This is a genomic window from Micromonospora sp. NBC_00617, from assembly GCF_045161355.1.
Classification (GTDB): Bacteria; Actinomycetota; Actinomycetes; order Mycobacteriales; family Micromonosporaceae; genus Micromonospora.
The window spans coordinates 7,089,517-7,143,594 of sequence record NZ_CP107751.1 but is presented as its reverse complement, the minus strand read 5'-3'; the positions used below and the strand labels follow the sequence as shown (position 1 = coordinate 7,143,594).

At 71.6% G+C, this 54,078-nt stretch carries 61 protein-coding genes, 1 tRNA gene and 1 pseudogene (2 of these 63 cut by a window edge); 32 read left to right on the top strand and 31 right to left on the bottom strand.

Annotated features, from left to right (window positions below; genetic code table 11):
• The 3 genes from OG505_RS33265 to OG505_RS33255 all read right to left on the bottom strand — a co-directional run.
• Window positions 1-923 carry the 5' portion of a cobyric acid synthase gene (locus tag OG505_RS33265; protein ID WP_405430016.1) on the bottom strand. 619 nt of this gene lie to the left of the window's left edge, so 923 of the gene's 1,542 nt are visible here — the first part of the coding sequence; its start codon is at window positions 921-923; its stop codon lies beyond the left edge, outside the window.
• Window positions 920-1,993 carry a cobalamin biosynthesis protein gene (locus tag OG505_RS33260; RefSeq protein WP_405430014.1) on the bottom strand — a complete coding sequence of 358 codons (1,074 nt, stop codon included), beginning with the start codon at window positions 1,991-1,993 and terminating at the stop codon, window positions 920-922. The genes OG505_RS33265 and OG505_RS33260 overlap by 4 nt, the downstream gene beginning before the upstream one ends.
• A gap of 164 nt (window positions 1,994-2,157) precedes the next feature.
• Entirely contained in the window at window positions 2,158-2,934 is a 777-nt protein-coding gene (locus OG505_RS33255) for a single-stranded DNA-binding protein (protein WP_405430012.1), read from the bottom strand.
• A gap of 306 nt (window positions 2,935-3,240) precedes the next feature.
• On the opposite strand from OG505_RS33255, the gene OG505_RS33250 reads away from it, so the two are divergent.
• Complete coding sequence (locus OG505_RS33250) at window positions 3,241-3,657, top strand: HPF/RaiA family ribosome-associated protein (protein ID WP_405430011.1); 417 nt, start codon at window positions 3,241-3,243, stop codon at window positions 3,655-3,657.
• A gap of 165 nt (window positions 3,658-3,822) precedes the next feature.
• The gene (locus tag OG505_RS33245) at window positions 3,823-4,872 is read left to right on the top strand and encodes an alpha/beta hydrolase (RefSeq protein WP_405430009.1); all 1,050 of its coding nucleotides are present in this window, start codon (window positions 3,823-3,825) and stop codon (window positions 4,870-4,872) included.
• A gap of 28 nt (window positions 4,873-4,900) precedes the next feature.
• Here OG505_RS33245 and OG505_RS33240 read toward each other — a convergent pair whose 3' ends face one another.
• A complete protein-coding gene (locus OG505_RS33240) occupies window positions 4,901-5,596 on the bottom strand; it encodes a hypothetical protein (RefSeq protein WP_405430007.1) in 696 nt (231 codons plus the stop codon).
• 158 nt (window positions 5,597-5,754) lie between these two features.
• On the opposite strand from OG505_RS33240, the gene OG505_RS33235 reads away from it, so the two are divergent.
• Window positions 5,755-5,827: transfer RNA gene (locus OG505_RS33235), tRNA-Arg, on the top strand.
• Window positions 5,828-5,901: 74 nt separating this feature from the next.
• Here OG505_RS33235 and OG505_RS33230 read toward each other — a convergent pair.
• Window positions 5,902-6,255, bottom strand: a complete 354-nt coding sequence (locus OG505_RS33230; RefSeq protein WP_405430005.1) for a hypothetical protein — start codon at window positions 6,253-6,255, stop codon at window positions 5,902-5,904.
• Window positions 6,252-6,419 carry a hypothetical protein gene (locus OG505_RS33225; protein WP_405430004.1) on the bottom strand — a complete coding sequence of 56 codons (168 nt, stop codon included), beginning with the start codon at window positions 6,417-6,419 and terminating at the stop codon, window positions 6,252-6,254. The genes OG505_RS33230 and OG505_RS33225 overlap by 4 nt, the downstream gene beginning before the upstream one ends.
• Before the next feature lie 399 nt (window positions 6,420-6,818).
• Between OG505_RS33225 and OG505_RS33220 the strand changes: the two genes are divergently transcribed.
• The 4 genes from OG505_RS33220 (at window position 6,819) to OG505_RS33205 (ending at window position 9,667) form a co-directional block, all read left to right on the top strand.
• A complete protein-coding gene (locus OG505_RS33220; RefSeq protein WP_405430002.1) occupies window positions 6,819-7,043 on the top strand; it encodes a GntR family transcriptional regulator in 225 nt (74 codons plus the stop codon).
• Between the two features lie 10 nt (window positions 7,044-7,053).
• Window positions 7,054-7,770: a TIGR02391 family protein gene (locus tag OG505_RS33215; protein WP_405430001.1), complete on the top strand. Its 717-nt coding sequence runs from the start codon at window positions 7,054-7,056 to the stop codon at window positions 7,768-7,770.
• A 230-nt stretch (window positions 7,771-8,000) separates the two neighbouring features.
• Window positions 8,001-8,483, top strand: a complete 483-nt coding sequence (locus OG505_RS33210; protein ID WP_405430000.1) for a DUF4365 domain-containing protein — start codon at window positions 8,001-8,003, stop codon at window positions 8,481-8,483.
• Window positions 8,480-9,667 (top strand): hypothetical protein, encoded by a 1,188-nt coding sequence (locus OG505_RS33205; RefSeq protein WP_405429999.1) that lies wholly within the window; start codon window positions 8,480-8,482, stop codon window positions 9,665-9,667. The genes OG505_RS33210 and OG505_RS33205 overlap by 4 nt, the downstream gene beginning before the upstream one ends.
• Before the next feature lie 43 nt (window positions 9,668-9,710).
• Here OG505_RS33205 and OG505_RS33200 read toward each other — a convergent pair whose 3' ends face one another.
• Complete coding sequence (locus OG505_RS33200; RefSeq protein ID WP_405429997.1) at window positions 9,711-9,953, bottom strand: hypothetical protein; 243 nt, start codon at window positions 9,951-9,953, stop codon at window positions 9,711-9,713.
• Window positions 9,954-10,103: 150 nt separating this feature from the next.
• On the opposite strand from OG505_RS33200, the gene OG505_RS33195 reads away from it, so the two are divergent.
• Window positions 10,104-10,493 carry a hypothetical protein gene (locus OG505_RS33195; RefSeq protein WP_405434892.1) on the top strand — a complete coding sequence of 130 codons (390 nt, stop codon included), beginning with the start codon at window positions 10,104-10,106 and terminating at the stop codon, window positions 10,491-10,493.
• A 44-nt stretch (window positions 10,494-10,537) separates the two neighbouring features.
• Here the strand turns inward: OG505_RS33195 and OG505_RS33190 are convergent.
• Window positions 10,538-10,660 (bottom strand): annotated as a pseudogene (locus OG505_RS33190) (DUF1330 domain-containing protein); the annotation flags it as partial.
• A 73-nt stretch (window positions 10,661-10,733) separates the two neighbouring features.
• Here OG505_RS33190 and OG505_RS33185 point away from each other — a divergent pair.
• Entirely contained in the window at window positions 10,734-11,627 is an 894-nt protein-coding gene (locus OG505_RS33185; protein WP_405429995.1) for a septum formation family protein, read from the top strand.
• A gap of 13 nt (window positions 11,628-11,640) precedes the next feature.
• Here the strand turns inward: OG505_RS33185 and OG505_RS33180 are convergent, their stop codons facing one another.
• Window positions 11,641-12,669, bottom strand: a complete 1,029-nt coding sequence (locus OG505_RS33180) for a hypothetical protein (protein ID WP_405429994.1) — start codon at window positions 12,667-12,669, stop codon at window positions 11,641-11,643.
• 317 nt (window positions 12,670-12,986) lie between these two features.
• On the opposite strand from OG505_RS33180, the gene OG505_RS33175 reads away from it, so the two are divergent.
• The 4 genes from OG505_RS33175 (at window position 12,987) to OG505_RS33160 (ending at window position 16,843) form a co-directional block, all read left to right on the top strand.
• Window positions 12,987-14,165, top strand: a complete 1,179-nt coding sequence (locus OG505_RS33175) for a sensor histidine kinase (protein ID WP_405429992.1) — start codon at window positions 12,987-12,989, stop codon at window positions 14,163-14,165.
• Window positions 14,155-15,372, top strand: a complete 1,218-nt coding sequence (locus OG505_RS33170; RefSeq protein WP_405429990.1) for a hypothetical protein — start codon at window positions 14,155-14,157, stop codon at window positions 15,370-15,372. The genes OG505_RS33175 and OG505_RS33170 overlap by 11 nt, the downstream gene beginning before the upstream one ends.
• A complete protein-coding gene (locus tag OG505_RS33165) occupies window positions 15,345-16,058 on the top strand; it encodes a response regulator (protein WP_405429988.1) in 714 nt (237 codons plus the stop codon). The genes OG505_RS33170 and OG505_RS33165 overlap by 28 nt, the downstream gene beginning before the upstream one ends.
• A 71-nt stretch (window positions 16,059-16,129) precedes the next feature.
• Entirely contained in the window at window positions 16,130-16,843 is a 714-nt protein-coding gene (locus OG505_RS33160) for a hypothetical protein (protein ID WP_405429986.1), read from the top strand.
• 32 nt (window positions 16,844-16,875) lie between these two features.
• Here OG505_RS33160 and OG505_RS33155 read toward each other — a convergent pair whose 3' ends face one another.
• The 4 genes from OG505_RS33155 to OG505_RS33140 form a co-directional block, all read right to left on the bottom strand.
• The gene (locus OG505_RS33155; RefSeq protein WP_405429985.1) at window positions 16,876-17,628 is read right to left on the bottom strand and encodes a lysophospholipid acyltransferase family protein; all 753 of its coding nucleotides are present in this window, start codon (window positions 17,626-17,628) and stop codon (window positions 16,876-16,878) included.
• A 90-nt stretch (window positions 17,629-17,718) separates the two neighbouring features.
• Window positions 17,719-19,779, bottom strand: coding sequence for a glycogen debranching N-terminal domain-containing protein (locus tag OG505_RS33150; protein WP_405429984.1), 2,061 nt, complete (start codon window positions 19,777-19,779; stop codon window positions 17,719-17,721).
• Complete coding sequence (locus OG505_RS33145) at window positions 19,779-20,150, bottom strand: SCP2 sterol-binding domain-containing protein (protein WP_405429982.1); 372 nt, start codon at window positions 20,148-20,150, stop codon at window positions 19,779-19,781. Before OG505_RS33145 ends, OG505_RS33150 begins: the two co-directional genes overlap by 1 nt.
• 301 nt (window positions 20,151-20,451) lie before the next feature.
• Window positions 20,452-20,868 carry a CBS domain-containing protein gene (locus OG505_RS33140; protein WP_405429981.1) on the bottom strand — a complete coding sequence of 139 codons (417 nt, stop codon included), beginning with the start codon at window positions 20,866-20,868 and terminating at the stop codon, window positions 20,452-20,454.
• Between the two features lie 248 nt (window positions 20,869-21,116).
• On the opposite strand from OG505_RS33140, the gene OG505_RS33135 reads away from it, so the two are divergent.
• The gene (locus OG505_RS33135) at window positions 21,117-21,698 is read left to right on the top strand and encodes a nucleotidyltransferase family protein (RefSeq protein WP_405429980.1); all 582 of its coding nucleotides are present in this window, start codon (window positions 21,117-21,119) and stop codon (window positions 21,696-21,698) included.
• A gap of 77 nt (window positions 21,699-21,775) precedes the next feature.
• Here OG505_RS33135 and OG505_RS33130 read toward each other — a convergent pair whose 3' ends face one another.
• The 5 genes from OG505_RS33130 to OG505_RS33110 all read right to left on the bottom strand — a co-directional run bounded on the left by OG505_RS33130 (window position 21,776) and on the right by OG505_RS33110 (window position 26,796).
• Window positions 21,776-22,216 carry a PPOX class F420-dependent oxidoreductase gene (locus OG505_RS33130; protein WP_405429978.1) on the bottom strand — a complete coding sequence of 147 codons (441 nt, stop codon included), beginning with the start codon at window positions 22,214-22,216 and terminating at the stop codon, window positions 21,776-21,778.
• A 138-nt stretch (window positions 22,217-22,354) separates the two neighbouring features.
• Window positions 22,355-23,380 carry an aspartate-semialdehyde dehydrogenase gene (locus OG505_RS33125; RefSeq protein ID WP_405429977.1) on the bottom strand — a complete coding sequence of 342 codons (1,026 nt, stop codon included), beginning with the start codon at window positions 23,378-23,380 and terminating at the stop codon, window positions 22,355-22,357.
• Between the two features lie 173 nt (window positions 23,381-23,553).
• Window positions 23,554-24,891, bottom strand: a complete 1,338-nt coding sequence (locus tag OG505_RS33120) for a M16 family metallopeptidase (protein WP_405429975.1) — start codon at window positions 24,889-24,891, stop codon at window positions 23,554-23,556.
• Window positions 24,888-26,180 carry a M16 family metallopeptidase gene (locus OG505_RS33115; protein ID WP_405429974.1) on the bottom strand — a complete coding sequence of 431 codons (1,293 nt, stop codon included), beginning with the start codon at window positions 26,178-26,180 and terminating at the stop codon, window positions 24,888-24,890. Before OG505_RS33115 ends, OG505_RS33120 begins: the two co-directional genes overlap by 4 nt.
• Before the next feature lie 397 nt (window positions 26,181-26,577).
• A complete protein-coding gene (locus tag OG505_RS33110; protein WP_405429973.1) occupies window positions 26,578-26,796 on the bottom strand; it encodes a hypothetical protein in 219 nt (72 codons plus the stop codon).
• 274 nt (window positions 26,797-27,070) lie between these two features.
• Here OG505_RS33110 and OG505_RS33105 point away from each other — a divergent pair, with 274 nt between their 5' ends.
• From OG505_RS33105 to OG505_RS33095, 3 genes are all read left to right on the top strand, one after another.
• Window positions 27,071-28,165, top strand: coding sequence for a 3-deoxy-7-phosphoheptulonate synthase (locus OG505_RS33105; RefSeq protein WP_405429972.1), 1,095 nt, complete (start codon window positions 27,071-27,073; stop codon window positions 28,163-28,165).
• A 290-nt stretch (window positions 28,166-28,455) separates the two neighbouring features.
• Window positions 28,456-28,680 (top strand): hypothetical protein, encoded by a 225-nt coding sequence (locus OG505_RS33100; protein WP_405429971.1) that lies wholly within the window; start codon window positions 28,456-28,458, stop codon window positions 28,678-28,680.
• A gap of 40 nt (window positions 28,681-28,720) precedes the next feature.
• Entirely contained in the window at window positions 28,721-28,915 is a 195-nt protein-coding gene (locus OG505_RS33095) for a hypothetical protein (RefSeq protein WP_363679722.1), read from the top strand.
• Window positions 28,916-28,978: 63 nt separating this feature from the next.
• On the opposite strand, the gene OG505_RS33090 is transcribed toward OG505_RS33095, so the two are convergent.
• From OG505_RS33090 to OG505_RS33080, 3 genes are read right to left on the bottom strand one after another with little or no spacing between them, the layout of a single operon-like run.
• Window positions 28,979-29,521, bottom strand: coding sequence for a DUF1360 domain-containing protein (locus OG505_RS33090; RefSeq protein ID WP_405429969.1), 543 nt, complete (start codon window positions 29,519-29,521; stop codon window positions 28,979-28,981).
• A gap of 49 nt (window positions 29,522-29,570) precedes the next feature.
• Window positions 29,571-29,897, bottom strand: coding sequence for a hypothetical protein (locus tag OG505_RS33085; RefSeq protein WP_405429967.1), 327 nt, complete (start codon window positions 29,895-29,897; stop codon window positions 29,571-29,573).
• Window positions 29,897-30,235 (bottom strand): DUF6158 family protein, encoded by a 339-nt coding sequence (locus OG505_RS33080; RefSeq protein WP_234582098.1) that lies wholly within the window; start codon window positions 30,233-30,235, stop codon window positions 29,897-29,899. Before OG505_RS33080 ends, OG505_RS33085 begins: the two co-directional genes overlap by 1 nt.
• A 130-nt stretch (window positions 30,236-30,365) precedes the next feature.
• On the opposite strand from OG505_RS33080, the gene OG505_RS33075 reads away from it, so the two are divergent.
• Window positions 30,366-30,797: a hypothetical protein gene (locus OG505_RS33075; RefSeq protein WP_405429966.1), complete on the top strand. Its 432-nt coding sequence runs from the start codon at window positions 30,366-30,368 to the stop codon at window positions 30,795-30,797.
• A gap of 26 nt (window positions 30,798-30,823) precedes the next feature.
• On the top strand, window positions 30,824-31,150 hold the full coding sequence (locus OG505_RS33070; protein WP_405429964.1) for a DUF3817 domain-containing protein: 327 nt from the start codon (window positions 30,824-30,826) through the stop codon (window positions 31,148-31,150).
• Between the two features lie 61 nt (window positions 31,151-31,211).
• On the opposite strand, the gene OG505_RS33065 is transcribed toward OG505_RS33070, so the two are convergent.
• Window positions 31,212-31,694: a DUF6232 family protein gene (locus OG505_RS33065; protein ID WP_405429962.1), complete on the bottom strand. Its 483-nt coding sequence runs from the start codon at window positions 31,692-31,694 to the stop codon at window positions 31,212-31,214.
• A gap of 540 nt (window positions 31,695-32,234) precedes the next feature.
• Between OG505_RS33065 and OG505_RS33060 the strand changes: the two genes are divergently transcribed.
• A complete protein-coding gene (locus OG505_RS33060; protein WP_405429960.1) occupies window positions 32,235-33,212 on the top strand; it encodes an NlpC/P60 family protein in 978 nt (325 codons plus the stop codon).
• Between the two features lie 71 nt (window positions 33,213-33,283).
• On the opposite strand, the gene OG505_RS33055 is transcribed toward OG505_RS33060, so the two are convergent.
• The 4 genes from OG505_RS33055 to OG505_RS33040 all read right to left on the bottom strand — a co-directional run bounded on the left by OG505_RS33055 (window position 33,284) and on the right by OG505_RS33040 (window position 37,633).
• The gene (locus tag OG505_RS33055; protein WP_405429959.1) at window positions 33,284-34,273 is read right to left on the bottom strand and encodes an RNA polymerase sigma factor RpoD/SigA; all 990 of its coding nucleotides are present in this window, start codon (window positions 34,271-34,273) and stop codon (window positions 33,284-33,286) included.
• 400 nt (window positions 34,274-34,673) lie between these two features.
• Window positions 34,674-35,630, bottom strand: coding sequence for an N-acetylmuramic acid 6-phosphate etherase (gene murQ, locus OG505_RS33050; RefSeq protein WP_405429958.1), 957 nt, complete (start codon window positions 35,628-35,630; stop codon window positions 34,674-34,676).
• Window positions 35,627-36,541, bottom strand: a complete 915-nt coding sequence (locus tag OG505_RS33045; RefSeq protein WP_405429956.1) for a MurR/RpiR family transcriptional regulator — start codon at window positions 36,539-36,541, stop codon at window positions 35,627-35,629. Before OG505_RS33045 ends, murQ begins: the two co-directional genes overlap by 4 nt.
• 75 nt (window positions 36,542-36,616) lie before the next feature.
• Entirely contained in the window at window positions 36,617-37,633 is a 1,017-nt protein-coding gene (locus OG505_RS33040; RefSeq protein ID WP_405429955.1) for an NAD-dependent epimerase/dehydratase family protein, read from the bottom strand.
• A 104-nt stretch (window positions 37,634-37,737) separates the two neighbouring features.
• Here OG505_RS33040 and OG505_RS33035 point away from each other — a divergent pair, with 104 nt between their 5' ends.
• Complete coding sequence (locus OG505_RS33035) at window positions 37,738-38,430, top strand: SDR family NAD(P)-dependent oxidoreductase (protein WP_405429953.1); 693 nt, start codon at window positions 37,738-37,740, stop codon at window positions 38,428-38,430.
• Here OG505_RS33035 and OG505_RS33030 read toward each other — a convergent pair.
• A complete protein-coding gene (locus OG505_RS33030; protein WP_405434867.1) occupies window positions 38,415-39,176 on the bottom strand; it encodes a dTMP kinase in 762 nt (253 codons plus the stop codon). The two genes, OG505_RS33035 and OG505_RS33030, sit on opposite strands and share 16 nt — an antisense overlap.
• Before the next feature lie 5 nt (window positions 39,177-39,181).
• Between OG505_RS33030 and OG505_RS33025 the strand changes: the two genes are divergently transcribed.
• The 5 genes from OG505_RS33025 to OG505_RS33005 all read left to right on the top strand — a co-directional run bounded on the left by OG505_RS33025 (window position 39,182) and on the right by OG505_RS33005 (window position 41,782).
• Window positions 39,182-39,943, top strand: coding sequence for a nucleotidyltransferase family protein (locus OG505_RS33025; RefSeq protein WP_405429951.1), 762 nt, complete (start codon window positions 39,182-39,184; stop codon window positions 39,941-39,943).
• Entirely contained in the window at window positions 39,940-40,215 is a 276-nt protein-coding gene (locus OG505_RS33020) for a hypothetical protein (protein WP_354860927.1), read from the top strand. The genes OG505_RS33025 and OG505_RS33020 overlap by 4 nt, the downstream gene beginning before the upstream one ends.
• Before the next feature lie 10 nt (window positions 40,216-40,225).
• On the top strand, window positions 40,226-41,002 hold the full coding sequence (locus OG505_RS33015) for a metallophosphoesterase (protein ID WP_405429949.1): 777 nt from the start codon (window positions 40,226-40,228) through the stop codon (window positions 41,000-41,002).
• Window positions 40,993-41,136, top strand: coding sequence for a GPGG-motif small membrane protein (locus OG505_RS33010; RefSeq protein ID WP_007464364.1), 144 nt, complete (start codon window positions 40,993-40,995; stop codon window positions 41,134-41,136). The genes OG505_RS33015 and OG505_RS33010 overlap by 10 nt, the downstream gene beginning before the upstream one ends.
• Before the next feature lie 151 nt (window positions 41,137-41,287).
• Window positions 41,288-41,782, top strand: coding sequence for a TspO/MBR family protein (locus OG505_RS33005; protein ID WP_405429946.1), 495 nt, complete (start codon window positions 41,288-41,290; stop codon window positions 41,780-41,782).
• A gap of 51 nt (window positions 41,783-41,833) precedes the next feature.
• On the opposite strand, the gene OG505_RS33000 is transcribed toward OG505_RS33005, so the two are convergent.
• Entirely contained in the window at window positions 41,834-42,607 is a 774-nt protein-coding gene (locus tag OG505_RS33000; RefSeq protein ID WP_405429944.1) for a peptidoglycan DD-metalloendopeptidase family protein, read from the bottom strand.
• A 252-nt stretch (window positions 42,608-42,859) separates the two neighbouring features.
• On the opposite strand from OG505_RS33000, the gene OG505_RS32995 reads away from it, so the two are divergent.
• The 5 genes from OG505_RS32995 to OG505_RS32975 all read left to right on the top strand — a co-directional run bounded on the left by OG505_RS32995 (window position 42,860) and on the right by OG505_RS32975 (window position 49,142).
• Complete coding sequence (locus OG505_RS32995) at window positions 42,860-44,206, top strand: ABC transporter substrate-binding protein (protein ID WP_405429943.1); 1,347 nt, start codon at window positions 42,860-42,862, stop codon at window positions 44,204-44,206.
• A 70-nt stretch (window positions 44,207-44,276) separates the two neighbouring features.
• Window positions 44,277-45,323: a carbohydrate ABC transporter permease gene (locus OG505_RS32990; protein WP_405429941.1), complete on the top strand. Its 1,047-nt coding sequence runs from the start codon at window positions 44,277-44,279 to the stop codon at window positions 45,321-45,323.
• A gap of 1 nt (window position 45,324) precedes the next feature.
• Window positions 45,325-46,290, top strand: a complete 966-nt coding sequence (locus tag OG505_RS32985; protein ID WP_405429939.1) for a carbohydrate ABC transporter permease — start codon at window positions 45,325-45,327, stop codon at window positions 46,288-46,290.
• Window positions 46,291-46,356: 66 nt separating this feature from the next.
• Complete coding sequence (locus OG505_RS32980) at window positions 46,357-47,403, top strand: LacI family DNA-binding transcriptional regulator (RefSeq protein WP_405429937.1); 1,047 nt, start codon at window positions 46,357-46,359, stop codon at window positions 47,401-47,403.
• Window positions 47,404-47,468: 65 nt separating this feature from the next.
• Complete coding sequence (locus OG505_RS32975) at window positions 47,469-49,142, top strand: glycoside hydrolase family 13 protein (RefSeq protein WP_405434865.1); 1,674 nt, start codon at window positions 47,469-47,471, stop codon at window positions 49,140-49,142.
• A 178-nt stretch (window positions 49,143-49,320) separates the two neighbouring features.
• Here OG505_RS32975 and OG505_RS32970 read toward each other — a convergent pair whose 3' ends face one another.
• The 3 genes from OG505_RS32970 to xylA all read right to left on the bottom strand — a co-directional run bounded on the left by OG505_RS32970 (window position 49,321) and on the right by xylA (window position 53,472).
• Window positions 49,321-50,754, bottom strand: coding sequence for an MFS transporter (locus OG505_RS32970; RefSeq protein ID WP_405429935.1), 1,434 nt, complete (start codon window positions 50,752-50,754; stop codon window positions 49,321-49,323).
• 93 nt (window positions 50,755-50,847) lie between these two features.
• Complete coding sequence (gene xylB / locus OG505_RS32965; RefSeq protein WP_405429934.1) at window positions 50,848-52,275, bottom strand: xylulokinase; 1,428 nt, start codon at window positions 52,273-52,275, stop codon at window positions 50,848-50,850.
• A 9-nt stretch (window positions 52,276-52,284) separates the two neighbouring features.
• A complete protein-coding gene (gene xylA / locus OG505_RS32960; RefSeq protein ID WP_405429933.1) occupies window positions 52,285-53,472 on the bottom strand; it encodes a xylose isomerase in 1,188 nt (395 codons plus the stop codon).
• A 78-nt stretch (window positions 53,473-53,550) separates the two neighbouring features.
• Here xylA and OG505_RS32955 point away from each other — a divergent pair, with 78 nt between their 5' ends.
• Window positions 53,551-54,078, top strand: the start of a protein-coding gene (locus tag OG505_RS32955; RefSeq protein WP_405429932.1) for an ROK family protein. Its footprint extends 711 nt past the window's final position; 528 of the gene's 1,239 nt are visible here — the first part of the coding sequence; the start codon lies at window positions 53,551-53,553; its stop codon lies beyond the right edge, outside the window.

Sequence of the window (54,078 nt, the reverse complement as noted above, 5' to 3'; positions counted from 1 at the left end):
TTCGAGCCGGGCAGGACGATCAGGTCGGCGGCGGCCAGTTCGGCCGGTTCGACGGTCAGGCGTACGCGGACGCCCGGTTCGGTGGCGAGCGCTTCCACGTCGGTGGCGTTGCTGATCCGGGGTAGCCGGACGACTGCCACGTCCAGCCAGTCGGTGCCGTGCGGAGCGGCGGGGCGGCCGAGCACCCGGCCGTAGGCGAGCGAGTCCTCCGCGTCCAGCCAGAGGTCGAGCGACCAGGGCAGCACCCCGTACGTGGGTCGGCCGGTCACCTGACGCAGCATGTCCAGCCCGGGCTGGAGCAGGCCGAGGTCGCCACGGAACTTGTTGATCACGAAGCCGGCGATGAGCGCCTGGTCCGCCGGGTCGAGCAGGGCCACCGTGCCGAACATCGAGGCGAAGACGCCGCCCCGGTCGATGTCGCCCACCACGATGGCGGGCAGGTTGGCGTGCCGCGCGAGGCCCATGTTCACGTAGTCCCCGGCCCGCAGGTTGATCTCCGCCGGGCTGCCGGCGCCCTCACAGATCACCACGTCGTACGCGCCCCGCAGCTCGGCCAGCGCCGCGTACGCGGTCTCGGCGAGCCGGGGCCGCAACTGTCGGAAGGTGCCGGCGGTGATCGTGTCGACCGCCGTACCGAGGAGAACCACCTGGCTGGCCAGGTCACTCCCGGGCTTGAGCAGCACCGGGTTGAAGCGCAGGTCCGGGGCGAGCCCGCAGGCGGCGGCCTGCATGGCCTGAGCGCGCCCGATCTCGCCGCCGCGCCCGTCCGGCCCGACCACGACGGCCGAGTTGTTCGACATGTTCTGCGCCTTGAACGGCGCCACCTTCACGCCCTGCCGGTGCAGCCATCGGCAGATGCCGGCGGTGAGGACGCTCTTGCCAGCGTCCGAGGTGGTGCCGGCCACCAGCAGCCCGCCGCTCACCGCCCGCTCACCCGCCGCGCCGCACCGCGGAACAGCAGGCCGCTCCCGGGCCCGGCGGACAGCAGGCCGCTCCCGGGCCTGGCCCCGACGGCCCGCAGGCTCCGACGAGCGACGACACCGGCCAGACGGCCGACGGTCACCGGGTACGCGGCCGCCAGCCCGAGTGCGGCCAGGCCGACAGCGCCGGAGAGGCGGGCTGCCCGCTTGAGGTGTCGCGCCTCGGGACGGGGGCCGTCGCCCAGGAACGGGCGGACCTCGGAGCGCCCGAAGTACATGTTGCGGCCACCGAGGCGGACGCCGAGCGCGCCGGCCATCGCCGCTTCGCACTGGCCGGCGTTGGGGCTCGGGTGATCGTGGCGGTCCCGTCGCCACACCCGCCAGGCTCGCTCCCGGTCACCGTTCGCGACCGGCGCGACGGCGATGGTGAGGAGCCCGGTCAGCCGGGACGGCACCAGGTTGAGCAGGTCGTCCAGCCGGGCGGCCGGGGTGCCGAACCGCGCGTAACGCTCAGATCGGTGCCCGACCATGGCGTCGAGAGTGTTGGCGGCGCGGTAGCCCAGCAGCCCGGGCAGGCCGGCGACCGCGCCCCAGAGCAGCGGGGCGACCACCGCGTCGGAGGTGTTCTCCGCGACCGACTCGACGGTGGCCCGGGCCAACTCCGACTCGTCCAGCGTCGAGGGGTCCCGGCCGCAGAGGTTGCCGAGGCGCTGTCGGGCGGCGGGCAGGTCACCGTCACGAAGCGTTCGGCCCATGACGGCGGCCTCGTGTCGGAGAGTACGGCCGCCCAGCACGGTCCAGGTGCCGGCGGCGACGAGCATCGCGCGGCTCACCGGCCGGTGCCGGGTGGCCGCCGCGGCGACCGCCCCGAGCACCACGGGCCCGCCGACGGCCAGCGTCGTGAACACCGCGCCGGCCGTCCGGTCCGGCCGGTGCAGGCGACTCTCCAGAGCGCCCGCCACCTGGCCGAACCCGGCGACCGGATGCCACCGGCGAGGGTCGCCGAGCAGCCTGTCCAGCGCGTAACCGGCCACCAGGCCCACCGCGTTCGCCACCGGCGCTGTCCGTCGCACGCGTACCACCCCCCGGCCGGCCAGCCTAGACGAGCACCCCGTGCGCCAGCCGCGGCCGCCGTGCTCCATCGAACCCACCCCCGTCACGCGGGGTGACGACGTCCTTCACGTCGCCACCCCGCCCCCGTCGTGCCGCCAGCGCGCACCCGGCCGGATGCGGACCGTCACGCCGGCTGGGGAACCCGTCCCCGGCCCCGCCGGCCCCGACCGGACGGCGGAACCTCCGGCCGGCCCTCCTCGGACACCGGCCCCAACTCGTCGTCGGGGTCGTCCTCCGGGTCGGAGCCGTCCGCGCTCACCGCGAGGGCCAGTTCGTCGTCGAGGGCCGCGCGCCCGTCGCCGCCGCCCGAGAAGCCGTCGTCGAAGGAGTCACCGTCGGCGAGGGAGACGTCGTCGAGCGCGCCGTGGCCCAGCGGACTGGTGCGCGGCGAGCCGTACTCGGGCAACTCGAAGTCGTCGTCGAGCGGGCGGTCGTCGCGCAGCACCGGCGCCTGCTCGTCGGGCACCGGTTCGGTGGGCTCGCCGTGCACGCGGCTCTCGGCGGCCGCGTCCTCGACGGTGCTGGTGGTCATGGTCGGCCGGTTGCGCAGGAAGCGGGCCCGCCCCCGGGACAGGTCGTGGCCGACGGCGACCGCCTCCAACTCGTAGAGGGTGCGGTGGTTGCCCGCGTCGTCGGTCCAGTCGCGGGTGTAGAGCCGGCCGCAGACCACCACCGGGTCGCCGACCATCACCGAGGCGGCCACGCCCTCGGCGAGCTTGCGCCAGCAGTTGACGCGGACGCGCAGTGAGTTGCCGTCGACCCACCGACCGCTGTCGCGGTCGAGCCGGCGGGCGGTGGAGGCGACCTTGAAGTTGGCCACCAGGGTGTTGCTCTGGGTCGTACGCCGCCACTCGGGCGCCGTCAGAATGTTGCCGACAATCGTGACGTACGTGTCGAACATCGTCCCTCCAGGGGGATCCGGGGTCTGCCAGCGAGTCGACTCGGCACCGAGCCTTGTGCGTTCTCGTCGGCTGCCGCCAGCGCCACCACCCCGACCTGTGGATGACGAGGCCACCTGTGGACAACGCCCTGATCACACCCCTGATGTGGTACGGCCGACCCATCTGTCCGGGTGCCGACGGTTCCGGGACCGCCCGAACTGGGTATGGATTTGATCAACGCACCACCGACAAGCTCCACGTCGACGAGAGGTCAGCGCCATGATGATCACTACTTTCGGCTCTGCAACCGTTTCCGAGGTGCGGCGATGAGCGCCGTGGCGAACCCGGCGACCGTGGGCGAGTGCCTGCGGGTGGGTGCGGGGTTCTCCCAGGGCGACCGCAACTGGATCGCCGAGCAGTTCGCCACCCTCGACGCCCGGCTGGCCGGTTTCCACGCCGACGCCACCGAGCTGGAGGTGTCGGTAAAGGACCGGGAGGCGCGGGGCCAGAAGGTCACCCTGGAGTGCTGGATCGCCGGCCGGCAAAAGATCGTCACCACCTCCTCGGAGGAGGACCTGCACGCCGCCCTCAACGACGTCCGCGACGACCTGCGTCGGCGGCTCAACGATGCCAAGACCCGCCAGGAGCCCCGGCACAACAAGCACCTGCGCGACATCCCCCAGCCACAGGGCGAGGCCAACGAGTCCGAAGACCCGGCTCGCGTCGACGCGGAAACGGCATAACTCACGCCCCACCTCCGCGATCTTGCACTTTCGGATGCCGAATCGCGGCTATTGGCCCCTTCTGTCGGGGCAGAAAGTGCAAGATCGCGGGGAAGCGAGCAGGGGGGCGAGCGGGGGGCGAGCGGGGGCTACCGTCGGGTAGGTGGGCGGCGTAGCGTCGCGGTCGTGGAACCGGACGTGTTGGGGCCGCCGTACGAGCGGCAGACGATCGACCTGGGCACCGACGACGAAGGCCCCGTGGTCGCGACGCTGGTCCGGCGGCGGGCCGAGCGGCCTTCCGGGCGGGCGGTGCTCTACGTGCACGGGTTCGTCGACTACTTCTTCCAGACCCACCTGGCCGACTTCTTCGCCGAGCGCGGTTGGGACTTTTACGCCCTCGACCTGCGCAAATACGGTCGTAGCCTGCTCGCGCACCAGACGCCGAACTTCTGCCGCGACATCAGCGACTACTTCCCCGAGCTGGACGCCGCCGCCGAGATCATTCGCACCGACGACGGGCACGACACCCTGCTGGTGATGGGCCACTCCACCGGCGGCTTGATCATCTCGCTCTGGGCGGACGCCCGCCGCGACACCGGCACCGTCGACGGCCTGGTCCTCAACAGCCCCTTCTTCGACATCAACGCCCCGTGGGCGGTCCGTCGACCCCTCGCGGCCGCCGTCTCCCGGCTGGGCCGCAGGGCGCCGCACCGCATCCTGCCGTTCGGTCTGGGCACGGTGTACGGCGAGAGCCTGCACGCCGACCACCGCGGCGAGTGGACCTACGACCTGGCGTGGAAGCCGCTGGCCGGGTTCCCGGTGCGGGCCGGCTGGCTGAACGCGATCCGCGCCGGCCAACGCCGGCTGCGCGCCGGCCTGGACATCCCGGTCCCGGTGCTGCTGGCCTGCTCGACCCGCTCCTTCCGCGGCACCACATGGCACGACAACGCCACCCTCGCCGACGCCGTGCTGGACGTCGAGCACATGGTCCGGTACGCGCCCCGCCTCGGCCGGCACGTCACCCTGGCCCGCTTCGACGGCGGGTTGCACGACCTCACGCTCTCCGGCCCCGCCGTACGCGCCAAGGTCTTCGACGAGGTCGGCCGGTGGGCCGAGGCGTTCCTGGCCGCCGGGCCGACCGCCCCGGCCGCCGACGATCCCGCCGATGCGCCCACGCTGCCGCAGAGCCGACGCCCGTCGACCGGTCACGCCGAGGCGACGGCGGTCGGCGACTGACAGGCGTTCCCAGCAGAGCGAGCCGGGTTCAGGCGTCGCCGGGCGTGGCCGGGAGGACGGCCCGGATCCGGTCGAAGGTCGCCACCGGGTGACCGTCGACGCCGGGCAGCACCAGGCCCAGGCAGTACAGCGAGACGTCGCCGGTGGCGTCGGCCTGCACGACGAAGACGGGCGCACCGACGTACCCCAATGGCAGTTCCGTGGTGATCCGCACGTCGTCCCCGTCGCGGACCACGCGCTCGATCCCCACCTCCAGAGGACGCGACGCGTCCTCGCGTACCCCATGGGCCAGCACGAAAGCGGAACTGGCGTCGGCGCCGAGGCGGGCGACGGCCTCGGGCCCGGCGGCGATCCCCGCCGGCACCGGCTGCACGCGCCACCGCCAGCCGCCGTCGCCGGCGTACCGGTGCAGGCCAGCGGTCGGCAGCACCGCGACCCCGTCGCTCGGAAAGCGCACCCAACCGGGCACGATCTCGCCCTCCGTGATGACGCCCGGCGCGACGCCGGCCGGCTCGGTGACGCTCACCCGCAAGTCCAGCTCACCGCCCGCAGGACCGACCAGGTCGGCCGCCGTCAGCAGCGCCTCCCCCACCGGGTCGTCGCCGCCCTGGAAGAAGAAGGCGGTGCCGTAGGCGTCGGCCGTCCGGTAGGGCAGGATGGCGCGGCCAACGACCTGGCACAGCTCGTAGGCGACGCCGCTCTCGGCGTCGGGGTCCAGCAACACCAGCCGAGGGTACGGGCCGACGCGTGGCCGTTCGACGGGAACCCGGATGCCGGGCGGGTGCGGTCCGTGAGACCCTGCTCGGCAACGTGGACGCGGGCACCCTTTTCGTCGTCGAGCAGCCGGACGGCGGTACCCTCTGGGCGCGACACCCACGCCGCGCGCCCGTAGCTCAGCGGATAGAGCAGGGGACTTCTAATCCCAAGGCCGCAGGTTCGAATCCTGCCGGGCGCACCTATATCTGCCAGGAGAAACAACCCTAGCCTCTGATCTTCGACCTGTCCCGGACCCACCTTGGCCCCACCGCGTCACCCGTGGCCAGCCGTACGCCGAGCCTGCGTCGCCCGGCGCTGCGGGGTGGCCGGCACCCCGGCGGGCCGGCGATCTTGGCGCACGTTCGGGATGGCAGCCGACCGCGTCGGCGTGCGGGGCGTGGGGGCGGGGCGCTGCATCTGTAGCCCGGCCGGCTGCACGAAGATCGACCGCCGGGCCACCGCATCGCCCTTGGCGTCCAGCTCGTACACGTCGAGCCAGCACCACCCGTCATAGGTGATCCAATCGAGCACTCGGATGACCCGGCACATGATCGGCTTGACGAACTGGACGCTGGCCGCGCGGGTCACGTGCACCAGGTCGCCGGCCTTCGGTAGCTGCGGGCTCATCGGGGATCACCGGCCAGCCGCCAAGCCAGCAGCCGGGCACGCGCTGCGGCGAAGCGCGGGCACCAGCCGTCCGGGTGGCATCGGTGGCAGGGCTTCGCGTGGTGGTCAGCGATCACGAACCAGGCCACCTCGACCAGGAACGGCACCTGCCGGACCTCTATCACGACTCACCACCGGGCCAGTGCCCACGGTTGATCGGGACGCGGTGGCGGGCTCGGCAGGGCAGTTCCCCGCCGCAGCGGCACACCCTGCGCCAGCGCTTCCAACTCCAGACCGGTCGGTGCCGGCGGGCCAGCGTCAGCGCGGTAGCTATCAGGTAGTCGTCATAGCGGATCCGGTTCATCAGAACTCCCGGCGGTCAGGCCACGGTGGACCGTCAGGGCGACGGGATCCGCGCCGCCCTGACGGGGCTGACCTTCGTTTGCCGAACCAAGGGCAGCCACAGAGCAAACTACGTCACTATCTGACGTAGGTAAAGCCACGGCGCGTGATTGTCTTGCATCACTTGCTGACGATGGTTGGTTCATGGTCAGATGGCAGGGCCGAACCAAGGGAACGAAGCCATGCCCTCTGCACCTGCTGAATATCGACGCATTGCCGACGAACTGACCACAAAGATTAAGAGCGGTGAGCTCACGCCGGGGACAAAGCTGCCCAGCACGAGCGAGCTTGCCGACCAGTTCGGAGTCAGCGTGGCCACCGCGTACCGTGCCGTCTCACTCCTGCACGACCGGGATCTGGTCGTGGGGCAGCCGGGGCGCGGGGTCTATGTCGCAGGGGAGAAGTAGGCTCGCATCCATGCGCCCTGCTGTCGCCATCGAGGAACTCAAGAGGCTGAAAGAGGAAGCTGCCCAGGCCACCTTCTTCGCCCGTCGCGACGGATTCGAGTCATGGAAGGCTCAGACCAGGGCGGTCTTCGTCCGCTCTCTAGGGGCCGACAACCATCTGATCGAGCGCTTCGACAAGATCCGGTATGGATTGAGCGTCTACAGCTCAAGCACTCCCCGATCCTCCTTCGACCAAGCTCGGCAAGGAGGCGTCCGAAGGGGTTGTGAGCTGATTGACGCGGCCATCTGGGAGCTCGGCCTCGTGGGCGGCGACGAGCCGGTGGACGAGCATGCGTACGACCCTGACTTGTGGGCGCACGTGAAGACCCAGGTCGAAGATGGCGAGTGGGAGAAGGTTGCTAGCCAGACGGCCATCTTCGTGGAGAACCGGATCCGCGGCTGGACGGGGAGCCCCACCGACGTCAAGGGCAACAACCTGGTCGGCAAGCAGCTCTACTCGGAGGTGTTCGGGGACGCCAGCGACTACCGGCTCGGCCGGCAGGCCAGCGAGCGAGAAGGGTGGCGGGCGCTCGGCGTGGGCTTCGCCCAGGCGCTGAGCAACGTCGACCGACACCGGATTCAGACGCGGGACGATGCCAAGCGCTATGCCCTCGGGGTGCTCGGTCTGGGAAGCCTGCTGCTGACGCAGCTCCGGTACGAGCACGGAGACATCCTCAAGAGCGAGTAGCCGGGCCACGGTCAGGGCCAATCGCCACCAGGCAGACGACCCCGATACCTCCGGTTTGCGGTCAGCCAGTGTGGACACCACTGCTGTCGGGTTTTAGTCTCGACCTCTCGGTGGGTAGATCTACATGCGACGGAGCGTCACAATGATCGCTCCGGACTGTAGGGGGAGCCATGTCTGTCGCTGTCGATGACCCAACTCCACTGCGTGGGGACCTGGATCAGAAGCAGTGCATGGAGACCCTTCAGGAGGCATACCTACACGCCGTGGCTGCGGCGGCCCGTTGCTCCCTCTCGAAACCCAATAGGGATCGAGGGATTGACTGGAAGATCAGCCATCAATCGACCGAGCATCTTCACGACTTCGAGGTGGATCTCCGGGTCCAACTGAAGAGTACATACCAGGTCGCGCCGGCAAGCGATCTGGATTCGATTCCGATCTCGTTGCCAAACAGTCAGCTAGCTCGTTTGGCGCACTCGCCCGTCATCACTTCAACGATCTTGATCGCCATGCTGGTGCCTCGCGACATCGGGCAGTGGATCGAGGTAGGTTCCAACCACATGATGCTTCGCCATTGTTGCTATTGGCGGAACCTCGAAGGACACCCGATTACCGGCAGGGACGAGACGGTAGTTAGGGTTTCCACGTCTCAGGTCTTTGACGAGTTCGCTCTCTGCGACATCATGCGACGCATCGGAGCCGGTGGTCGAGCATGACCATCCCGATGGACGCCGTAGCGCTGGACGGCTCGTGGATCAGCCCGAGTCAGACTGTGGCCTATCTACAGCGCCAGGGTTGGACGATCCGCGGCGGGCGCGAAGGGTTGTACCTGCGACTAGCCCCACCGACTGTCGGTCAGAGTGTTGTGGTTCCATTGGACGTGGGGCATGCCGACTTTCGGAATCTGCTGACCGATGCAGTTGCGACCGTCGGGGACATCTCCGGTCTAGATTATGAGCGGATGCTCACCAGGCTTGACGTTGGCATAGGCGACCTGGTCCGATTCCGCAAAGAGATGCCTACGCCACACGGAACGATTCCTTGGTCGTCCGGTCAATCGCTGATCGCCTCGTCTACTCGCCTGCTTGAAGCGGCTGCCAAGGCTCAACGGGAGAAGACCCAGTATTTCGGGAACAAACATTGGACGTCCGCCACGGCGTACATGAACAGTGTCCGCATGGGGCAGACGGAGATAGGCAGCTATGTCGTCACGGCGCTAACCCCCGTAGGCGATATTGCCGGGGTAGACGTACCTTTGCCAGGCTTCGGCGAAGCACTAACAGGCCGCGAGGTTACGCGTACTTTGGTGTCGAGTCTGGAAGCCACCCGGGAAGCAACGGACCAATTCAACAGAACATCATCCAGTGCCGCATTTGATGAAGCAGTCCAGTACGGGGTCTCATATGAGCTGACGCAGGCGCTAGCTCGGCTTGTCGCCAACTCAGACGGGGCCGAGGTCGGCGTGGAGTGGCGGGACTGGCGGGAAGATGCACCCGGTCCGACGTACGTCCAGTTCGAGCCATCGGACGTCATTGCTCTTGAGAGCGCCAGTACCAGGTTCGCCCGGACCGAGCCTTCAGTCGGCGTCACAGCACTCGGGACGGTGACCCTGCTCGACCGGCCCAGACCGGGCACTGCGGGCGTGATCCGCTTGAACGTCATCGAGGGCTCGCAGGCCAAGAAGCTTCGGGTCCGGCTACCTGAAGAGTTGTATGACCAAGCAATCCAGGCTTTCCGGGAGGGGCTTGCGATGCGCCTGTCTGGCCGGCAGGAGAAGGAGGGGCGGCTGTACTGGCTGTACGACCCGCGAGAGATCGACCTCGTTGAGGTCCCCTCGGCGGTGGAGCCTGACCCTGTCGAGCAGGACAGCGACGACGACCTCGATCAGCCCTTGTTCTAGGCAGACGCTAGCGGTTCAGATCCAACTCCTCCGCCAGCGGATATCAGCCGCCGCTCGACCCGTAAACCGGCGGTTCGGGTTCACCGATCGCCCTTGCGGCTTCGCGTTCGACCCTGGCCTGCCGCTCGTAGGGCGTGGGGCGGCAGGGATCGTGCTCGCTGCTGTAGAGCGGGTCACCCCGCCGCGCGGCGGCTGTCGCCAACTGCTGGTCACGCTGCGGCCCGGTCAGCGCCTCGTATCGCTCGGGGTCGCTGGCCCTGATGGCTTCCAGTTCGGCGGGTGTCACAGCTCCTCCGTCCACGGACGCGGGACGAGGTACAGCTCGGTGCCGCCGATCTTGATCTCATGATGCTCAGGTCAGTGACGGGACGGCCGGTCACCCGGCCTAAGGCGCTCGGGTGACGACCAGCGGCCGCCAATCGACCATGATGGAGGGATGACCACGGTAAACGGTCGATCCGAGCGCGTCGAGCCCGCGATCATCCATGCCGGCACCCGGGCGGTACGACTCTGGGTCACGATCCTCCTCGCGATCGTCAGCGGCCTACTCCTGGCGGTGTACGCATTCAACCTGCTCTACTGGGCTCCTGCGCTCACCGGCCCAGGTCCCAACCCGTGCGATCCCGCCGTCGACGGATTGGGAGCCTGCTGGCGTCCAGAGCAGCGGACCTTCTGGATCGTGACCGCTGCGGTGAGTCTGTCGGCGGCCATTTGCCTCATGATGTCGCTGATCAGGCTCGGCCTGACCCGCCGCTGGTGGCCCTGGCCGGTGGCGACAGCGCTACTCCTCCTCGCCGGTGGGCTGGCGCTGAACCAGATCTCCTGACGCCGACGGACGGGTAGGTCGCTGGTCCAGCCGGGATCCGGTCGGTCGACGCCTTCGATGATGCGGAAGTCGCGCTCGACGCCGTCGGAGAGGGCGACCAGCGCCTCCTGGTAGGCCTCGCTCTCGTGTGCCGCGACGGCCTGTTCGAAGCTGTCGAACTCGATCACCGGGCGCAGCGAGAACGTCTACGCCGGTGCCATATGCTGCGCGCGTCCACACGGGGGCCACGGGGAGAATCACATGCGACGGTACGGCGGGGCAGCGCTCACGGCTGCGTTCCTCACGGTGACGCTGGCGGGCTGCGGCACGCCGGCCGGCACGGATGGTGACCTGTCCGACGACTGGCGACCGATGGCGGCGGCGCAGCAGTTCACCCCGAAGGCCGGCGAGTGCCACGTCATCCCCGAGGCGAGCTCGTACCTGAGCAGCTACTCCCCCGTCGACTGCGGGAAGACCCACCTGGTCGAGACGTTCCACGTCGGCACCTTCACCGGCGCCCTGGCCGCGCGCGGCACCCCACCCACCGTGGAGTCGGCGGCCATGCGTGGCGTCTTCGCCGACTGCGACACCCGGGCCAAGGAGTTCGTCGGCGGGGACTGGCGCAGCGCGCGGCTCTCCGTCCAGGTCGCGCCGACCTCACCGGACGGGTGGGCGGGTGGCAGCCGCTCCTACCGGTGCGACATCTTCGAGCTGGACGAGGTGGACGGCGCCAACGGCGACTCCGACCGGGCCATCCACCGGTCCGGGACGCTGCGCAACGCGGTCGGCAGCCGCTCTCCGCTGACGTACGGCTGCATGAACGAGGACGAGTGGGGCCGGCTGCGGCCGGCCGCCTGCACGGCCGGGCACCAGTACGAGTTCGTCGGCATCTGGACCGCCCCGGACCGCTCCTACGCCGACGCCGTCCGCGACGAGGACGCGGTGCACCCCGCCTGCCGTACGCTGGTCGCCCGCTACGCCAAGGTGCCCGTCGACGCCAACCTGCGCTACCGCACCGGCACGGCGTACCGCTTCCCCTCACAGGAGCTGTGGGCGCGCGGCGACCGGGGTGTGCGCTGCTACTTCTGGTCCGGCGGCACCAACGTCAAGCGCTCGATCGCCGGCGGTGGTACGAAGGCGCTGCCGATCGGCTGAGGCCGGCACACGCTCAGCTCGGCCCCAGCAGCCCTGCCAACGCGGCGTCACCCTGCCCGAGTTGCGTCCCACCGGGTGCGGCCACGACCAGGAAGCGCCGGCAGGCGTCGAGCTCGACGTACCACTCGGGCCCACCGCCGTCCAGGGACCGGAGCACCGCGAACCGGGACGCCGGGGTGGCACAGTCGGCCGCCGGTCGAGTCGTGGCCAGCGCCCGGAGCGCCTTCGCCTGCCGCTCGGGTGGCAGCGGCCCGCCGTACCCGAAGTCACCGGCCGGCTTGCCGCCGCCCCGCTCGGACGGCGGGACCTCGTAGACGCAGAGGCGCAGCGGCCCGGCCTTCGGGCTCGCGCCGGGCACGACACGTCCGGGACGTCCGAGGTGGGTCTCCACCCACACCATGTCGGACCACCGCTGCTCGCAACCGGCGGTCTCGGCCGCCGACGATTCGACCTGCCCGACCGTACGGATGTCGACAGTGGTCAGGCGCAGCCCGTCCAACGCGGCGCGCACCTGGGGGCGCGGCTTGCCGCAGGAGTCCGTCGGCAGGTACGGCCGCAGCCAGCGGCCCCGGTCGTCGAGCAGCGCCAGCCACGGCGGGATGAGCAGGTCCAGGGTGCAGGCGATCTCCCCTCGGCCCCGGCCCTGATCGGGCAGGCGCAACGCGGCCACCAGCGCTCCGATCTCGTCGGCGCGACGCTCGGTAGCCACCTGCTCCCGGCCGCCACCGGCACGTGGCCGGACCTCGCGACCGCAGAGCACGGCGGCGACCGGAACGAACGCGGGGTCGACCCGCCCGATCTTCGACTCGATCCCGGCCGGCGTCGGTGCCGCCGGCCCGTCCGACCCCGGCGGTACGGGCAGCATGACGCCGGCCTGCGGCGCGACCTCGGCGCAGGAGGTCCACTTCTCGACGATCTCGGCCGGGCCGGGATCGTTGGGCGTGTTGACCGGGCCTGCGCAGCCGCTCAGTACCAGGCCGCACAGCCCCATGCCGAGCAGCGCCGCCGCCAGTGTCGTTCCGCCCGAGCGCATCCGGCTCACCACCTCTCCGCCGCCAGATGAGACGGGCGGGGACGCTGCGAGGTTCCGGCCGACCGAACCAACAGCCGCGGCGGACGGCTCGCGCTGGGTGGTGGTGCGCCCCGCGAGCGCTCGGGAGACGCTGTACGGCTCGGTGGCGGTCTTCGTCGACCTGTCCGGCAATCGGTGGGACCTGATTCAGCCGCGCAGCGCAGAGTGACGACAAGGCGACACCCCGCGCACAGTGCGCGAACCATCACCGTGCGCCATGCTATTCTCCGACGTCGATCTCCGCCGCGCGGACCCGGACCGGGTCGTTGTCGGAAGGACACCTCCCGATGCCGGCGACTGCCGCCCCGACCGTGCCACCGCCCGCCCTGGACAGCCCGGCCGGCGGGGCGTTAAGCCTCATCTTCACCACGCTGCCGGCGCTGCTGCGGCTGACGTGTGGGCTGGTCGGCGCCGCGGTGGCGCTGTCGGTGCGTACCCCGCCGGTCGATGAGGCCCTGCTGCTGCCCGGCGTGGCCGCGCTCACCGGATGGTCGCTCTGGTACGCCGGCCGCGCGCTGCGCCACGGGATCACCCCGGCACTGGTCGTCGGTGACGTCGGGATCACCGCGCTGGCCTGCCTGCTCATCCCTCGCCTGGTGGCGCCCGAGGTGCTGCCCGGCGAGGGCAGTTGGATCGCGGTGCTCGCCAGCACCACGGTGATCAACGCGCAGGCCAGCGCACCGGCCCGCTGGTCGGTCCCGGCCGGGCTGCTGGTCACCGCGACGTACGTGGTCGGCGCGCAGGCGGCCGGCGACCCCGCCGAGTCCCGGGCGCACGCCGCCACCCTGCTGGTGCAGACGGCCTGCACGGCGATGATGACGGCGGTGATGCGCCGCCGGATCGGGCGGGCCGACCGGGCGTTCGCCGAGCACCAGCGGTTGACTCGGGAGGCGCTGGTCGCCAGGGCCGCCCGGGAGGCGGAGCGCCAGCAGAATCGGGACCTGCACGACACCGTGCTCGGCACGCTGACCATGGTGGGACTCGGCGCGGTGGCCGGCCCGTCGGCCGCGTTCCGCGAGCGGTGCGCCGCCGACCTGCGTACTCTCGTCGCGTTGACCGACCTGGGTCCGGCGCCCGGCGACGGCCCGGTCCCCCTTGACGCTCGGTTGCGGACGGTGCCCGACCGGCTGCCCGAACTCCCGGTGGGCCTGGAGCTGGCCTCCTGCGCGGTGCCCGCCGGGGTGGCCGACGCGATCACCGAGAGCGCCTACGCAGCACTGTCCAATGTGGTCCGGCACGCGCCGGGCGCGCAGGCCACCCTGCGGCTGACCCGCGACGCGGTCGCCGTCGTGGTCGAGGTGGTCGACGACGGCCCCGGGTTCGACCCGGGCACCGTCCCGGCGCACCGGTACGGCCTGCGTGAGTCGATCCACGGTCGGATGGCGGCGGTCGGCGGGCGGGCCGAGGTGCGCTCCGCGCCCGGTGCGGGCACCCGGATCCGACTGGAGTGGCCCGGTGTCGGCTGACCTCGGCACGTCGGCGGAGCGCATCCGCACCCGCACGGCACACGTTCCGGGGCCGTCGCCCGGCCCGGCCGACGGGCCCACGCCGGCCGAGCCCGCGGTGCTCGCCGCGCCGGCCGCGGTGGCGCACGCCTCCGATCGGGGCGCCCGGATCGTCGCCGTCGCCATCGCGCTGGCCTGGCATGTCGCGATCGGACTGCCGGCGTTGCTGGCGGTGCGGACGCAGTTCACCGCGCCGACGGTGGTGCTCGGCGGTTGGAGCGTGGTCGCCGTGACCGGCGCGGTGGCGGGCGTCCGGCTGCTGCGGGGCACGCCGCTGCCGCCCTGGCCGCTCGCCGGGCTGCTGCTCGCCGTCGACGCGGCCGTCTTCGCGGCGGTCGGCGAACGGCAGCTGTTCGCCGCCGCGAACTGGGTGTGGGGCACGCTCGGCTGGTTCTTCGTGCTGGCGCTGTGGGGTCGGCGGGTCAGCGGTCTGGTCGCGCTGCTGATTACGCACGCGCTGATCGCGCTCGCCGCCGTCCTCGCGCACGGCCCCGGCGCGGCCGACCTGGCCCGCTACACCATGTACGTCTACGGCACCTTCTCGCTGCCGGTGGCGGTCTTCGTCGGCAGCGCGGTGATCGTCGGCCTGGCCCGGGACCGGGCCGCCGCGGCTGCCGCGGAGCACACGCTCGCCGCCGAGCGGGCGGCCGCCGAGCGGAGCCGGCAGGAACGCCGGGACCGGCTCGCCCTGGTCGGCGCGGCGGCCGGACGGGTGCTCGGCGAGCTGGCCGCCGGCGAGGTCGCCCCGGACGACCCGCAGGCGCAGCGCCGCTGCGTGCTGGCCGCGGCCCGGCTGCGCCGCCTGATCGCCGAGTCCGACGACGTGCCCGACCCGTTGCTGCACGAGCTGCGGGCCGCCGCCGACCTGGCCGAACGCAACGGGCTGCCGATCGACCTGATCGCCATCGGCACCCCGCCGCCGCTGCCGGTCCAGATCCGCCGCCGGCTGGCCGACCCGCTCACCGGCCTGCTCGCCGAGGCCCGGGGGTGGGCGCGACTGACCGTGATGTCCGGCCCCGACGAGGTCGTGGTCAGCCTGGTCACGCCGGACCGGGAGGGGCCGGACACGACCGGCCCTCCACCCGGGAAGCACGACGACGGGCCGGTGCAGCACCTCTACGAACGGGACGGGGACATCAGATGGGCGCAGACCCGGTGGTTGGGGTGACCGATGACCGGCTGGTCGGGGTGGCGATCGTCGACGACCACCCGGTGGTCGTCGAGGGGGTGCGCGCCTGGCTCGCCAGCGAGCCGCGACTGACCGTGCTGGCCACCGGAGACGACCCGGACGAGGTGCTGCGCGCGGCGCCGGACGCCGACGTCGTCCTGCTCGACCTGCGGCTGCACGGCCGGATGGCGCTGGACAAGCTGGCCGAGTTGAGTGCCACCGGGCGACGGGTGGTGGTCTACTCGGAGCACACCGATCCGGAGACGATGCTCGCCGCACTGGACGCCGGAGCGGTGGCCTTCCTGGCCAAACACGAGGGCCGGGAGCACTGCGTGGCGACCGTGCTGGCAGCGGCGAGCGACCGCCCGTACGTGCCGCCGGCGCTGGCCGGCGCGATGGTCGGCGACCCGAGACCGGACCGGCCGATGCTGTCCGACAAGGAGCGTGAGGCGCTGCTGCTGTGGTTCCAGTCGATGTCCAAGGCGTCGGTGGCCCGTCGCATGCGGATCAGCGAGCACACGGTGAAGCAGTACGTTGACCGTGCGCGGATCAAGTACACCCGGGCGGGGCGGCCGGCAGCCACAAAGGCGGCGCTGCTCGCCCGTGCGATCGAGGACGGGCTCGTCCGCCCGGAGGAGATCGGCATCTACCGGTCACAGGCGACGCACGACCGGCCGACCCCCTAACGGGCGTCATGACAGTGGCCGGCGCATCGGCGAGGCTCAACCCACAGCCAGCTGACCGGGAGGTCGTGACGATGCACGCTGACGCGTCCCCCTTCTTCATCGGCCCACACCGGTTCGACGCGCCGGACGACGACGTGGGCCCGACCCTCGACCGGCGTTACGACATGCGCCCGCTGCCCGGCGAGAAGGTGCTCGGCAGACACCGGCTGCTCGTCGCCGGCTACCTGCTCGGGCCGACCGAGACACGACGCGGCTGGCAGCTTCCCGGGCCGGTCTCGGTGACCGTCACCGACCAGCGCATCTGCTGGGTGGGCACCGGGTCGCAGCTGTCCCTGGTCGCCGACGACCCGCCGCGGTCCCGGCCGGCGGGGCGGCTGACCGGTCTGATGACCGGCCAGATCCGCTGGCAGTGGCCGTCCCGGCTGGAGCTTTCCCCCGCCGACCCGGCGCAGCTGATGATCGTCTGTGACGCGTTGCGCACCATCCAGCAGCCGGCGCTGGCCCTCGGCGGGTCACCGGGTGAGGTCATCTCGCTGGCCCGGCAGGTGCGCCGGGCGGTGGCGATGTTCCGGCTCACCCGCCCGCAACTCGTGGACCTCTCCGCGCAGGAGCGCGACGTTCTGCTGCTGCGGGCCGGCCCCGCGCTGCCCGTCGGGGAAACCCGGATCACCCTGCCCGGCTCGCTGCCGGTGGAGTTCCGCTCCCGCGACGACTACTACCGCTCGGGACCGGAGCCGACCTCCTGCGACGGTTTCGCAGGCGGCGCAGCGTCCGGACGTTGGTGAAACCGGCCCCGCGCGACCGGCCTTGATCATTCTCAGACGCTCGGGGCGCGCTCCTCGCCGGCGGCGTCCAGCACGGCGGCCTCCTCCGGCGTCGGCGCGGTGCCACCGAGGTGCGCCGGGAGCCACCAGGTGTCCTCCGGGCCGGCCGGCGCGTCCGGGTAGTCGCGCTGGGCCCGCTCGACGAGCGCGCTCAGCCGGGTGGTCAGCTCGGCGGCCAGCACGTTCGGGTCCGGGAAGTCCGCCGGCTGGATCGGCTCGCCGATGAGGATGGTGATGGGGGTGTGCCGGCGGGTGAGGGTGCGGGGGCGGCCCTTCGTCCAGAGCCGCTGGGTGCCCCAGAGCGCGACCGGCAGCACCGGCACCTTCGCCGAACGAGCCATCCGCACGGTGCCGCTCTTGAGTTCCTTGACCGTGAACGACCGGCTGATCGTGGCTTCCGGGAAGACGCCCACCACCTCGCCGCGCTTGAGCGCGGCGACGGCCGCGCGGAACGAGGCGGCGCCGGCCTCCCGGTCCACCGGGATGTGGCGCATGCCGCGCATCAGCGGGCCGGAGATCCGGTGCGTGAAGACCGACTGCTTGGCCATGAACCGCACCAGCCGACCCGACGCGTTCGCACCCAACCCGGCGAAGATGAAGTCGAGGTAGCTGACGTGGTTGCTGGCCAACACCGCCCCGCCGGTGCGGGGTACGTGGTGGGCGCCCTCGATGGTGATCTTCAGGTCGAGGACCCGGAACATCGTCTTGGCGGCGGCGATAACGGGCGGGTACACGAGCTCCGGCATCCGCAAAATCTACCCTGCCCGGCTCGGGATCGCCCCCGGGTGACCCGGCGGCGACGCGGTGACGCGCCGCCGCCGGTGCGCCGACCAGACTCAGTCGGCGAGGCGGTGCCGATCGAACCGACCCCGGGCGAAGGCATCCACCCGACCCCAGCGGCCCGGGATGTCCAGCACCTCGATCCGGCCCATCCCGACCGGCAACCGCGGTTCCACCGCCAGGTGCCCCTCGTGCGGTTCGAGGCCGAGCATGGTGCGCAGCAATAGCAGCGGGGTGCCCGTCGACCAAGCCTGCGGGCTGCACGCCGTCGGATACTCCACCGGGAACTTCGTCAGCTCCCGCGGGTAGCCGCCGAACGCCTCCGGTAGCCGCCCGTCGAAGTAGACGGCCGCGTCCAGGATGCCGTTGGCGAGAGTGGCGGCCTCCTCGGCGAAGCCGTACCGGCGCAGACCCCAGGCGATGAAGGAGTTGTCGAACGGCCAGATCGTGCCGTTGTGGTACCCGATCGGGTTGTACCGCGTCTCCCCCTCAGCGAGGGTCCGCACCCCCCAGCCGGAGAACAGTCGCGGCCCGATCAGGTGCGCCGCCAGCTTCTCCGCGCGCTCGGGGAGGACGATCCCGCTCCAGAGCAGGTGGCCGATGTTCGAGCTGAGAACGTCGCACTGGCGGCCGTCCGGATCGAGGGCCAGCGCGTAGTACCCGCCGTCGGCCACCCACCAGTCCCGGTTGAACCGCTCCTTCAGCTCCGCCGCCTCCCGCTCCAACTGGTCGGCGAACTCCGGATCACCCCAGAACCGGCGGGCCAACCGCGCCGCGCGGACCTTCGCGTCGTACGCGTATCCCTGCACCTCGCAGGTCGCCCGTGGAAAGGGCGGCAGGGTGCCGTCGGAGTAGGAGATCGAGTCCCAGGAGTCCTTCCAGCACTGGTTCTCCAGGCCGGTCTCAGTGTTGCGGCGCTCGTACCAGATGTAGCCGTTGCCGACCAGGTCGGCGTAGCTGTCGATCCACTTCAGCGCGGCACGGGACTCCTGCTCCAACTCCTTGACCAGCGCCACGTCCCCGGTCCACCGCTCGTACTCGTCGAGCAGCACGAGGAACAGCGGCGTGGCGTCCACCGACCCGTAGTACGGCGAGTGCGGCTGCTCCTCGAAGGCCGCGGTCTCGCCGTAGCGCATCTCGTGCAGGATCCGGCCCGGATCCTCGTCCCGGAAGTCGTCGAACCGGCTGCCCTGCAGCGACGCCAGGATGCGCAGGGTGGTCTTCGACAACTGCGGGGTGAACGGCAGCGTCTGCAGGCAGGTGAGGATGCTGTCCCGGCCGAACATGGTCATGAACCAGGGCAGGCCGGCAGCGGGCAGCGTGGCGCCACCGAGCGAGAGCGGCGAGAAGCGCAGCGCCGCCAGGTCGATCAGGCTGCGCCGGTACGTGCTGGCTAGCCGGCCGTGCTCGCTGTTGACCTTCGGCGCTTCCGCGATCCACTGCTCCAGGTCATGTTGCAGGGCCAGCCGCTCGCCGCCGTGCACCCGCAGCCCCATCCGCAGGTCCCGGTCGCCGGGCCCGACCGCGCGCGTCTGCACGTCGATCGACGCCTCCCACTGCTCGTTCGGCTCCAGGTGTACGGTGTACGCGAAGCCCCGGCTGTCGTAGCGCGGCGACATCGACGAGGAAATGGTGGTCTCGCGCCGGAAATTGCCCCGGCGGTAGCCCAGGCGCAGTTTGTCGGCCTCGACCTCGGTGTAGATCTCACCCTTCTTGTTCAGGACCTCGTCCTTGACCTGGAACAGGTCGGCGAAGTCGGACGCGGCGTCCATCCGTACTTCCAGGTCGACCGCCTTCTCGTCGTGGTTGAGGATGGTGAGCTGCTCGCAGAAGCTGCCGCCGACCGCACGCTCCCGGATGATCGACAACTTCGCGTCCACGTAGTGCGTGGCCATTCCCGGCACCAGGAAGAACCGCGACTCGAAGTACTGCAGGTCGTCGTACGACAGCGAGTTGAGGCGTTCGCCGTTCACGCTCAGCACCCACGTGGACAGGAACCGGGTGTCGATGGAGAAGAGCCCGGTCGGCTCACTCGGCGTCGCCTCGATGTCACCGGTGTCCTCACAGACGACGAACGTGTTGCCGTCCAGGATCCGGACCGTGTTGCTCTGGCCCATCAGTACCCCTCCCCCGCGAAGCGGCGACGCGGCCCACGGGCGTCCGGGTCCCCGGGAAAGATCCGCTCCACCTGCACCACCAGCCTTGCGTCCCCCGACACCGTCATATCGCCGCGCAACAGGGCGGCCAGGCCGTGCTCACGGCCGGCCGCGATGTCGTCGAACAGCGCCGGGCTGGCACCGATCACCGTGTCGGCCTCCCGGTCCTCCTGACTGACGTCGAGTCGCCCGTGGTCGATCGCGAGCAGCCAGTGCCGGGTCTGCGCGCCCTCGTTCAGGTCGATCCGCAGCGTCCCGGAGGTCTTCGCCAGCAGAGGCTCGTACCCCCGCCGGTCCAGATCCTCAAAGAACCTCGTGGTCGCGTCCACCATCGGGTCCACTCCTCCCAGTTGGCCGGGCCCGGGATCCCACCCGGCGCGCTCGTGTCGCGCGCACGGCCGGCGTTGCACGTCCCCGCACGGGTCCCCGAGCCGCGCACGCCCAACCTCGCCCACATCGGGTGACCCGCCCCCGTCCCCCACCCGCGCACCCCCTGCCTCGGTGATCAAGAGGTTTGTGTCACCGCGTCCGGCGTGTCGCGACGCGAACCTCTTGATCACCGAGGGGAGCGTGGGACACGGCAGCGCCGGCCCTCCCCCTGGAGGGGAGAGCCGGCGCGTTGGCGGCGGGTCGTCAGTTGTTCGGGTCGTCGGCGCTGATGTCGGCCAGCACCGACTGCGGTTCGCGCTCGACCGCGAGGTCGCCCATCGAGACGAGACCGATCAGGCGCCCGTCGTCCAGCACCGGCAGCCGGCGTACGGCGTAGGTGCGCATCAGGTCCGCGGCGGACACCGCGTCGTCGTACTGACTCACGGTGATCACATCGCGGCTGGTGACCTCGTTCAGCCGGGTCGAGCCCGGGTCCATGTTCTCCGCGACACCACGGATCGTGATGTCCCGGTCCGTGACGATACCGACGACACTGTCGCCATCGGTCACCACCACGTCACCAATCGCGCTGTCGCGCATCTCCTGCGCGGCAGCGATGAGCGTTTCGTTGCCGTCCATCGTCACCAACCGGGTCGTCATGAACTCTCCGACCGTTGTCATGGTGCTCCCCTCTCGGTGTCGGCACGGTCCGTCTACCCGCCGTACGGGAGGGGGTAACGCCGACGGCCGGGCCGCTGTCCGGGGCAGGCGGCTATTCGGTACGGGCCGCCGTCGCGACCGCGGCCCGCGTCCGTACCGCGGGAAGACCCCCCGCGACACCGCCTGATCGACAAGGTCGTGACGCCGGGCGAGATAGTGGTACAGACCCCACCAACTCGCCGAGAGCGGCACCGCCTAGCGTGGGCGGTGTGCTGACGGGCGAGGGGAAGCTGAGGGACCTCGTCGGCGGCAACGCCTGGCTGACCCGGGCGCTGACCGTGGTCCGCGACTCCGGCCTGCCCGACGCCTGGATCGGCGCGGGCGCCCTCCGCGACCTGGTCTGGGGCGAGCGGTACGGCGACGGGTTCGACCCGGTGACGGTCCGGGACGTGGACGTGGTCTTCTTCGACCCGACGAGACTGTCCCGCGACGACGACCACCGGGCCACCGCCCGACTCGCCGCGGCCTGGGCGGCGCCGCCGTGGGAGGCACGCAACCAGGCGGCGGTGCACACCTGGTACGCGTCGAAGTTCGGCGGCGATCCGATCGCCCCGTACCGCAGCGCCGCCGAGGCGGTGGCCACCTGGCCGGAGTACGCGACCGCCGTGGCCGTGCGGCTGCGCCCGACCGGTGGGCTGGAGGTCTGCGCCCCGTACGGCCTGGCGGATCTGCTGGGCGGAGTGTGGCGGCACAACCCGGCCCGGGTCGGCGTCACGCTGTCCCGGCAGCGACTGGCTCGCCACCGGCCCGCGCAACGCTGGCCCGGCGTGACCGTGATCGAGCCCGGCTGAGCTGCAAGTGGTCGCCCGGGGGGCGGTCGTCAGTCCCAGTCCGCGGCCTCTCAGGCACGGGCGTGGTTCGCGACCTCTCAGGCGCGGGGCGGCATTCCGTAGATCCGCTCCACGTGCAGGCGCAGCACCAGCCGCCGTTCGGCGACCATGGCGTTGCGGTAGTCGGCCCAGTCCGGGTGCTCGCCCCGGAGCGCCCGGTAGAGCCCCACCAGTTCCTCGACCGTGGCGTCGTCGACGTCGGCCGCCGGAGCGGTCAGCTCGGCCCGCCCCTCGACCACCGCGTACGCCCAACCGTCCTCGCTGCTGACGTGGAAGCTGGCCCGCGGGTCCCGACGAAGGTTGGCGGTCTTGGCCCGGCCTTCGGTGACGGACACCCGGATCAGGCCGGCCGTGCGGTCGAACGAGTAGACCACTGTGGACAGCTGGGGTCGTCCGTCGCGTTTGAGGGTGGCCAGCACGCCCATCGAGCGGCCGGCGATCAGGTCGGTCAACGCCTGCTGGGTGGGATCGTCCGGCACGGCTTCCTCCAGGTGGCACGGTTGGCTACGTCCATCCAAACATGACCGGCGTGCTCCCGCCCCCGATGAACCGCCGCCCGCCCCGGACTGCGCGGGCCCCCACCGAGACCGGCCGGGAGCCCGCAGTTGTCGCAGCGGTCAGCGTCGCTCGGCGGCCACCAGCTCGGCGAGCTGTACGGCGTTGAGGGCGGCGCCCTTGCGCAGGTTGTCGTTGGAGCAGAACAGCGCCAGCCCGTACTCGACGGTCTCGTCGGCGCGGATGCGGCCCACGTAGGTCGGGTCCTGCCCGGCGGCCTGCAGCGGCGTCGGCACGGCGGTCAGCGCGACCCCGGGGGCGTCGGCGAGCAGCTCGTGGGCCCGCTGCGGGGTGAGCGGGCGGGCGAAGCGGGCGTTGATCTGGAGCGAGTGGCCGGTGAAGACCGGCACCCGGACGCAGGTGCCGGAGACCTTGAGGTCGGGGATCTCCAGGATCTTGCGGCTCTCGTTGCGGAGCTTCTGCTCCTCGTCGGTCTCGAACGAGCCGTCGTCGACGATCGAGCCGGCCAGCGGCAGCACGTTGAAGGCGATCGGCTCGGCGAACGAGCGCGGCGCGGGGAACTCCACGGCCGACCCGTCGAAGGCGAGGCCGGCGGCGTGCTCGGCGACCTTGCGGACCTGCTCGTCCAACTCGGCGACGCCGGCCAGCCCGGCGCCGGAGACCGCCTGGTACGTCGAGACGACCAGGCCGAGCAGACCAGCCTCGGCGTGCAGCGGGCGCAGCACCGGCATCGCGGCCATCGTGGTGCAGTTGGGGTTGGCGATGATGCCCTTCGGGCGCTCCGCGGCGGCGTGCGGGTTGACCTCGGCGACCACCAGCGGCACCAGCGGGTCCATCCGGAACGCCGACGAGTTGTCGATCACCACGGCGCCGGCCTCGGCCACCCGCGGAGCCAACTCCCGGGCGGTGCCCTTACCGGCCGAGAAGAGCACGATGTCCAGCCCGGAGTAGTCCGCGCTCGCGGCATCCTCGACGGTCACCTCGCCGTCGCGCCACGGCAGCGTCCGCCCGGCGGACCGCGCCGAGGCGAACAACCGCACCTGCTCCGCCGGGAACTCCCGCTCCGCCAGCACCTGCCGCATCACGCCACCGACCTGGCCGGTGGCCCCCACAATGCCGATCCTCATGCCCGGAGGCTACCCACCCCACCCCCGAAACCGGGACCCCTTTCCCACCCCCCGGGTCCCACCTCACACCGACCCCCTCCCCCGTTGACCATGAAGTTATTGCCGCGACACGCCGTCACGAGTGACAACAACTTCATGATCAACGGGGACGGGGGGCGGGGGGCGGGTGGGGGTTAGGGGAGCAGGTTTCCTAGGGCGGCGGATTCCAGGTCGTTGCGGATTACTGCGGCGTCGCCTTCGATGACCAGGGTCAGCGCTTGCGGGTGCAGGTGGGTGGCCGCTGCCGCGGAGACCTGGTCCACGTCGGCGGTGAGCAGTTCCTCGCGCAGCCGGGCGTGGTAGTCGTCCGGCAGGTCGTACACCACCAGCGTGGTCAGCGCGGACGCGATCGCCCGAGGGCTCTGCAACTCGACCGACAGCTGCCCGGCCCGCCAGGAACGGGCCACCGCCAGCTCGTCCTCGGTCACGCCCCCCTCCTGCGTACGGGTGATCTCGCCCACCGCCTCGACCAGGGCCGGCGCGGTGACGGCGGTCTGCACGCCCGAGCTGACCGCGAACCGCCCGAACCGGCGGGACGAGGCGAACTCGCCCCGGATGCCGTACGTGTAGCCGCGCACCTCGCGGATCAGGTGGTTGAGCCGGGAGGTGAACGCCCCACCGAGCACCGTGCCCGCGAGCGTCATCGGCACGTGGTCGGGGTGCGCCCGGTGCGGCGACGGGTGGCCCAGCCGCAGCGTGGACTGCACCGAGCCGGGCCGGTCCACCAGGATGATCCGGCGGCCGGTGTGCAGCGGGACCTCGATCGGGCCGCCCCGCTCGGCCGGACCGCCGCCGGTGCCGGCGAACGCCGCGCCGGCCAACGCGTCCAGGTCGATCCGGTCCAGGTCACCGGCGACGATCAGGGTGCCGGGCCGCAGGAACCACTCGGAGTGGAAGACGGTGATGTCCTCCACGTCCAGGGCGGCCACCGAGTCCGGATCGCCGTACATCGGTCGTCCCCAGCGGGTGTCGGCGCCGAACAGGTCGGCGCGCAGCGCGGCGTCGGCGCGTGGGCCGGGGTTGGCCCAGTCCATCCGCAGCGCGGTGGCCTCGTCGTCGCGGACGCGCCGGACGTCGGCCGGGTCCAGCCGGGGCGTCCGGGCGGCCTCGGCGAGGAGCTGCACCGCGGCGGTCAGCCGGTCCACCGGGACCTGGACGCTGACCTGGAACGAATCCCAGTCCAGCCCGGTCACCAGCTCGGTGCCCAGCGCCTCGATGGCCAGCGCGTACGCCGTGGCGTCCCGCTGCGCGGTGCCCTCCTCCAGGGCCTTGGCGAGCACGCCGCCCAGCCCTTCCTTGCCGGTCAGCTCCCGGCCGGCGCCGGCGTCGAGCAGCAGCAACGCGACGGCGAGGTTCTGCCCGGGCAGGTGCGCGGCGACCACCTGGCCGCCACCCGCCGCGCGGCGGACCACCGGCGGGAACCGGTACGGGCGAGCGGCACCCGGGCCGGGACGGTCGGCGATCAGCGTCATGCGGTCTCCTCGGGCAGGTAGGTCAGGGTCACCCGGTCGGCGGCGCCGAGCACCTCGGCGGCGGTCTCGGCGATCTGCTCGGCGGTCACCGCGAGCCAGGCGGGCAGCCGGTCGGCGGCCCGCACCGGGTCGCCGAACTGGGTGGCGTACCGCCCGAGCGTGTCCGCGCGGCCGTCCACCGTCGCCATCTGCCGCCACCACGCGGTGCTCAGCAACGCCTTCGCCCGGTCCAGCTCGGCGGCGGTGACCGGCACGGTGGCCAACTCGTCGACGACCTCGGCCAGCCCTTCGGTGAGCCGTTCGGCGCTGATGCCGGGGCGGGCGGTGGCGGTGGCGATCAGCGGCGCCGGGGCGTGCGCGAGATCCACCCCGTACGCGCCGACCAGATCGGGTTGGGCGATCCGCTCGCCGTCGGCGAGCCGCTGGTAGAGCCGGCTGCCCCGGCCGCTGCCGAGCACGGTGGCGAGCACGGTGAGCACGTCGTAGCCGGGGCTGCCGAACGGGTGACCCCGGTGGGCGATGTAGACGCGGGGCGCCGGCACGTCGGCGGTCACGGTCTCCACGGCGGGCTTGCCGGTCGCCGGGACGCTGCGACCGTCCGGCGCGGGCGGGATGTCGTCGCGGGCGGGCAACGCCCCGAAATACTTCTCGGCCAGCGCGAACACCTCGGCGGCCTGGGCGTCGCCGACGACGGTGAGCACCGCGTTGTTCGGCGCGTAGTACATCTCGTGGAACGCCTGGAAGGTGGCGAGGTCGGCGGCGTTCAGGTCGGCCATCGAGCCGATCGTCGAGTGGTGGTACGGGTGCCCCGGCGGGTAGAGCAGCGGCAGCAGCCGCAGCCAGGCGTCGCCGTACGGGACGTTCTCGTAGCGCTGCCGGCGCTCGTTCTTCACCACGTCGCGCTGGTTGTCCAGCGTCTCCTGGGTGAGCGCCGGGACCAGCCCACCCATCCGGTCGGCCTCCAGCCAGAGCGCCAGCTCCAGGTGCTCGGCCGGGACCGTCTCGAAGTAGTTCGTCCGGTCCGGGTTGGTGGTGGCGTTGAGCGAGCCACCCGAGCCCTGGATCAGCTTCATGTGCTCGGTCTTCGCCACGTTCACCGAGCCCTCGAACATCAGGTGTTCGAAGAGGTGGGCGAAACCGGTCTGCCCGGCCGGCTCGTGCCGGGATCCGACGTCGTACCAGAGGTTGACGGCCACTGCGGGTGCGGTGCGATCCTCGCTCACCACCACGCGCAGGCCGTTGTCCAGTCGGGACGTCTCGATGGGCCAGGGGTAACCACTGTCGGGCATGGCACGACGCTATCCGATCTCGCGGGCGGAAAGGTGACGTGCCGCCGGTCGGCGAGCCGGCTGACCGGCATCGACTCCGCCGGTCGGGGTACCGCAGAGCAATGACCCCACCGACCCCCGTCCCGCCCGCGCGCCGCACCGTCGGACCGGCCGCCAGGGCCGTCGAACACGCCACCGCCGCGCTCGGCCGGCAGGTCCGTTCGCCGGCGAGGTGACGATCTGGGGTACGCCCGGACCGCCCACCGGGGTCGCCCTGCTGGACGACCCCGGCCGGTAGGCGGCCACGGTCCGCTTCTCCAGGGGTACGCCCACGCCGGGCGGTTGGCCGGACGTGCTGGGGCTGGCGGTGCGCGTGCACTTCCCCACCGGGGTCACGCCGGGCCCGCGGCGCGCGGGCTCAGTCCGGCGGTTCGACGGCGGCCACCGTCTGATCCGAGGTACGTCGTTCCAGCACCGTGTCCGGGGCCGCGTTCTGGTCCTCCTCGCGGATGTCCGACTCGGCGAGGATGGCCTCCGCCTGCGCCTGCGGGTCGTCGCTGCCCGCCGCGGCCTCCTCGGGAAGGAGGTGGTGTGCGCGGGACTCCACCCGCTCCTGATCGCTCTGCTCGTCACTCATGGCACCCCTGTTACCCCCGGCCCGGCCTCGGCACGCGATGTTCACCCCGCATCTTGGGACGATGCCACGGGCATCCCCGCCCGGTCGGGTACGCTGGCCCCCGTGACGCGTTCCTATCGATGGTTTAGGCAGCCGGCTCCCACGCCGGTGACTTCACCATGAACTGACGTCACCACGGACCGAGCCGGCTGGGCAGGAGCTGTCGTTCCTGCCCTTTTGCGTACGAGCAGCCGGCTCGTCCCGGGCACCGGCCCCGGGCACGGTCGGCGGAAGGATGCCCACCGTGACGACCCCGGAGACCGATCGGGTCAGCGATCAGCGGATCGACCGTGTCGTGCCGCTGACCACACCCGCCCTGCTGCACCACGAGTTGCCCCTGGACGCCCCGCTCGCCGCCGCCGTGTTGACCGGCCGACGCGCGGTGGGCCGCGTGCTGGACCGCGAGGACGACCGCCTGCTGGTGGTGGTCGGCCCGTGCTCGGTGCACGATCCGGCCGCCGCCCTCGACTACGCCGAGCGTCTGCGCGTCGCCGCCGACCGGCTCGCCGACGACCTGCTGATCGTCATGCGGGTCTACTTCGAGAAGCCGCGGTCCACCGTGGGGTGGAAGGGCCTGATCAACGACCCCGGGCTGGACGGCAGTGGCGACGTCAACACCGGCCTGCGCCGGGCCCGGGCGCTGCTGCTCGACGTCCTGCGCCTCGGCCTGCCGGTGGGCTGCGAATTCCTCGACCCGATCACTCCGCAGTACATCGCGGACACGGTGGCCTGGGGTGCGATCGGCGCCCGCACCGTGGAGAGCCAGGTGCACCGGCAGCTCGCCTCCGGCCTGTCGATGCCGATCGGCATGAAGAACCGCCCCGACGGCAGCATCGGCACCGCCGTGGACGCGATCCGCGCCGCCGGGGTGCCGCACGTCTTCCCGGGCATCGACTTCTCCGGCACCCCGGCGATCATGCACACCCGCGGCAACACCGACGGGCACCTGGTGCTGCGCGGCGGTGGCGGTCGGCCCAACTACGACGCGGAGTCGGTGGCGGGCGCGCTCGACCTGCTCCGGGCGGCCGGGTTGCCGGAGCGCCTGGTGATCGACGCCAGCCACGCCAACAGCGGCAAGGACCACCGCAACCAGCCGCTGGTCGCCGCGGACGTGGCGGCGCAGCTGGCCGCCGGCCAGCGCGGGATCACCGGCGTGATGCTGGAGTCGTTCCTGCTGCCCGGCCGGCAGGAACTCGACCCGACCCGCGAGCTGGTGTACGGCCGTTCGGTCACCGACGCCTGCCTCGGCTGGGACGACACCGCCGAGGTGCTCGACCACCTGGCCACCGCCGTACGGGCCCGTCGGGCCACGCTGCCAACCCCGGCGTGAGGGTGTGACGGCCGGCACTGCGGTGCGCGGAACACGGGACGGTGGCGCCTGGTTAACTGAGGTGTCGGTGTGCTCAGTGTCCCCGGGCCTCACCTAAATAGCCCTCGCGGAATACCGTTCGGCTGGAGCCGCGTCGCGCCACTCGCCGAGAGGCGACCTACACACCGACACCAGCGTCGCCCCCGGCTCACAAGGCTCGGGGGCGGCGCTGTTTTCCCTGGGCCGGCGCTGCCGGACCTCGGGCCGCCAGCGCGACGTTTGACCGATTCCGCCCCGGGTAGCTGATCGGCGTGAGCGACGACGCATCCGTGACCGACGAGCCGGACACCGGCGCCCTCGACGACCTGCTCGACGACATCTTCCGAGGTCAGGAGCGGGTCACCCAGGCGGACATCTATCGCCGGGCGGTGGCCGCCGAACTTCCCGCGGACCTGCTCGCGCGCATCGACGCGCTGCCCGAGGGCGAGTACGCGGTGGACGAGGCCAGCGACCTGCTGGGCGGCAACCTCGCGTGAGCCGGACCAGCGAAGCCAGCGACCCCGAAGGGACACCACCATGACGCACCACGAGGACCGTGACGAGAAGGTCCCGGCGCTGGGTCAGCCGCCGAAGGGCAGGGACACCACGCCCGAGCCGGACTTCGCCAACGAGCACGACCGCACGGCGGTGGACCGGGACATCATCACCGGCGAGGACGAGGACGAACGGGAGCCGGAGTCGCCGCACGGCTGGTCCGGCATGCAGCGTTGACGCGTACGACAGCGGGGGCCGGCGAATCCGCCGACCCCCGCTGTGCTGCGCTCGTCGGTCGGTTCAGTCCTCGTCGTCGTGCCCACCCTCGGCGGCCTGCTGCGCCGTGGCGTACGCCATCTGGAGGAAGTCGGACGCGGCCACCGCCGTCAGCGCGGTGGCCACCAGACGCGTGAGGCGGGGGGCGAGCACCAGGCCCCCGGTCAGCCCCGTGGCCACCCAGACCGCCAGGCAGAACGGGCAGCTCAGCAGCTCGCCGATGGCGTGCCGGGTGGAGCTGCCCGAGTCGCGAACCTGCTCCATCACCTCGCCGCTGCCGATCGGCCGGTCATAGCGGGTGAACGGCGCCCGCAGGGGACTGGTGACCGCGTCCTTGGACAGCAGCCGGCTGAGCTTGTGCGTGGCGATGGAGAGCAACACGACATCGGCGGGGGCGGGACGTTCGGGCACCGGGCGGCCGGTCACCTTGACCAGGCCGGCCAGCGCCCCGGTCACTCCGGCATAGGTGCCCATCGCCGCCAGGTAGCCGCCGAGCGGCCGGTGCTCGTGCGGCGCGTACGCCCGGCGCAGCCGTGCCGCCTTCTGTCGCAGGCCAATGTCGCTCACCGTTCTCCTCACTGTCGTCGTGGTGCGTAAGCGGCCGTCGGTGACGGCGTCAGCCGGCCTGGAGGTTGTCGGCGACCTCGCGGGCGAGGTTGGTCAGCGCCTCGTCGGCCAACTGCTCCGGATCGGCGCCCGAGCCGTCGGTCAGGTCGAGCTGGATCCGGGCGCCACCGGAGTCGACCGGATCCACCTGGATCTCGGCGGCCCAGTCGGCGTGGCCCCAGCGGGCCCGCAGCTCCTCGCCGCTGATCTCGGCGGGAGGGCTACCGTCGGAGCGCAGTGGCGCCGGCAACCAGGCCGAGGCCCGGGCCGGGTCGGTGGCTGTGTTGAAGACCACCTCGGGTGGCGCGGACACGCCGCGCACGGCTCGCGCCGGCATCAGGCGTCCCGCAGGCGGCTCGGGTCGACCTCCCGGCCCGGGTGACGGGCGAGGTACTCGGTCTCCAGTTCCGCCGTGCGCCGCAGGTGGTTGGCGAGCGCGGAGTCCGCCGCGTGCCGGAGGGTGTCCAGCCGGGTGCGGTGCAGGCTGTGCATCTCGCGGATCAGATCGTCGTCGGTCAGCTCCGTCGGGTCGACGCCGAGCGCGTCGCCGTCGAGATCGGCGCCACCGGAGTCGGCGAGGTGGTCGCCGCCCCACTCGGGCACCCGTTGCTCCGGGCTCATCTCCGTGCTGCCGCTGGACCCAAAGCCGTCCTCGCGTACCGATCCGGTCATCATCGCCCCCCTGGTCTCGTTTGGGCTGGCGTCTAGACGGATGCCCACACCGGGTGACGCCAAACCATCCCGCCCGCGTGGCACCTACGACACGGTGTCGGAGACCGCCGCCGTTCCCGGTACCCTCGACGCCATGAGGTGGCTCTGGACCCCGGCGTGGATCGCACGTCACGTGGCCATGGTCGTGCTGGTCGTGGGCTTCCTCGGGCTGGGCTGGTGGCAGATCAGCCGGGCCACGGCCGGCAACAACCTCAGCTGGGGGTACGCGGTCGAGTGGCCGATCTTCGCCGGCTTCGTGGTGTACGTCTGGTGGCGCGAGGTGCGGCTGGCCCGCCGCAACGCGGAGGCGGCCGCCGAGGCGCCGGCAGACCCCGCCGAGGCGCCGGCCGTCGAGCCGGCGCCGGGCACGACCACCGGCTCTCGACCGGCGGTACGCCGACCGGTGCGGGTGGCCCGGGTGCCGGTCGACGCGACGCGCGGCGACGACGATCTGGCCGCCTACAACGACTACCTGTCATGGTTGAACGCCAATCCGGGCGCCCGGCCCGGTGACTATCCCGGCTGAGCCGGGGCTCGGAAGGACGGACGAAGGTGGGCGCAGCCCTTACCCGGTACCGCGTGATCGCCTGGATCGTGGGCGTGGTGCTGATCCTGCTGGTCGTTGTCGGCATGCCACTGAAGCATGCGTTCGACAACCCGGTGGTGGTGGAGACGGTCGGCCCGGCGCACGGCTTCCTCTACATGATCTACCTGGTGGCCGCGTTCGACCTGAGCCGCCGGGCCGACTGGCCGCTGAAGCGGATGCTCCTGGTGATGCTCGCCGGCACCGTGCCTTTCGTCTCGTTCTACGCCGAGCGTCGCGTCACCGCCTGGCTGGACCGGCCCGCGACCCGGACGCCGGAGCCGGTCGCCGGCTGACCGGCCGGCAGGAGCCGAGCAAGGCCAGGGCCGCCGGCCGGTCGGCCGGCGGCGGGTCTGGTCAGCGGCTGGGCCGCCACGGGTCCGCCGAGGCGAGGGGGTCCACCCAGCCGCCGTACCGGTTGACCTCCCGGGCACGCAGCAGCGCCCGGGTGACCTGGCCGAACTGCCGCTCGTCGTCGGCACTGAACAGCAGCACCTCGGCGCCCCGGTGCCATCCCCACAGCTCGTACGGCGGTGGCCGCCAGCGGTCGCCGACCAGGGCGAGTGCCGCCGGCAGCAGGAGCACCGCCCCGAGGATGAGGTACGCCTCGGCGGTCAACCGTTGCAGGCCGCCGCTGAAGCCGAGGAGCAGGCCGACCAGGCCGATCATGGATGCGGTGATCACGACGGCCCGGACGGCGATGCGGTCGTGCGGGCCTCGGGTGGTGCGTAGGTGGGTCAGGTCGACGACGCGATAGCTGGTGCGGCCGACGGTGAACCGGTCGACGGTGACGATGATGCCGGGTCGCGCGTACAGCAGCGTGGACCTGGCTCCGGGCACCGTTCGTTGCGGTCGCGTCTTTGCGCCTTCACGATTCACGGTTCCTCCCGTGGGGGCGGTCTGCCGGGGTTCGGTCCGTGGCCGGGCATCGCTGCCCGGGGACGGGATTCCCGGCTGCGGGTCCATTGTGTTGGAGCACCGCCACTCCACCTGGGCATTTACGATTTCGACAGGCTCACCCGACCGGGGGACATCGCCGCGAAACAGCATCCATTTCGTCTTTTATCGGATATTGCCGGAGGTCATCCGACGGCATACGCCCGGAACGACGAATGTCAGATATCGGTCAGCGGATACGAAAAAGGGCTCACCGGCGACCCCTCATTCCGCGTCAGCAGCCCCGCTGGTGTCAGCGACAGCAGCGGCACTTCCCGCCACTTCGCCAACATTCGCCCCTGCTTCAACTGCGCGGCACAACCGTCCCGGGTTAGGTTGGGCGAGCCGGTCCGGCCCAGTGCCGTCCACCCGGGTGGCCCCGGCCGGTGTCGCCGGGGGCGTCAGCAGCCCCGTCGGCGGCCGTGGGAGAGGAGCCCTTCGCTCTTGTCATCCCTGAGAACCCTGCTGCGCACCGCGGTGCTGGCCGGCATGTCGGCCGCACTGATCGCCCCGACGGCGGTGGCCCACGCCGAGCCGTCCCCCGCCGATCTGACCCACCGGATCGAGACGTCCTCGGCCGAGTTGGAACGGATCGTGGAGTCCTACAACAAGCTCACCGAGGACATCAAGGTCAACAAGACCGCGGTGGCCCGATTACAGGCCCGCATCGGCCCTCTGGAACAGCAGGCCGAGCAGAGCCGGGCCGACGTCGCGGCACTCGCCAACACCGCGTACAAGAGCGGTGGTCTGAGTACGGCGGACGCGCTGCTGCGTCCCGGCGGCTCCGTCGCTCTGCTCGACCGGCTCGGCACCCTCGATCAGCTGACCCGCCAGCGCCAGGAGCGCATCTCCGGATTCACCGCGAACCAGCGGCGGCTGCTCGACGAGAAGACACGCCTGGACGCCACGCTGGCCCGGCAGGCCGCCCAGGCCCGCGAGCTGGCGGCGGGCAGGAAGCGCATCGAGAGTGACCTGGCCGACCTGTACGAGCTGCGCCGGCAGGCGTACGGGGCCGCCACCGAGCGACCCGCGCCCAAGGCTGCGGAGGCTGAGGCCAAGAACGTGCCCGCCGTGGCCGGGGACGCCGGCGCGGCCGTGCGCTACGCCTTCGGGGCGATCGGCAAGCCATACGTGTGGGCCGGCGACGGGCCGAACGGCTACGACTGTTCCGGACTGACCCTCGCGGCCTGGCGGACGGCCGGCCGGTCGCTGCCGCACAGCGCACGGCTGCAGTGGGGGGCGGTCGCCCACATCGATCGGGGTGACCTGCGCCCGGGAGACCTGATCTTCTACAGCGGGCTCGGTCACGTCGCTCTCTACGTCGGCGACGGTCAGGTCATCGACGCGCCGAGCCCCGGTCGCAACGTGCTCAAGCGCGGCATGAACATGATGTCCATCCACGGCTACGGCCGGGTCCGCTAGCCCGCTCCGTGACGGCGAACGGCCGGCGTCCCCCTATCGGACGCCGGCCGTTCGCCGTCATTACTACCAGGTCAGGCTGCCTGCAGCCCCTCTGCCCGGGCCAGCTCGCGGAGCCGGCCGAGGGCCTGGATCTCCAGCTGGCGGATCCGCTCGCGGGACAGTGAGAAGCGGGACGCGACCTCGGTCAGCGAGTGCTCGCGGCCGTCCTCCAGCCCGTAGCGGGCCCGCATGATGCCGGCGGACCGGTCGTCGAGGTGGTTGAGCAACCCCTCGATGCGCTGCCGCTCCAGGCCGCTGAGGACGATGTCCTCCGGCGACGGCGCGTCGCTGTCGGCGACCAGGTCGCCGAGGTTCGTGTCGCCGTCGTCGCCCACCGGGGTGTCCAGCGAGACGGTGTCCTGCGACCAGCGGCGCAACTCGTTGACCCGCTCGACGGTGACGCCGAGCGACGCCGCGATCTGCTCCGGCTCCGGGTCGCTGCCCAGCTCACGGGTGAGCTGCCGGATCACGTTGCGCATCCGGTTGACGTCCTCCACCAGGTGCACCGGCAGACGGACGGTGCGCTCCTGCTGGGCGATCGCCCGGCTGATGGCCTGGCGGATCCACCAGGTGGCGTAGGTGGAGAACTTGTAGCCACGCTCGTAGTCGAACTTCTCGACCGCCCGGACGAGGCCGGTGTTGCCCTCCTGGATCAGGTCCAGCATGGGCATGCCCGAGCGCACGTAACGACGCGCGATCGACACGACCAGTCGCAGGTTGGCGCGGATGAAGAGGTCCTTCGCGCGCTCACCCTCGACGACCAGTTGCTCCAGGTCGGCCCGGTCGACACCGTCGGGAACGGCGTCCTTGCCGAGCAGGTGCTCCGCGTAGAGGCCAGCCTCGATCGCCTTGGAGAGATCGACCTCCTTGGCGGCGTCCAGCAGTGGCGTCCGGGAGATCTCGTGCAGGTAGACGCCGACCAGGTCGCGCTCCTCGGCAACCTCGTCGGTGCGCATGCCGATGTTCTTGTCCACGTTGCCCACGGTCCCCTCGCTCGCGCCGGTTGCCCGGTTCCTTGCCATTCCCCACGTCCGGTCAGCCCCTGGTAACTTCTGCTGTGCCCACCGTCGCTGACACCTACACAACAGATGAGACGTGTCGGGGATTCCATGTCGTGAGTCGAAAGTGTCACGAATGCCTGAGTAGTTGCTGAGAGCACGGTCCATGTTTGCTGTCAGCACCCGTCGGGTGGCTCGCCGCTGGGCACCTCGAACGGGTTGGTGGGTCGACGAATCGCCGATCGCCCGCACCATGGCAACACCGCCCGCCGTGCCGGCACAGCGACCCGGCTCACCTCCGCGCTGCGATCCTGGTCACTGCCAGATACGCAGCGATGGAGCCGTCGGTTCATCCACGGGGGTGTTATTACCCCCCGCCCCGATGAACAATCCGGAGCCCCGTTCGCTTCCCGGGCGGTACGGGCTAGGAGGCGAGCAGGGCGAGAGCCCCACGAACCTGGTCGGCGGAGCGCGCCAGGGCGGCTCGGGCGGCCGCCACCTCGGCTCCGGAGACCAGTGAGACCAGCGCCGTCTTCAGGTCGCCGTCGGCCTCGCTGAGGGCCCGTCGGGAGACCTCCTCCGAGCAGCCGGTCGCCTCGACCAGGATCGAGATCATTCGTCCCCGGAGCTTCGCGTTGGTGGCCACCATGTCGATCATGAGGTTCGAGTAGACCCGACCCAGGCGCACCATGACGGCGGTCGAGAACGTGTTCAGCACCAGTTTCTGCGCGGTGCCCGCCTTCATCCGGGTCGACCCGGTGACCACCTCGGGTCCGGTGTCCACCCCGATGAACACGTCGACCGACCGGGCGGCCTCCGCCTCCGGATTGGCGCACAGCAGCACCGTCGAGGCGCCTGCGGCGCGGGACGCGGCGAGCGCCCCGAGGACGTACGGGGTGCGTCCGCTGGCCGCCAGACCGACCACCAGGTCACCGGCGCGCACACATCCGGCGGCCTCGTCCGCCCCGCTCCGGTCGTCGTCCTCGGCGTCCTCCACGGCTCGCCACATGGCGTCCGGGCCGCCGGCCAGGTGGGCACAGAACCAGTGCCGGGGCGAGTTGAAGGTGGGAGCCAGCTCGGCCGCGTCGAGCACGCCCAGCCGGCCGGAGGTGCCGGCCCCGAAGTAGTGCACCCGGTGCCCGCCCCGCAACGCCGCCACCGCCAGGTCGACGGTGGTGGCGATCTCGTCGAGCACCGCGGCGACCGCCGCCGGCACCCGCCGATCGGCTTCGTTGATCACGGTGAGCACGTCCCGGGTCGACATCAGGTCGAGGTCCGCGCTGAGGGGGTTGCGTCGTTCGGTGGGTGCGCCCACCCGGACCGTCGGGCGGGCTGGCGGTGCTGACACGTCCTCGTCCGGCTCCACCGAACCGGGCGTCATGCCCGCCTCCGACTGGCACCCACCCGGTGCGACTGGACCGCCTCGGCGGTCGCCTCCAGGGCCTTGCGGGCCCGGGACCGGTTGCGGGCGGCCACCCCGACGAAGAGGCAGTCGACTACGGTGAGCTGGGCGAGCCGGCTGGCCGTCGCTCCGGAGCGGTAGGTGGTCTCGCGGGCCGCGGTCGTCAGCACGAAGTCCGCGACCTCGGTGATCGGCGAGCGCGGGAAGTTGGTCAGCGCCACGGTGACCGCGCCCCGGGTGCGAGCCTGCTCCAGCACCTCGATGACGTCGGAGGTGGTGCCGGTGTGCGAGATGCCGATCGCGACGTCACCGCGGCCGAGCAGGGCGGCCGAGGTCAACGCGGTGTGCACGTCCGGGAAGTAAAAGGCGATCCGCCCGATGCGGTGCAGCTTCTGCTGGAAGTCGGAGGCGACGAACCCGCTGGCGCCGGCGCCGTAGATGTCGATCCGGCCCGCGCCCGCGATCGCCTCGACCACCTGCTCGCAGACGGCCGGGTCGAGCTGCTCGGCGGTCTCCTCGACGGCTCGGGCGTCATTGAACGCGATGGTGGCGATGATCTGGGCGAGGTCTGCGCCGGGCGGGATGTCACCGCCGACGACCCGGGCGTCCGGCGGCTCGATGCGGCGGGCGGCCTCGGCTGCCAGCCGGATACGCAGCTGTGGATAGCCGTCCATGCCGACCGATCGGCAGAACCGGATGACGGTCGCCTCCGACGTCTCCGCTGCGGTGGCGAGGTCGGTGATGGTCCGCCGGGCGGCGGCGGCCGGATCGGACACGACCAGCCGGGCGACCCGCTGCTCGGCGGGCGACAGCGATGGCAACAGCCCGCTGATGTGGACGATCAGTCCACCAGGCTCGTGACTCGCAGAAATCTTCGGACTCTTCGCCACGGATGAAACTTACTTTCACGAGGCGTGAGCGTCAACCATGACCACGTGTGGTGGGAAAAGTGTCGACGAGCCGGATCACGCGTTTCGCTCAGCCTGCCACTCCCCCAGGATCGCCGCCTCGTCCGCCGGGTCGAGTCCACCCTGCCGTACGGCGTCCGGCCGCGCTGTCATCCAGGACACGGTCGCCCGAACGGTGTCGGACAACGGACGGACCGTAAGACCCGCCTCCAGCGCCGGCCGGGCGTCCCGGTCCATCAGGCCAGCCCACTCCGGCAGTCGCACCCAGAGCGGCAACGCCCGCTCCCCCGACCATTCGCGTACGTCGCGAGCCGACAGGAAGTCCTGCTCGACCCAGGTGAGGTGCGCGTCGGTGACACCCAGACCGGCCGCCACGCCGGTCAGCAGATCAGCGCGGGACATCGCCGGGCCGATGCCGTCGTACGTGCCGGCGAGGCGGGAGTCGGCGGCGCGCAGCAACCAGCCGGCCAGGTCGGCGACGTCCACGAACTGCACCCGGTCGGTCGGCCGTCCGGGCGCGAGAACCTTCCCGCCGCTCGCCAGCCGGCGCACCCAGTACGGGAAGCGGTCGCTCGGGTCCTCCGCGCCGACGATCAGCCCCGCCCGGCAGATGAACGACCGCCGCGCGCCCATCAGTTCGCGGACCAGCCGCTCGATGCTGACCTTGCACTCGCCGTACCAGCGGTGGTCCGGGCCGACCGGAGCGTCCACGTCCGGCGGGGCAGGCGACAGCAGCGGCGCGTCCGCAGCGGTCTGACCCGGGGTGGTGTTGTCCGCGTACACCGAGATCGTGGACACGAACGACCAGTGACCGACCTGGTCGGCCAGCGCGGCGAGCGCGTGCCGGGCATGGCTGACCTGGCGGGTCACGTCCACCACCGCGTCGAAGCCCTCGCCGGCGAGCGACACCAGCGCCTCGGGGTCGTCGCGGTCGACCGGCACGAACCGCGCACCGGTCGGCGCGACACCGGACACTCCCCGAGCCGCGCAGGTCACGTCGTGGCCCTGCGCGACGGCGAGCCGGGCCACCGCCCGGCCGAGAAACCGGGTGCCACCGAGAATCAGGATCCGCATCCGCCGATCCTGCGCCGCCGGTGGCCGGTCATGCCAACCACTCTGCTGTCGGCAGAGCGCCGGTCGCCCGATGGGTCGTCGCCGTGGACGCTAGCGTGTGGCGCATGGCAGAGCGCAGCGTGGTGGTGACCGGAGGCACGGGCGGGCTTGGCGGGGCGGTCGTCGCCTCCTTCGTCGACGCGGGCTGGCGGGTGGTCGTACCGCGGCGGGCAGCCCGGCCCGGGTCGGAGCCGGCGGCGGACGGGCTGGTCCAGGTCATCGCGGACCTGACCGACCCGGCCGGCGCGGCCCGCGTCGTCGAGGCCGCCGTCGGCGACCCCGCGGCGCCGCTGCGGGCGGTGGTCAACCTCGTCGGCGGGTACGCGAGCGGCGGCCTGGTGCACGAGACACCGGTCGAGGAGTTCGAGCGGATGCTCACCGTCAACCTGCGACCCACCTACCTGGTCACCCAGGCCGCGCTGCCGCACCTGGTCGCGGCCGGCGGCGGCGCGGTGGTGTGCGTCTCGGCCCGTGCGGCCCTCACCCCGTTCGCCGGAGCGGCCGGCTACATCACCGCCAAGGCCGCGGTGCTGGCGTTCGCCAACGCGGTAGCGGTCGAATACCGCTCCCGCAACGTGCGCTGCAACACCGTGCTGCCCAGCGTCATCGACACCCCGGCGAACCGGGCCACGCAGCCCGACGCCGACCACTCCCGCTGGGTCACGCCGGCCGAGATCGCGCCGGTGATCCGCTTCCTCGCCTCGACGGAGTCCGCGCCGACCACCGGGGCCAGCGTTCCGGTCTACGGACGCGCCTGAACGAGCAGGGACGCGACGTCGCCGCACCCGGCCCGCTCCTGCGCCGGCGCGGCGGCCGGGGGCGCCGGCGGCGGCTCGTCGGGAGGCGCTGACCCCTCCGCCGTTCGGCGGGTCGGGTCCGGGCGGACGTCCGACCGCAGCCAGGTCGCCAGGTGCGCCTGAATCTGCTCGGTCACCTCCTCGGCCGAGCGGCCCGCGTCGACGAGGATGAAGCTCGGGTACTCGGGCAGGGTCCGGTAGGCGGTGTCCGCCGCCGTGAGCCAGCCCATCGACTCGTGGTCGGTGCCGCGCTCCTCGATGCGCTGGTACGCCACGGCCGGGTCGACGGCGAGCAGGAAGGTCACCTGGGGCGTCGGGAACAGCCGGTAGCCGGCCCGGGCCAGACGCTCCCAGCGGTGGCCGCCGTGCGCGCGGATGCTGGCGTACTGGCAGGCCGAGTAGCGGTCCATCACCGCCGTCCGGCCGGTGAGCAGGCAACTGAGCAGGGCGGCGGCGATGGCGAGCCAGCGCAGCACGGACTCCACCGCCAGGACGCCGTCGCGCCCGACGAGCCGTTGCGCGTCCGGGAGGCCGAGCCGGTGCGCGAGCCGACCGAGCCAGCGACGCCCGCTGGCGTTGCGGCGGTACGTCGCGGGACGGCCGGCGGCGGTCAGCGCGTCGGCCAGCCGGTGTGCCTGCGTGGTCTTGCCCGAGCCGTCGATGCCGATCAGGGCGACGGTGCGCAATCGGGCTCGGCCGCGTCGCATCCCCGATGATCTGGCCACCCTCGACAGGTTATCCAACCCATGCTTGCGGCCTGCGCTGTTTGTGGCTGTTTGTCCCCGTTGGCACCCGACCGCGACGACAGCAGGTGTGGGCGACCGGAATGCCGGGTACGGGAGTTCGAATCCAACCGCCTGTCCACCAACACGACCGACGGGAGATCCAGATGGCTGAGCGCGGGGACGAGAGTCTGGTGCACACCCTCAAAAAGGTCGCCGCCGTGCTCAAGCAGTCCGAAATCCCGTTCGCCCTGGGCGGCAGCTTCGCCGTCTACGCCCACGGCGGCCACTCGAGCGACCACGACGTCGACTTCCTGATCCGCGAGGTCGACGTCGAGCGGTCCCTGGAGGCGCTCGTGGCCGCGGGCTTCAGCGCCGAGCGGCCGCCGGAGGACTGGCTGGTCAAGGTCTTCGACGACGGGCGAATGGTGGATCTGATCCACCGGCCGATCGAGACGCCGGTGACCGAGGAGACGTTCGCCGACACCGTCGTGCGGCCGGTGGACGCCATCCACATGCCGGTCCTGTCCGCCACCCAGCTCATGGTGCACAAGCTGCTGAGCTTCTCCCAGCACTACTGCGACTTCGCCCGCGGCCTGCCACTGGCCCGGTCGCTGCGGGAGCAGATCGACTGGGAACGGGTACGCAAGGAGACGCAGCACTCGCCGTACGCCGAGGCGTTTCTGGTGCTGCTGGACCGGCTGGAGGTGGTGCCGGACACCGGCACCCAACCAGGAGAGGAGACACCGTGACGCACGATCGCGACAGTGGCGCGGGCCCACCGGACGAGTACGTCGAGGCGGAGATCCACCGGCTGCTCTCCGAGGATCCCGCCGTCGCCGAACAGGGGATCACCGTGGTCCGGCGGGAACGCGCCCTCGTGCTCTACGGCGAGGTGGAGAGCCCACACCGGCGGGAGGAGATCCTGCGCCGGGTGTCGGAGCGCTTCCCGGACGTGCCGATCACCAGCGACATCGGTGTGATCCGCGCCCAGGCGCCCACGGAGATCGAGCAACTGCCCTGAGGGAGGTTTCATGGTGATCCGGATCGCCGCCGTGGGCGATGTGCATCTGGACGAGGACGTGGTCGGCCGGTTCCGCCCGGCGCTGGACGAGCTGCCGGAGTGCGCCGACGTGCTGCTGCTGGCCGGCGACCTGACCCGGCACGGCACCGAGGCCGAGGCGCGCTGCGTGGCGCAGGAGTTCGGCGGGTTGGCCGTGCCGGTGGTGACGGTGCTGGGCAACCACGACCACCAGTGTGACCAGGTGCCGCAGGTGGTGAAGGTGCTCGAGGACGCGGGCATCACCGTGCTGGAGGGCGACGGCGTGGTGCTGGACTGCGCGGGCGGGCGACTCGGCATCGCCGGCGTCAAGGGCTTCGGCGGAGGGTTCGCCGGCCGGTGCGCGAGCGACTTCGGCGAGCCGGAGATGAAGGCGTTCGTCCGGACCACCAACGAGAGCGCGGAGCGCCTCGGTGCGGCCCTGCGCTCGCTGGACTGCGACATGCTCGTCGCGCTGACCCATTACTCGCCCGTCCCGGACACGTTGGCCGGCGAGCCGCTGGAGATCTACCCGTTCCTGGGGTCGTACCAGCTCGGGCAGGCGATCGACTCGGCGCCCACGGCGCTGGCCGTGCACGGGCACGCGCACGCCGGCACCGAGCGCGGCACCACCCCGGGAGGCGTACGCGTCCGCAATGTGGCGCACCCGGTGATCAAGCAGGCGTACAGCGTCTTTCATGTCGGGGATCAACTCGACACCGACCAGGTTTCCCCGATCGGAGGGTCGGGTAGTCAAAGGTCATGGAGCTGATTCTTTGGATTCTCGCAGTCGTACTCGTGGTCGCCGGCATCCTCGCGCTGTTCCGCCGGCAGATCCTGTGGGGCATCGTCCTCATCGTCGTCGGGCTGTTGGTCGGCCCGGGTGGTGTCAGCATCTTCAATTGACGTTCGCACCCTCTGACAACTCGTCGGAACACCGGGACCCGTCGGGGTCGCCGCGACCGGAGCTTCGTCCTCCCGACAGAAGCACCGGCCGCGGCGGCCCCGGCGCTTTCTTGTGGGTTTGACCCGACGGTGGAGCGGCAATATCTCGACCATGGAGACATCTCGCGAGGCACGGCCCACGTCCGGCCGACGGTCGCGCTGGGCGCTCGCCGGCTTCGCGGCGGCGGTCTTCGTCGCGGCCGCGATCGGCGGGTTGGGCGTGCAGGGCACCACCGACGAGTACGCAGGCCTGCGCCAGCCGGGCTGGGCACCGCCGTCCTGGCTTTTCGGGCCGGTCTGGACGGTGCTCTACGCGCTGATCGCCCTGGCCGGCTGGCTGGTGTGGCGTCGGGTCGGCTTCTCCCCCGCGCTCTGGGCGTGGACCGTCCAACTCGTCCTGAACGCCATCTGGACGCCGCTGTTCTTCGGCGCGGGGCGGTACGGGCTGGCGTTTGCCGAGATCGTGGTGATGTGGCTGGCGGTCGGCCTCACCGTGGCGCTCTTCGCCCGGGTGTCCCGGGTCGCGACCGCGCTGCTGCTGCCGTACTGGGCGTGGGTCACGTTCGCCGCCGCGCTCAACCTGTCGATCTGGCAACTGAACGCGTGACCGGCGCCGGTCCTCCGGCGGGAAGCAGCCCCGCCGGAGGACCGAGCCCCGTCAGCAGCGGGGCACGTTCGGGATGTAGCCGTCGTAACCGGTGTAGACGTACGCGTCGGCGATGAAGCGCCCGCTGCCGATGCGGTCCCAGATCGAGCTGGTGCCGTACGTGCCGGTGACTGTGGTGCCGCTGGTCTGGCAGGCGATGGTCACCCGGGTGCCGTCGGCGACGGTGCCCACCGAGGCGTACCCCGTGCCCGGGCCGGAGCGGACGGTCAGCGGCGTGCCACTGGTGTCGACCGTGGCGTTGCCGGTACCCGACGAGCAGCCGTTGTTGCTGGTGTAGGTCTTGGTGCCCCAGTACAGGCCGAGGGTGCCGTTGAACCTGACCTGGATGTCGTTGCCGTTGAGGCGCTGCTCGTAGTGCAGGTGGGGGCCGGTGGACCCGCCGGTGCTGCCCACCCAGCCGATCACCTTGCCGTAGCCGACGGTCTGCCCCACCGAGACGTTGAAGCCCTTGAGGTGGGCGTAGTAGGTCGTGTAGCCGCCACCGTGGTCGATCCGGACGTACTTGCCGTAACTGGTGCCGCCGAGGTCGGTGACCCGGTCGACCGTGCCGGGGGCGCTGGCCACCACCGGGTCACCGAGGTCGTCGGTGCGGTTGAAGTCGACCGCGTTCGCCGGGCTGTGATCCGACCGGGTCTGCCCCGACCAGGACTGGCCGCACGGGAACGGCACCTTGAAGGTCGGCGCGGCCAGCGCCGGGCTGGCCGGCGCGAGGACTCCTCCGACGAGCAGGCCCGTCACCAGCAGGCTGATCCACCGCTTACGCATCCAGCTCCTCCTACGTTTAAAACCTTCGATGAGATGGCCCCAGCCTGACAGATATCGCCAATCTTCGATAGCGGCGGCATCCACCACTGGGAGCGCGCCCAGCCAGCGGAGACGAGGTTTCGGGATTGTTACTCGCTCGTGTCTGACAGGGGGGTGGACCAGACCGGATGCAAGCGCTTACATGTGTGGACGCCCAATCGGACCGGCGAGGGTCACCAGCACCAGACCACGCCGGCTAGGAAGGAGGACGGCATGGCGGTCTTTACCAGACCACGCCAGGCCTTCGTGATCGCCGGTGTGCTCGGGCTGGCGCTCAGCGCCACCGCTTGCGGTACCGGTGACGACAAGAAGAGCGACAAGGCGGGCTCCGCGGAGTGCGCCCCATACGAGAAGTACCAGGGCAACGACGGCAAGAAGGTCTCCATCTACGCGTCCATCCGTGACGCCGAGGCCGACCTGCTCGAGCGGTCGTGGTCGCAGTTCACCGACTGCACCGGCATCGAGATCGCGTACGAGGGCAGCGGCGAGTTCGAGGCCCAGCTCCCCGTGCGGGTCGACGGCGGCAACGCGCCCGACATCGCCTTCGTGCCCCAGCCGGGCCTCGTGAAGCGGTTCGCGGACGCCGGCAAGCTGAAGTCCCTCGGCGCCGACACCAAGGCCCTGGCCGAGCAGAACATGCCGGCCGACTGGCTGAAGTACGGCACCGTCAACGGAACGCTCTACGGCGTGCCGCTCGGCGCGAACGTCAAGTCCTTCGTCTGGTACTCGCCGAAGACGTTCAAGGAGAAGGGCTGGGAGGTCCCGACCACCTGGGAGCAGCTCATCGCCCTGAGCGACAAGATCGCCGCCAGTGGCACGAAGCCGTGGTGCGCGGGCGTCGAGTCCGGTGACGCCACCGGCTGGCCGGCCACCGACTGGATCGAGGACGTCCTCCTGCGTACGGCGGGCGCCGAGGTCTACGACCAGTGGACCACCCACGCGATCCCGTTCAACGACCCGCGGGTCGTCGACGCGGTCGACCGCGCCGGCACCATCCTGAAGAACGAGAAGTACGTCAACGGCGGCTTCGGCGGCGTCAAGAGCATCACCACCACCGCCTTCCAGGAGGCGGGCCTTCCGGTGACCACCGGCAAGTGCGCGATGCACCGACAGGCGTCCTTCTACGCCAACCAGTTCCCCGAGGGCACCAAGGTGGCCTTGGACGGCGACGCGTTCGCCTTCTACTTCCCGGCCATCGACGCGGCCAAGGGCAAGCCGGTGCTGGGCGCGGGCGAGTTCGTCGTCGCCTACGCCGACCGCCCCGAGGTCCAGGCGGTGCAGACCTACCTGGCCTCCGCCGAGTACGTCAACAGCCGCGCGAAGCTCGGCAACTGGGTCACGGCGAACAACAAGCTGGACATCGCCAACGTCGCCAGCCCGATCGACAAGCTCTCCGTCCAGATCCTGCAGGACAAGACCGGCGTCTTCCGCTTCGACGGATCCGACCTGATGCCGGCCGCCGTCGGCGCGGGAACGTTCTGGAAGGGCATGGTCGACTGGCTGAACGGCAAGCAGACCGCCCCGGTGCTCCAGGGCATCGAGAGCAGCTGGCCGAAGTGATCCCGGCGGTGGCCCGGTCCGCGACAGCGGGCCGGGCCACCGGCCGATCCGGACCCGGAAGGGAGGGTTGATGGAGTTCGACTTCGCCGATGAGCAGCCGAAGCTCCTCATGCTGATGTACGGGCTGGTCGCCTTCGTGGTGGTGGTGGGCGGTCTGCTCCTGCTGCTCGACGTCGTACCGGCGTGGTTCGCCCGGCGACGGGAGGCGCAGCTCGTCGCCGCGTCGGCGAGTGGAGCTCCCCTCCCCCGCCGAACGCGACCACGGGAGGGAGTCTTCGCGCTCTTCTTCCTGCTGCCCACGCTGCTGCTGCTCACCATCGGCCTGGTCGTGCCGGCAATCCGCACCGTGCTGCTCTCCCTGATGAACGGGAGCAGCACCGAGTGGGTGGGGTTGCGCAACTACAGCTGGATGTTCTCCGACGACTCGATGCTCCGGGTCCTGATCAACACCCTGGTCTGGGTGGTCCTGGTCCCGCTGGTGGCGACCGCGTTCGGCCTGATCTACGCCGTCCTGGTGGACAAGGCCCGGTTCGAGGCCGTGGCCAAGTCGCTGATCTTCCTGCCGATGGCGATCTCCTTCGTGGGCGCCAGCATCATCTGGAAGTTCGTCTACGCCTACCGCGGCGAGGGCGACCAGATCGGTCTGCTCAACCAGATCGTGGTCAGCCTCGGCGGCGAACCGAAGCAGTGGCTGCTGGAATCACCCCTGAACACGCTGCTGCTGATCGTCATCATGGTCTGGATCCAGGCCGGTTTCGCCATGGTGGTGCTCTCCGCCGCGATCAAGTCCATCCCCGGTGACATCGTGGAGGCCGCCCGGCTCGACGGGGTCGGCCCGTGGCAGATGTTCTGGCGGATCACCATGCCGAGCATCCGACCGGCGCTGATCGTCGTGGTGGTGACCCTCACGATCGCCACGCTCAAGGTCTTCGACATCGTTCGGACCTCGACCAACGGCAACTACGACACCAGCGTGATCGCCAGCGAGATGTACAACCAGGCGTTCCGGTACGGCCAGAACGGGCAGGGCTCCGCGCTCGCGGTCTTCCTCTTCGTCCTGGTCATCCCGGTCGTCATCTACCAGATCCGTAACCTCCGTCAGCAGCGGGAGGGCTGAGATGACGACCGCAACGCCCACCGTCGCCGCCGGCACCCAGAAGACCGACACGCCGAAGACCGCCGCCGGGCGGGTCCGTCGACGACTCAACAGCCGTACGGCGACCCTGGTCTCCATTGTCATCGCGGTGGTCTGGACCATCCCGACCTTCGGCCTGTTCGTCTCCTCCCTCCGTCCGGAGGACGAGATCAAGACCACCGGCTGGTGGACGGCCTTCACCAACCCGCAGTTCACGCTGGAGAACTACCAACAGGTCCTCTTCGGGCGGTCGTCGTCGTCCGGGCAGCTCGCCAGCTACTTCATCAACTCGCTGGCGATCACCATCCCGTCGGTGCTCTTCCCGCTCGCCTTCGCGGCCCTGGCCGCGTACGCGCTGGCGTGGATCAACTTCCGCGGGCGGGACTGGCTCTACATCGCGATCTTCGCGTTGCAGATCGTCCCGCTGCAGATGGCCCTGGTGCCGCTGCTGAAGTTCTTCTCCACCGGCGTCACCCTCGGCGGCGTCACCCTGATGCCGGCGTGGGACCTGGTCGACGAGCAGAAGTTCGCCCAGGTGTGGTTCGCACACACCTGTTTCGCGCTTCCGTTCGCGGTCTTCCTGCTGCACAACTTCATCTCGCAGCTCCCGGGGGACCTGATGGAGGCGGCCCGGGTCGACGGGGCCACCCACCCGAAGATCTTCCGCACCATCGTGCTGCCGCTGATCACCCCGGCGCTGGCCGCGTTCGGCATCTTCCAGTTCCTCTGGGTCTGGAACGACCTGCTGGTCGCGCTCATCTTCGCCGGTGGCGGCAACGAGACCGCCCCGCTCACGGTTCGGCTGGCCGAGATGGCCGGCACCCGGGGCAACGAGTGGCAGCGGCTGACCGCAGGCGCGTTCGTCTCGATCGTCGTACCCCTCATCGTGTTCCTGTCCCTGCAGCGCTTCTTCGTGCGAGGTCTGCTCGCCGGCAGCGTCAAGGGCTGACCCGCTTGCCCGCCGCCGTCTGCCCCTGAGGGCGGCGGCGGGCGAGGGGTACCGAGCGGGGGAACCGTGACGAAGATTGATGATGTGGCCCGGTTGGCCGGGGTCTCCACGGCAACCGTCTCGCGGGCCCTGCGCGGGCTGCCGACCGTCTCGGCCGCCACCCGACGCAGAGTCCTCGCGGCCGCCGAGCAGCTCGACTACGCGGTCTCGCCGAGCGCGTCCCGGCTCGCCGGCGGCCGCACCGGCACGGTCGCGGTGGTCGTACCCCGGATCACCCGCTGGTTCTTCAGCACGGTTGTCGAGGCGGTCGAGGAGTATCTGCACCACTCCGGCTACGACCTGCTGCTCTACAACCTGGGCGGTCGGGAGCAGATCCGCCAGCGGGTGCTGCGCACCGCCAACCTGCACAAGCGGGTCGACGCCATGATGCTGGTCGCCACACCGCTGCGCCCGGCGGACCTGACCGCGCTGGCCGCCCTGGACCTGCCCGGCGTCACCATCAGCTCGGGAAGCAGGGTGCCCAACTGGCCGTGCGTACGGATCGACGACGTCGCCGCCGCGCGGATGGCCACCCGCCACCTGCTCGACCTCGGCCACCGGCGGATCGCGCACATCTCCGGAGACCCCGACGACGAGCTGGCCTTCACCACCCACCTCGACCGGCGCCGGGGCTACCAGGCGGAGCTGCGGGCCGCCGGCCTGCGACCCGATCCGAGCCTGGACGTCGAGTCGTCGTTCACCATCGACGGCGGCAACCGGGCCGCCGCCGAGCTGCTGGCCCGCGGTGCTCCGCCGACCGCGATCGTCGCCGCCTGCGACGAGATGGCGATGGGCGCGATGAGCGCCCTGCGCGACGCCGGGCTGCGCGTACCGCAGGACGTCAGCGTGGTCGGCATCGACGACCACGACCTCGCCGGCGTGCTCGGGCTCAGCACCATCGCCCAGCCCGCCGCCGAACAGGGCCGGCTGGCGGCCCGAATGCTGCTCGACCCGCTCGGAGCCCGCAACCTGAGCCCGATCATCGGTCAACGGACCGCCGACGGCGACACACCGGTGATCCTGCCCACTCGGCTGGTGGTCCGAGAGTCCACCGCGCCGCCGCGGGCACACTGAACCCCAACCATCCGCCGCCGGCCGGCGGCCGGCAGTCCACCCAACCCGCGACACGGGAGACGACCCTGAACACCGATCCGACGCAGCAGACCTCCTCCGATCACCCGATCACCGGCTGGTGGACCGAGGCCGCCATCTACCAGATCTACCCACGCTCGTTCGCCGACTCCGACGGCGACGGCATCGGTGACCTGCCGGGCATCACCGCCCGCCTCGACCACCTGGTCGAGCTGGGCGTGGACGCGGTGTGGCTCTCCCCGTTCTACCCGTCGCCGCAGGCCGACGCCGGCTACGACGTGGCCGACTACCGCGACATCGACCCGCTGTTCGGCACCCTCGCCGACGCGGACAAGCTGCTCGCCGAGGCCCGCTCCCGCGGCCTGCGGGTGATCGTCGACCTGGTACCGAACCACACCTCGTCGGCGCACCGCTGGTTCCAGGCCGCGCTGACCGCCGCGCCCGGCAGCCCGGAGCGGTCCCGGTACATCTTCCGGGACGGCCTCGGCCCGGCCGGCGACCAGCCGCCGAACGACTGGCAGAGCGTCTTCGGCGGGCCGGCCTGGACCCGGACGGTCGACCCGGACGGCCGACCCGGCCAGTGGTACCTGCACCTGTTCGACACCGGCCAGCCCGACCTCAACTGGGACAACCCGGAGGTGCACGCGGAGTTCCTGGACGTACTGCGGTTCTGGCTGGACCGCGGGGTGGACGGCTTCCGCGTCGACGTGGCCCACGGCCTCGTCAAGCAGGCCGACCTGGCCGACTGGCAGGAGCCCCAGGAGATCCTCTCCGGCAACGAGGTGGACAAGCCTCGCCCGCCGATGTGGGACCAGGAGGGCGTCCACGAGATCTACCGGCAGTGGCGGCGGGTCCTGGACAGCTACCCCGGGGAGCGGGTGCTGGTCGCCGAGGCGTGGGTGGAGCCGGCCGAGCGGCTGGCCCGCTACGTCCGCCCGGACGAGATGCACCAGGCGTTCAACTTCGAGTACCTGCTCGCCGCATGGACCGCACCGGCCCAGTACGCGGTGATCACCCGCTCGTTGGAGGCGACCGACTCGGTCGGCGCACCGACCACCTGGGTGCTCTCCAACCACGACGTGGTGCGGCACGCCTCCCGGCTCGGCCTGCCGGTCGGCACCGTACGCCCCAACGGCATCGGCATCGGCGACCCGCAGCCGGACGCCGCGCTCGGCCTGCGCCGGGCCCGGGCGGCCACCCTGCTGATGCTCGCCCTGCCCGGCTCGGCGTACCTCTACCAGGGCGAGGAGCTGGGCCTGCCCGAGCACACCACGATGCCCGACGAGGCTCGGCAGGACCCGACCTGGGCGCGCAGCGGGCACACCCAGCGGGGGCGGGACGGCTGCCGGGTGCCGATCCCGTGGGAGGCCGACGCCCCGTCGTACGGCTTCGGGCCCACCGACGCGAGCTGGCTGCCGCAACCGCCGTCCTGGGCGGAGTACGCGCTGGACCGGCAGCGCGACGTGCCCGGCTCGACGTACGAGCTGTACCGCACGGCGCTGCGGTTGCGCCGCGCCCACGGCCTGGGCCGGGGCACGCTGGAGTGGCTGCCCTCCGGCGACGAGGTGCTGACCTTCCGCAACGGGGAGCTGACGGTGCTGACCAACTTCGGCGACACTCCGGTGCCGGTTCCGGCCGGCGCCGAGGTGCTCGCCTCCAGCGCACCGCTGGACGACCAGGCCGCGATCCCGACCGACGTAACAGTCTGGCTCCGCGCCTGACGACCCCACCCCACCCCGCCCCGCGCCACCCCGCCCGTGCCACCCCGTGCCACCCCGCGCCGCCCCGCGCCGATCTTGCACTTTCGGTTGACGTAATGGGTAGATACGCCCATTTTGCCGCGACAGAAAGTACAAGATCGCGAGGGCGGGGGCGGGCGGGGGCGGGGGCGGGGAGGGGTTAGAGGCGGTTGGCTCGGGTGTGGAGCAGGTCGTGCACGTTGTCGATGTCCGCCGGAGAGGTCCGCGAGGCGAGCCAGTACATGACACCGGTCGGGATGAAGAAGAGCTGGAAGGCGGCCAGCCCGACGGCGAAGTTCAACGGTGGCGGGAATGCCGTTCGCAGGGCCTGGAAGGCCACCCCGACCAGCCCGTTGCCGGCCGCCCGACCGACCCCGTTGACCAGGTTGCCCAGGCTGTAGACCGTGCCGCGGTGCTCCGGCGGGTTGACGTCGGCGATCAGCGCGAACCAGTTCGGCGAGTTGGCCGAGGTCAACGCGAGCGCCACCACGGCGGTGAGCAGGCTCAGTCCGACCGACGGCTCGGTGACCACGCTGGAGAGCACCGCGCCGACCACCGCGCCGGCGCTGCCGCCGTCGGGCACGTCGATGGTCACCGGCACGAAGAACAGCACCAGGTAGAACGGCAGCGCGGCGAGGATGCCGACCGCCGCGACCAGGGCCCGGCCCCGAGGGGTACGCCGCTGCACCGCGTCACCGACCAGCCCTCCCACGATGGAGAGCACACCACCGAGCTGGAACAGCGTGGCGAAGACGCTGCCCACCACCACCGCGGTCGACTCCGAGTAGCCCTGGGCCTCGGCGCGTTCGGCGAACAGCACCGGCAGCCAGACCAGCGAGCCGAACGCGGCCTGCGCGGTCAGCCCCTGCAGGATCAGCCACCGGTTGGTCCGCCGGGCCAGGATGCGCGGTAGGTCGGCGCGGCTGATCCGGTAGTCGTACTCGGCGCCGGCGTCGAGTCTGCCGGCCAGTTCCGGCTCGCTCTGGCCACGCCGGATGTCGTACGTGAACAGGTAGGCCACTGTGGCGACCAGGCCGACACCGGTCAGCAGCAGGAACGGCCGCCGCCAGTCGGTGGCCCCGAGCAGCCCGCCGACGAGCGTGCCGGCGAGGGTTCCGACTCCCTGGGAGAGCCCCCAGAAACTCATCACCAGCCCGCGCCGGGTCGGTGAGATCAGGTCGGTGACCACGGAGAAGCCCACCGAGCCGACCGCGCCGAGGCCGACCGCCGCGACCAACTGCGCGGCCAGGAACGTCAGGTAGCCGCCGGCCAGCGCGCTGCCGCCGGTGCCGGCCGCCCAGAGCAGCGTGCCCACCATGAGCAGCGGCTTGCGGTTGGTCCGGTCCCCGACGTACGCCCAGCCGACCGCCGCGACCGCGCTGACCAGGAAGCTGACCGCGGTGACCACGCCGAGCAGGCGCCCGGACACGTCGAACGCGTCGGAGATCGGGCCGTACAGCGGGGGGACCAGCCCGATCGCCACGTTGTCCAGCGAGGCGAGCAGCACGAACACCACGACGCTGTACAACCGGTGCGTCGGCCCACCGCCCCGACCGTGCGGGCGTAGGCCGGGCCCGCCAGTGGTCACCGTCATGACCGGCAGCCAACCAGACTCCATGGCGGAGGTCGTCACGCGGGTGGATGCCGGTCATGACCGACCGGCACCCACCCGCGTCGATTCCGACGCTCAGCGTCGGTCGAGCACCAACCCGCGGGCTGCGGCGTACTGGTCGCGGACGGCGGGGACGGCCGCTGCCGCGTACTCCTCGGTGCCCTCGACCGCCCAGACCGGCGGCGTGGGACCGCCCAGGGCGACCCAGGCGGCCTGCCGGGCGGCGCCGTCGGCGACGTACTCCCCGGCGGGCGGGACGACCACCGGGCAGCCGAAGACCTGCGGCGCGATCTGACGCACCGCGGCCGACCGGGCCCCACCGCCGATCAGGATGACCCGGCGGGCGACCGCACCCTGCGCGGTCAACGCGTCCAGGCCGTCGGCGAGCGCGCAGAGCATGCCCTCCACGGCGGCCCGCGCCAGGTGCGCGGGGGTCGAGGTACGCAGGGTCAGGCCGTGCACCGCGCCGGTGGCGAGCGGCCGGTTCGGTGTCCGCTCACCCTCCAGGTACGGCACCATGACCAGCCCGTCCGCTCCGGCTGGCGCGGAGAGCGCCAGCTCGGCCAGCTCGTCCAGGCTGACGCCGAGCATCGCGGCGGCGGCGTCCAGCACCCGGGCGGCGTTGAGCGTGGCAACCAGCGGCAGGAAACGACCGGACGCGTCGGCGAAGCCCGCCACGGCACCGCTCTCGTCGGCCGCGGGAACGTCCGCGACGCTGAACACGGTGCCGGAGGTGCCGATCGAGACGATCACGTCACCCGGCCCGGCGCCGACGCCGAGTGCGGCAGCGGCGTTGTCCCCGGTGCCCGCGCCGAGCAGCGCGCCACCCGACCCGCCCAGGTCGTCGGCCAGCTTGCCCGCCGACTCCGCCGGGCCGAGCACCTGGGGCACCACCAACTGTCGGCCGAAGCCCCGCTCCAGCAGGTCCAGTCGGTAGTCACCGGTGGCCGGCGACCAGTAGCTGGTGCCGCTGGCGTCCCCCCGGTCGGTACGCAGCGCGCCCAACCCCGGTGCGCCGGCCAGCCGCCAGGTCAGCCAGTCGTGCGGCAGGCAGACGGCGGCCACCCGGGCCGCCAGCTCCGGCTCGTGCGTCGCCAGCCACCGCAGTTTGGTCAGGGTGAAGCTGGCCACCGGAACGCTGCCGGTGGCCTCGGCCCAGAACCGCCGCCCGGCCGAGCCGCCGCCGGCCTCCTCGATGAGGTCGGCGGCGGCGTCGGCGGAGCGGGTGTCGTTCCACAGCAGGGCCGGGCGGACCACCCGGCCCGCCTCGTCGAGGCAGACCATGCCGTGCTGCTGGCCGCCGACGGAGACCGCCGCGACGTCGGCCAGCCCGCCGGCCTCGTCGGCGGCGCTGCGCAGCGCCTGCCACCAGGCTTCCGGGTCGACCTCGGTGCCGTCCGGGTGCGGTGCCCGGCCCTGCCGGAGCAGGGCGCCGGTCTCCGCGTCCCGGATGACCACCTTGCAGGACTGGGTGGACGAGTCAACGCCTGCGACCAACGGCATGGCGGGGCCTCAGCGGGCGCCGAGCAGGTGCTCGACGGCGAGCTGGTTGAGCCGGACGAAGGCGAAGCCCCGCGCGGCCACCGCGTCCACGTCGACGTCCTCGAACGCGGACCGGTCGGCCAGGAACTCCTCGTAGCCCTCGCCGTCGCCCAGCGTCGGCGTGCTCAGCTCGCCGACCTTGCTGGCGGCGAGCGCCTCGACGACCTCGGGGTCGGCGCGGAACGCCGCGGCGCGCTCCTTGAGCAGCAGGTAGGTGCTCATGTTGGCCGCCGCCGACGCCCACACCCCGTCCATGTCCTCGGTGCGCGACGGCTTGTAGTCGAAGTGCCGGGGGCCGTCGTAGGTCGGCCCGCCGTTGGGGCCGCCGTTCTCCAGGAGGTCCACCAGGGCGAACGCGTTCATCAGGTCGCCGTGGCCGAAGACCAGGTCCTGGTCGTACTTGATGCCGCGCTGGCCGTTGAGGTCCAGGTGGAACAGCTTGCCCTGCCAGAGCGCCTGGGCGATGCCGTGGGCGTAGTTGAGCCCGGCCATCTGCTCGTGGCCGACCTCCGGGTTGAGGCCGACCAGCTCCGGGTGGGCCAGCTGGGAGATGAAGCCGAGCGCGTGCCCGATGGTCGGCAGCAGGATGTCGCCGCGCGGCTCGTTGGGCTTGGGCTCCAGGGCGAACCGCAGGTTGTAGCCCTTGTCGATGGAGTACTGGGTGAGCAGGTTGACGGCCTCGCGGTAGCGGTCCAGGGCGGCCTGGACGTCCTTGGCGAGGTCGTACTCGGAGCCCTCGCGGCCACCCCACATGACGAAGGTGCTCGCGCCCAGCTCGGCGGCCAGGTCGACCTGGCGCAGCACCTTGCGCAGGGCGAAGCGGCGGACGTCGCGGTCGTTGCTGGTGAAGCCACCGTCCTTGAAGATCGGGTGGGTGAAGAGGTTGGTGGTGACCATGGGCACCACGAGGCCGGTCTCGTCGAGCGCCTTGCGGAACCGCGCGATGTGCTGGTCGCGGGTGGCGGCGTCGGCCCCGAACGGGATCAGGTCGTCGTCGTGGAAGGTGATGCCGTACGCGCCCAGCTCGGCGAGCCGGTGCACCGCCTCGACGGCGTCCAGCTCGGGACGGGTCGCGTCGCCGAACGGGTCGCGGGCCTGCCAGCCCACGGTCCAGAGCCCGAAGGAGAACTTGTCGGCGGGGGTGGGACGAGGTGCCATGAGTGGCCTCCGGGGTGGTGGTGTCAGGTATTTGTTCAGCGATTGAATTATTTGCCCGCCCTATGGCAGTGTCAAGGGGTGAGCCCCACCCACGCCCCGGCCGGCGCGGCCCGTCAGGGCAGCCTCCGCGAGCTCAACCTCGCCCTGGTCCTCGGCCGGATCGCCGCCGCCGACCGCCCCCCGTCCCGGGCCGACCTGGCCACGGCCACCGGCCTGACCCGGGCCACCGTCTCGGCGGTGGTCGAGGACCTGCTGGCGGGCCAACTGGTCAGCGAGGCCGACCCGGCCCCCAGGGCGGGCGCCGGCCGACCGGCCCGGGGGCTGGTCCTGGCCGACCAGGGCCCGGCCGGGCTCGGCCTGGAGGTCAACGTCGACTACCTGACGGTATGCGTCGTCGATCTCGCCGGCCAGGTCCGGCACCGCACCGTGCACCGGGCCGACCTGCGCCCGGTCGCCCCCGCCGACGCGCTGGCCCACCTCGTCGACCTCGCCGGGCAGGCCCGCGCCGACGCGGCCCGGCAGGGCCTCACCCTGGCCGGAGCCGCGCTCGCCGTACCCGGCCTGGTGGACGACGCCGGCCTGGTCCGGCTCGCGCCGAACCTCGGC

Excerpts from the sequence above, each read along its gene's own strand:
- OG505_RS33255 (WP_405430012.1), bottom strand. The coding sequence starts at position 2,934 with ATGTTCGACACGTACGTCACGATTGTCGGCAACATTCTGACGGCGCCC.
- OG505_RS33250 (WP_405430011.1), top strand. The coding sequence starts at position 3,241 with ATGAGCGCCGTGGCGAACCCGGCGACCGTGGGCGAGTGCCTGCGGGTG.
- OG505_RS33230 (WP_405430005.1), bottom strand. The coding sequence starts at position 6,255 with ATGAGCCCGCAGCTACCGAAGGCCGGCGACCTGGTGCACGTGACCCGC.
- OG505_RS33220 (WP_405430002.1), top strand. The coding sequence starts at position 6,819 with ATGCCCTCTGCACCTGCTGAATATCGACGCATTGCCGACGAACTGACC.
- OG505_RS33215 (WP_405430001.1), top strand. The coding sequence starts at position 7,054 with ATGCGCCCTGCTGTCGCCATCGAGGAACTCAAGAGGCTGAAAGAGGAA.
- OG505_RS33210 (WP_405430000.1), top strand. The coding sequence starts at position 8,001 with ATGGAGACCCTTCAGGAGGCATACCTACACGCCGTGGCTGCGGCGGCC.
- OG505_RS33205 (WP_405429999.1), top strand. The coding sequence starts at position 8,480 with ATGACCATCCCGATGGACGCCGTAGCGCTGGACGGCTCGTGGATCAGC.
- OG505_RS33195 (WP_405434892.1), top strand. The coding sequence starts at position 10,104 with ATGACCACGGTAAACGGTCGATCCGAGCGCGTCGAGCCCGCGATCATC.
- OG505_RS33185 (WP_405429995.1), top strand. The coding sequence starts at position 10,734 with ATGCGACGGTACGGCGGGGCAGCGCTCACGGCTGCGTTCCTCACGGTG.
- OG505_RS33175 (WP_405429992.1), top strand. The coding sequence starts at position 12,987 with ATGCCGGCGACTGCCGCCCCGACCGTGCCACCGCCCGCCCTGGACAGC.
- OG505_RS33165 (WP_405429988.1), top strand. The coding sequence starts at position 15,345 with ATGGGCGCAGACCCGGTGGTTGGGGTGACCGATGACCGGCTGGTCGGG.
- OG505_RS33160 (WP_405429986.1), top strand. The coding sequence starts at position 16,130 with ATGCACGCTGACGCGTCCCCCTTCTTCATCGGCCCACACCGGTTCGAC.
- OG505_RS33155 (WP_405429985.1), bottom strand. The coding sequence starts at position 17,628 with ATGCCGGAGCTCGTGTACCCGCCCGTTATCGCCGCCGCCAAGACGATG.
- OG505_RS33150 (WP_405429984.1), bottom strand. The coding sequence starts at position 19,779 with ATGGGCCAGAGCAACACGGTCCGGATCCTGGACGGCAACACGTTCGTC.
- OG505_RS33145 (WP_405429982.1), bottom strand. The coding sequence starts at position 20,150 with ATGGTGGACGCGACCACGAGGTTCTTTGAGGATCTGGACCGGCGGGGG.
- OG505_RS33140 (WP_405429981.1), bottom strand. The coding sequence starts at position 20,868 with ATGACAACGGTCGGAGAGTTCATGACGACCCGGTTGGTGACGATGGAC.
- OG505_RS33125 (WP_405429977.1), bottom strand. The coding sequence starts at position 23,380 with ATGAGGATCGGCATTGTGGGGGCCACCGGCCAGGTCGGTGGCGTGATG.
- OG505_RS33120 (WP_405429975.1), bottom strand. The coding sequence starts at position 24,891 with ATGACGCTGATCGCCGACCGTCCCGGCCCGGGTGCCGCTCGCCCGTAC.
- OG505_RS33115 (WP_405429974.1), bottom strand. The coding sequence starts at position 26,180 with ATGCCCGACAGTGGTTACCCCTGGCCCATCGAGACGTCCCGACTGGAC.
- OG505_RS33110 (WP_405429973.1), bottom strand. The coding sequence starts at position 26,796 with ATGAGTGACGAGCAGAGCGATCAGGAGCGGGTGGAGTCCCGCGCACAC.
- OG505_RS33105 (WP_405429972.1), top strand. The coding sequence starts at position 27,071 with ATGCCCACCGTGACGACCCCGGAGACCGATCGGGTCAGCGATCAGCGG.
- OG505_RS33095 (WP_363679722.1), top strand. The coding sequence starts at position 28,721 with ATGACGCACCACGAGGACCGTGACGAGAAGGTCCCGGCGCTGGGTCAG.
- OG505_RS33085 (WP_405429967.1), bottom strand. The coding sequence starts at position 29,897 with ATGCCGGCGCGAGCCGTGCGCGGCGTGTCCGCGCCACCCGAGGTGGTC.
- OG505_RS33080 (WP_234582098.1), bottom strand. The coding sequence starts at position 30,235 with ATGATGACCGGATCGGTACGCGAGGACGGCTTTGGGTCCAGCGGCAGC.
- OG505_RS33075 (WP_405429966.1), top strand. The coding sequence starts at position 30,366 with ATGAGGTGGCTCTGGACCCCGGCGTGGATCGCACGTCACGTGGCCATG.
- OG505_RS33055 (WP_405429959.1), bottom strand. The coding sequence starts at position 34,273 with ATGGCAAGGAACCGGGCAACCGGCGCGAGCGAGGGGACCGTGGGCAAC.
- murQ (WP_405429958.1), bottom strand. The coding sequence starts at position 35,630 with ATGACGCCCGGTTCGGTGGAGCCGGACGAGGACGTGTCAGCACCGCCA.
- OG505_RS33040 (WP_405429955.1), bottom strand. The coding sequence starts at position 37,633 with ATGCGGATCCTGATTCTCGGTGGCACCCGGTTTCTCGGCCGGGCGGTG.
- OG505_RS33035 (WP_405429953.1), top strand. The coding sequence starts at position 37,738 with ATGGCAGAGCGCAGCGTGGTGGTGACCGGAGGCACGGGCGGGCTTGGC.
- OG505_RS33030 (WP_405434867.1), bottom strand. The coding sequence starts at position 39,176 with ATGCGACGCGGCCGAGCCCGATTGCGCACCGTCGCCCTGATCGGCATC.
- OG505_RS33025 (WP_405429951.1), top strand. The coding sequence starts at position 39,182 with ATGATCTGGCCACCCTCGACAGGTTATCCAACCCATGCTTGCGGCCTG.
- OG505_RS33015 (WP_405429949.1), top strand. The coding sequence starts at position 40,226 with ATGGTGATCCGGATCGCCGCCGTGGGCGATGTGCATCTGGACGAGGAC.
- OG505_RS33010 (WP_007464364.1), top strand. The coding sequence starts at position 40,993 with ATGGAGCTGATTCTTTGGATTCTCGCAGTCGTACTCGTGGTCGCCGGC.
- OG505_RS33005 (WP_405429946.1), top strand. The coding sequence starts at position 41,288 with ATGGAGACATCTCGCGAGGCACGGCCCACGTCCGGCCGACGGTCGCGC.
- OG505_RS33000 (WP_405429944.1), bottom strand. The coding sequence starts at position 42,607 with ATGCGTAAGCGGTGGATCAGCCTGCTGGTGACGGGCCTGCTCGTCGGA.
- OG505_RS32995 (WP_405429943.1), top strand. The coding sequence starts at position 42,860 with ATGGCGGTCTTTACCAGACCACGCCAGGCCTTCGTGATCGCCGGTGTG.
- OG505_RS32990 (WP_405429941.1), top strand. The coding sequence starts at position 44,277 with ATGGAGTTCGACTTCGCCGATGAGCAGCCGAAGCTCCTCATGCTGATG.
- OG505_RS32985 (WP_405429939.1), top strand. The coding sequence starts at position 45,325 with ATGACGACCGCAACGCCCACCGTCGCCGCCGGCACCCAGAAGACCGAC.
- OG505_RS32970 (WP_405429935.1), bottom strand. The coding sequence starts at position 50,754 with ATGACGGTGACCACTGGCGGGCCCGGCCTACGCCCGCACGGTCGGGGC.
- xylB (WP_405429934.1), bottom strand. The coding sequence starts at position 52,275 with ATGCCGTTGGTCGCAGGCGTTGACTCGTCCACCCAGTCCTGCAAGGTG.
- xylA (WP_405429933.1), bottom strand. The coding sequence starts at position 53,472 with ATGGCACCTCGTCCCACCCCCGCCGACAAGTTCTCCTTCGGGCTCTGG.